The 54,595-nt window shown below is 67.0% G+C and carries 59 protein-coding genes and 3 pseudogenes (2 of these 62 running past the window's edge); 44 read left to right on the top strand and 18 right to left on the bottom strand.

All coding sequences use genetic code 11. The features are described 5' to 3' along the window. From ACIP5Y_RS02230 to ACIP5Y_RS02180, 11 genes are all read left to right on the top strand, one after another. On the top strand, positions 1 to 209 hold the final stretch of the coding sequence (locus tag ACIP5Y_RS02230) for a ketoacyl-ACP synthase III family protein (RefSeq protein WP_400346810.1). The gene continues 862 nt to the left of window position 1, outside the view; the window shows 209 of its 1,071 coding nt (coding positions 863-1,071); the start codon falls outside the window, past its left edge; it ends in the stop codon at positions 207 to 209. A gap of 10 nt (positions 210 to 219) precedes the next feature. Beyond that, entirely contained in the window at positions 220 to 1,827 is a 1,608-nt protein-coding gene (locus ACIP5Y_RS02225) for a (2,3-dihydroxybenzoyl)adenylate synthase (RefSeq protein ID WP_400346808.1), read from the top strand. Continuing rightward, positions 1,824 to 2,093 carry a phosphopantetheine-binding protein gene (locus ACIP5Y_RS02220; protein WP_400346806.1) on the top strand — a complete coding sequence of 90 codons (270 nt, stop codon included), beginning with the start codon at positions 1,824 to 1,826 and terminating at the stop codon, positions 2,091 to 2,093. Before ACIP5Y_RS02225 ends, ACIP5Y_RS02220 begins: the two co-directional genes overlap by 4 nt. Then, positions 2,090 to 3,514, top strand: a complete 1,425-nt coding sequence (locus ACIP5Y_RS02215) for an AMP nucleosidase (RefSeq protein ID WP_400346805.1) — start codon at positions 2,090 to 2,092, stop codon at positions 3,512 to 3,514. The genes ACIP5Y_RS02220 and ACIP5Y_RS02215 overlap by 4 nt, the downstream gene beginning before the upstream one ends. Further along, on the top strand, positions 3,511 to 4,440 hold the full coding sequence (locus ACIP5Y_RS02210; RefSeq protein WP_400346803.1) for an NADP-dependent oxidoreductase: 930 nt from the start codon (positions 3,511 to 3,513) through the stop codon (positions 4,438 to 4,440). Before ACIP5Y_RS02215 ends, ACIP5Y_RS02210 begins: the two co-directional genes overlap by 4 nt. 364 nt (positions 4,441 to 4,804) lie before the next feature. Beyond that, a complete protein-coding gene (locus ACIP5Y_RS02205) occupies positions 4,805 to 5,929 on the top strand; it encodes a hypothetical protein (protein WP_400346801.1) in 1,125 nt (374 codons plus the stop codon). Positions 5,930 to 5,942: 13 nt separating this feature from the next. After that, positions 5,943 to 6,752 carry a menaquinone biosynthesis protein gene (locus tag ACIP5Y_RS02200; RefSeq protein ID WP_400346799.1) on the top strand — a complete coding sequence of 270 codons (810 nt, stop codon included), beginning with the start codon at positions 5,943 to 5,945 and terminating at the stop codon, positions 6,750 to 6,752. 10 nt (positions 6,753 to 6,762) lie between these two features. Then, positions 6,763 to 8,184, top strand: coding sequence for a phenylacetate--CoA ligase family protein (locus tag ACIP5Y_RS02195; RefSeq protein ID WP_400346797.1), 1,422 nt, complete (start codon positions 6,763 to 6,765; stop codon positions 8,182 to 8,184). A 3-nt stretch (positions 8,185 to 8,187) separates the two neighbouring features. Further along, positions 8,188 to 8,409: a response regulator transcription factor gene (locus tag ACIP5Y_RS02190; protein WP_400346795.1), complete on the top strand. Its 222-nt coding sequence runs from the start codon at positions 8,188 to 8,190 to the stop codon at positions 8,407 to 8,409. A gap of 333 nt (positions 8,410 to 8,742) precedes the next feature. Continuing rightward, entirely contained in the window at positions 8,743 to 10,179 is a 1,437-nt protein-coding gene (locus tag ACIP5Y_RS02185; RefSeq protein ID WP_400346793.1) for an NCS2 family permease, read from the top strand. A 232-nt stretch (positions 10,180 to 10,411) separates the two neighbouring features. After that, entirely contained in the window at positions 10,412 to 11,227 is an 816-nt protein-coding gene (locus tag ACIP5Y_RS02180) for a hypothetical protein (RefSeq protein ID WP_400346791.1), read from the top strand. Positions 11,228 to 11,242: 15 nt separating this feature from the next. Here the strand turns inward: ACIP5Y_RS02180 and ACIP5Y_RS02175 are convergent, their stop codons facing one another. Both ACIP5Y_RS02175 and ACIP5Y_RS02170 read right to left on the bottom strand, forming a co-directional pair. Then, entirely contained in the window at positions 11,243 to 11,701 is a 459-nt protein-coding gene (locus ACIP5Y_RS02175) for a hypothetical protein (protein WP_400346789.1), read from the bottom strand. Positions 11,702 to 11,808: 107 nt separating this feature from the next. Next, positions 11,809 to 12,462 carry a peroxiredoxin-like family protein gene (locus tag ACIP5Y_RS02170; RefSeq protein WP_400346787.1) on the bottom strand — a complete coding sequence of 218 codons (654 nt, stop codon included), beginning with the start codon at positions 12,460 to 12,462 and terminating at the stop codon, positions 11,809 to 11,811. 106 nt (positions 12,463 to 12,568) lie between these two features. On the opposite strand from ACIP5Y_RS02170, the gene ACIP5Y_RS02165 reads away from it, so the two are divergent. Together ACIP5Y_RS02165 and ACIP5Y_RS02160 are read left to right on the top strand one after the other, a co-directional pair. After that, entirely contained in the window at positions 12,569 to 13,183 is a 615-nt protein-coding gene (locus ACIP5Y_RS02165; RefSeq protein WP_400346785.1) for a TetR/AcrR family transcriptional regulator, read from the top strand. A 126-nt stretch (positions 13,184 to 13,309) separates the two neighbouring features. Continuing rightward, the gene (locus tag ACIP5Y_RS02160; protein ID WP_397010544.1) at positions 13,310 to 13,453 is read left to right on the top strand and encodes a hypothetical protein; all 144 of its coding nucleotides are present in this window, start codon (positions 13,310 to 13,312) and stop codon (positions 13,451 to 13,453) included. 3 nt (positions 13,454 to 13,456) lie between these two features. Here the strand turns inward: ACIP5Y_RS02160 and ACIP5Y_RS02155 are convergent, their stop codons facing one another. Continuing rightward, the gene (locus tag ACIP5Y_RS02155; protein ID WP_400346783.1) at positions 13,457 to 14,461 is read right to left on the bottom strand and encodes a PHP domain-containing protein; all 1,005 of its coding nucleotides are present in this window, start codon (positions 14,459 to 14,461) and stop codon (positions 13,457 to 13,459) included. 29 nt (positions 14,462 to 14,490) lie between these two features. After that, on the bottom strand, positions 14,491 to 14,913 hold the full coding sequence (locus ACIP5Y_RS02150; RefSeq protein ID WP_400346781.1) for a TIGR03668 family PPOX class F420-dependent oxidoreductase: 423 nt from the start codon (positions 14,911 to 14,913) through the stop codon (positions 14,491 to 14,493). Positions 14,914 to 15,047: 134 nt separating this feature from the next. Between ACIP5Y_RS02150 and ACIP5Y_RS02145 the strand changes: the two genes are divergently transcribed. Further along, positions 15,048 to 15,893, top strand: coding sequence for an SPFH domain-containing protein (locus ACIP5Y_RS02145; protein WP_400346779.1), 846 nt, complete (start codon positions 15,048 to 15,050; stop codon positions 15,891 to 15,893). A 54-nt stretch (positions 15,894 to 15,947) separates the two neighbouring features. On the opposite strand, the gene ACIP5Y_RS02140 is transcribed toward ACIP5Y_RS02145, so the two are convergent. Together ACIP5Y_RS02140 and ACIP5Y_RS02135 are read right to left on the bottom strand one after the other, a co-directional pair. Further along, positions 15,948 to 16,232, bottom strand: a complete 285-nt coding sequence (locus ACIP5Y_RS02140; RefSeq protein WP_400346777.1) for a YciI family protein — start codon at positions 16,230 to 16,232, stop codon at positions 15,948 to 15,950. Positions 16,233 to 16,273: 41 nt separating this feature from the next. Next, entirely contained in the window at positions 16,274 to 16,816 is a 543-nt protein-coding gene (locus ACIP5Y_RS02135) for an amino-acid N-acetyltransferase (protein ID WP_400346775.1), read from the bottom strand. 120 nt (positions 16,817 to 16,936) lie between these two features. On the opposite strand from ACIP5Y_RS02135, the gene pgsA reads away from it, so the two are divergent. The 14 genes from pgsA to ACIP5Y_RS02065 all read left to right on the top strand — a co-directional run bounded on the left by pgsA (position 16,937) and on the right by ACIP5Y_RS02065 (position 30,078). Further along, positions 16,937 to 17,638, top strand: coding sequence for a CDP-diacylglycerol--glycerol-3-phosphate 3-phosphatidyltransferase (gene pgsA, locus ACIP5Y_RS02130; protein WP_400346773.1), 702 nt, complete (start codon positions 16,937 to 16,939; stop codon positions 17,636 to 17,638). Continuing rightward, positions 17,628 to 18,155 (top strand): CinA family protein, encoded by a 528-nt coding sequence (locus ACIP5Y_RS02125; RefSeq protein WP_400346771.1) that lies wholly within the window; start codon positions 17,628 to 17,630, stop codon positions 18,153 to 18,155. The genes pgsA and ACIP5Y_RS02125 overlap by 11 nt, the downstream gene beginning before the upstream one ends. 82 nt (positions 18,156 to 18,237) lie before the next feature. After that, a complete protein-coding gene (locus ACIP5Y_RS02120; protein ID WP_400346769.1) occupies positions 18,238 to 18,693 on the top strand; it encodes a helix-turn-helix domain-containing protein in 456 nt (151 codons plus the stop codon). A gap of 198 nt (positions 18,694 to 18,891) precedes the next feature. Further along, entirely contained in the window at positions 18,892 to 19,731 is an 840-nt protein-coding gene (gene pspA / locus ACIP5Y_RS02115; RefSeq protein WP_400346767.1) for a phage shock protein PspA, read from the top strand. A gap of 848 nt (positions 19,732 to 20,579) precedes the next feature. Beyond that, on the top strand, positions 20,580 to 21,461 hold the full coding sequence (locus tag ACIP5Y_RS02110) for a hypothetical protein (RefSeq protein ID WP_400346766.1): 882 nt from the start codon (positions 20,580 to 20,582) through the stop codon (positions 21,459 to 21,461). A gap of 170 nt (positions 21,462 to 21,631) precedes the next feature. Continuing rightward, on the top strand, positions 21,632 to 21,805 hold the full coding sequence (locus tag ACIP5Y_RS02105; protein WP_400346765.1) for a hypothetical protein: 174 nt from the start codon (positions 21,632 to 21,634) through the stop codon (positions 21,803 to 21,805). A gap of 114 nt (positions 21,806 to 21,919) precedes the next feature. Next, positions 21,920 to 22,864, top strand: coding sequence for a zinc-binding alcohol dehydrogenase family protein (locus ACIP5Y_RS02100; RefSeq protein ID WP_400346763.1), 945 nt, complete (start codon positions 21,920 to 21,922; stop codon positions 22,862 to 22,864). Between the two features lie 128 nt (positions 22,865 to 22,992). After that, entirely contained in the window at positions 22,993 to 24,165 is a 1,173-nt protein-coding gene (locus tag ACIP5Y_RS02095) for a sugar ABC transporter substrate-binding protein (RefSeq protein ID WP_400346761.1), read from the top strand. Positions 24,166 to 24,174: 9 nt separating this feature from the next. Continuing rightward, positions 24,175 to 24,948, top strand: a complete 774-nt coding sequence (locus tag ACIP5Y_RS02090; protein WP_400346759.1) for an ATP-binding cassette domain-containing protein — start codon at positions 24,175 to 24,177, stop codon at positions 24,946 to 24,948. A 31-nt stretch (positions 24,949 to 24,979) separates the two neighbouring features. Then, positions 24,980 to 26,452, top strand: a complete 1,473-nt coding sequence (locus ACIP5Y_RS02085) for a sugar ABC transporter permease (RefSeq protein ID WP_400346757.1) — start codon at positions 24,980 to 24,982, stop codon at positions 26,450 to 26,452. Positions 26,453 to 26,497: 45 nt separating this feature from the next. After that, positions 26,498 to 27,652 carry an ROK family protein gene (locus ACIP5Y_RS02080; protein WP_400346755.1) on the top strand — a complete coding sequence of 385 codons (1,155 nt, stop codon included), beginning with the start codon at positions 26,498 to 26,500 and terminating at the stop codon, positions 27,650 to 27,652. 37 nt (positions 27,653 to 27,689) lie between these two features. Beyond that, positions 27,690 to 28,400 carry a PIG-L deacetylase family protein gene (locus ACIP5Y_RS02075; RefSeq protein ID WP_400346753.1) on the top strand — a complete coding sequence of 237 codons (711 nt, stop codon included), beginning with the start codon at positions 27,690 to 27,692 and terminating at the stop codon, positions 28,398 to 28,400. Between the two features lie 121 nt (positions 28,401 to 28,521). Then, the gene (locus tag ACIP5Y_RS02070) at positions 28,522 to 29,685 is read left to right on the top strand and encodes a glycosyltransferase (RefSeq protein WP_400346751.1); all 1,164 of its coding nucleotides are present in this window, start codon (positions 28,522 to 28,524) and stop codon (positions 29,683 to 29,685) included. Positions 29,686 to 29,886: 201 nt separating this feature from the next. Next, entirely contained in the window at positions 29,887 to 30,078 is a 192-nt protein-coding gene (locus tag ACIP5Y_RS02065; RefSeq protein WP_400346749.1) for a DUF3046 domain-containing protein, read from the top strand. A 9-nt stretch (positions 30,079 to 30,087) separates the two neighbouring features. On the opposite strand, the gene ACIP5Y_RS02060 is transcribed toward ACIP5Y_RS02065, so the two are convergent. Next, positions 30,088 to 30,612: a CGNR zinc finger domain-containing protein gene (locus ACIP5Y_RS02060; protein ID WP_400349069.1), complete on the bottom strand. Its 525-nt coding sequence runs from the start codon at positions 30,610 to 30,612 to the stop codon at positions 30,088 to 30,090. Between the two features lie 291 nt (positions 30,613 to 30,903). Between ACIP5Y_RS02060 and ACIP5Y_RS02055 the strand changes: the two are divergent. Beyond that, positions 30,904 to 31,154, top strand: a pseudogene (locus ACIP5Y_RS02055) (pyridoxamine 5'-phosphate oxidase family protein); the annotation flags it as partial. Between the two features lie 13 nt (positions 31,155 to 31,167). Further along, positions 31,168 to 31,617: a nuclear transport factor 2 family protein gene (locus ACIP5Y_RS02050; protein ID WP_400346747.1), complete on the top strand. Its 450-nt coding sequence runs from the start codon at positions 31,168 to 31,170 to the stop codon at positions 31,615 to 31,617. A gap of 109 nt (positions 31,618 to 31,726) precedes the next feature. Here ACIP5Y_RS02050 and ACIP5Y_RS02045 read toward each other — a convergent pair whose 3' ends face one another. Further along, a complete protein-coding gene (locus tag ACIP5Y_RS02045; protein WP_400346745.1) occupies positions 31,727 to 33,130 on the bottom strand; it encodes a DHA2 family efflux MFS transporter permease subunit in 1,404 nt (467 codons plus the stop codon). Between the two features lie 94 nt (positions 33,131 to 33,224). Here ACIP5Y_RS02045 and ACIP5Y_RS02040 point away from each other — a divergent pair, with 94 nt between their 5' ends. The 4 genes and pseudogenes from ACIP5Y_RS02040 to ACIP5Y_RS02025 all read left to right on the top strand — a co-directional run bounded on the left by ACIP5Y_RS02040 (position 33,225) and on the right by ACIP5Y_RS02025 (position 37,218). Further along, positions 33,225 to 34,247, top strand: a complete 1,023-nt coding sequence (locus tag ACIP5Y_RS02040) for an Lrp/AsnC family transcriptional regulator (protein ID WP_400346743.1) — start codon at positions 33,225 to 33,227, stop codon at positions 34,245 to 34,247. A gap of 149 nt (positions 34,248 to 34,396) precedes the next feature. Then, a complete protein-coding gene (gene recA, locus ACIP5Y_RS02035) occupies positions 34,397 to 35,440 on the top strand; it encodes a recombinase RecA (RefSeq protein ID WP_400346741.1) in 1,044 nt (347 codons plus the stop codon). 890 nt (positions 35,441 to 36,330) lie between these two features. Beyond that, positions 36,331 to 36,951: pseudogene (gene recX, locus ACIP5Y_RS02030) on the top strand (recombination regulator RecX); the annotation flags it as partial. Continuing rightward, complete coding sequence (locus ACIP5Y_RS02025) at positions 36,925 to 37,218, top strand: hypothetical protein (protein ID WP_400349067.1); 294 nt, start codon at positions 36,925 to 36,927, stop codon at positions 37,216 to 37,218. The pseudogene recX and the gene ACIP5Y_RS02025, both read left to right, overlap by 27 nt. 10 nt (positions 37,219 to 37,228) lie before the next feature. On the opposite strand, the gene ACIP5Y_RS02020 is transcribed toward ACIP5Y_RS02025, so the two are convergent. The 5 genes from ACIP5Y_RS02020 to ACIP5Y_RS02000 form a co-directional block, all read right to left on the bottom strand. Next, positions 37,229 to 37,507, bottom strand: a complete 279-nt coding sequence (locus ACIP5Y_RS02020) for a hypothetical protein (RefSeq protein WP_400346739.1) — start codon at positions 37,505 to 37,507, stop codon at positions 37,229 to 37,231. A 170-nt stretch (positions 37,508 to 37,677) separates the two neighbouring features. Beyond that, positions 37,678 to 38,583, bottom strand: a complete 906-nt coding sequence (locus ACIP5Y_RS02015; protein ID WP_400346737.1) for an amino acid ABC transporter permease — start codon at positions 38,581 to 38,583, stop codon at positions 37,678 to 37,680. Continuing rightward, positions 38,580 to 39,260, bottom strand: coding sequence for an amino acid ABC transporter permease (locus ACIP5Y_RS02010; protein WP_400346736.1), 681 nt, complete (start codon positions 39,258 to 39,260; stop codon positions 38,580 to 38,582). The genes ACIP5Y_RS02015 and ACIP5Y_RS02010 overlap by 4 nt, the downstream gene beginning before the upstream one ends. 16 nt (positions 39,261 to 39,276) lie before the next feature. Beyond that, positions 39,277 to 40,110, bottom strand: coding sequence for a glutamate ABC transporter substrate-binding protein (locus ACIP5Y_RS02005; RefSeq protein ID WP_400346734.1), 834 nt, complete (start codon positions 40,108 to 40,110; stop codon positions 39,277 to 39,279). Between the two features lie 43 nt (positions 40,111 to 40,153). Continuing rightward, positions 40,154 to 40,882 (bottom strand): amino acid ABC transporter ATP-binding protein, encoded by a 729-nt coding sequence (locus tag ACIP5Y_RS02000; protein WP_400349065.1) that lies wholly within the window; start codon positions 40,880 to 40,882, stop codon positions 40,154 to 40,156. Positions 40,883 to 41,077: 195 nt separating this feature from the next. Between ACIP5Y_RS02000 and miaB the strand changes: the two genes are divergently transcribed. Together miaB and ACIP5Y_RS01990 are read left to right on the top strand one after the other, a co-directional pair. Then, entirely contained in the window at positions 41,078 to 42,631 is a 1,554-nt protein-coding gene (gene miaB, locus ACIP5Y_RS01995; protein WP_400349063.1) for a tRNA (N6-isopentenyl adenosine(37)-C2)-methylthiotransferase MiaB, read from the top strand. Between the two features lie 320 nt (positions 42,632 to 42,951). Continuing rightward, entirely contained in the window at positions 42,952 to 43,533 is a 582-nt protein-coding gene (locus tag ACIP5Y_RS01990) for a hypothetical protein (protein WP_400349062.1), read from the top strand. Between the two features lie 156 nt (positions 43,534 to 43,689). Here the strand turns inward: ACIP5Y_RS01990 and ACIP5Y_RS01985 are convergent, their stop codons facing one another. Further along, positions 43,690 to 44,040 (bottom strand): hypothetical protein, encoded by a 351-nt coding sequence (locus ACIP5Y_RS01985; RefSeq protein ID WP_400346732.1) that lies wholly within the window; start codon positions 44,038 to 44,040, stop codon positions 43,690 to 43,692. 288 nt (positions 44,041 to 44,328) lie between these two features. Here ACIP5Y_RS01985 and crcB (ACIP5Y_RS01980) point away from each other — a divergent pair, with 288 nt between their 5' ends. Continuing rightward, entirely contained in the window at positions 44,329 to 44,841 is a 513-nt protein-coding gene (gene crcB, locus ACIP5Y_RS01980) for a fluoride efflux transporter CrcB (protein WP_400346730.1), read from the top strand. Further along, positions 44,838 to 45,200: a fluoride efflux transporter CrcB gene (gene crcB, locus ACIP5Y_RS01975; protein WP_400346728.1), complete on the top strand. Its 363-nt coding sequence runs from the start codon at positions 44,838 to 44,840 to the stop codon at positions 45,198 to 45,200. The genes crcB (ACIP5Y_RS01980) and crcB (ACIP5Y_RS01975) overlap by 4 nt, the downstream gene beginning before the upstream one ends. Before the next feature lies 1 nt (position 45,201). Here the strand turns inward: crcB (ACIP5Y_RS01975) and ACIP5Y_RS01970 are convergent, their stop codons facing one another. Continuing rightward, positions 45,202 to 46,602, bottom strand: coding sequence for an MFS transporter (locus ACIP5Y_RS01970; protein WP_400346726.1), 1,401 nt, complete (start codon positions 46,600 to 46,602; stop codon positions 45,202 to 45,204). Between the two features lie 94 nt (positions 46,603 to 46,696). Between ACIP5Y_RS01970 and ACIP5Y_RS01965 the strand changes: the two genes are divergently transcribed. Next, a complete protein-coding gene (locus ACIP5Y_RS01965) occupies positions 46,697 to 47,701 on the top strand; it encodes a GlxA family transcriptional regulator (protein ID WP_400346724.1) in 1,005 nt (334 codons plus the stop codon). Between the two features lie 162 nt (positions 47,702 to 47,863). On the opposite strand, the gene ACIP5Y_RS01960 is transcribed toward ACIP5Y_RS01965, so the two are convergent. After that, positions 47,864 to 48,646 carry a phosphatase gene (locus tag ACIP5Y_RS01960; RefSeq protein WP_397010478.1) on the bottom strand — a complete coding sequence of 261 codons (783 nt, stop codon included), beginning with the start codon at positions 48,644 to 48,646 and terminating at the stop codon, positions 47,864 to 47,866. Positions 48,647 to 48,715: 69 nt separating this feature from the next. Further along, positions 48,716 to 50,164 (bottom strand): DUF349 domain-containing protein, encoded by a 1,449-nt coding sequence (locus ACIP5Y_RS01955; RefSeq protein WP_400346722.1) that lies wholly within the window; start codon positions 50,162 to 50,164, stop codon positions 48,716 to 48,718. 174 nt (positions 50,165 to 50,338) lie between these two features. Here ACIP5Y_RS01955 and ACIP5Y_RS01950 point away from each other — a divergent pair, with 174 nt between their 5' ends. Next, positions 50,339 to 51,166, top strand: coding sequence for a hypothetical protein (locus ACIP5Y_RS01950; protein ID WP_400346720.1), 828 nt, complete (start codon positions 50,339 to 50,341; stop codon positions 51,164 to 51,166). Beyond that, a complete protein-coding gene (gene miaA, locus ACIP5Y_RS01945) occupies positions 51,142 to 52,089 on the top strand; it encodes a tRNA (adenosine(37)-N6)-dimethylallyltransferase MiaA (protein WP_400346718.1) in 948 nt (315 codons plus the stop codon). The genes ACIP5Y_RS01950 and miaA overlap by 25 nt, the downstream gene beginning before the upstream one ends. On the opposite strand, the gene ACIP5Y_RS01940 is transcribed toward miaA, so the two are convergent. Next, positions 52,072 to 52,461, bottom strand: coding sequence for a hypothetical protein (locus ACIP5Y_RS01940; RefSeq protein WP_400346716.1), 390 nt, complete (start codon positions 52,459 to 52,461; stop codon positions 52,072 to 52,074). The genes miaA and ACIP5Y_RS01940 overlap by 18 nt on opposite strands. On the opposite strand from ACIP5Y_RS01940, the pseudogene ACIP5Y_RS01935 reads away from it, so the two are divergent. The 3 genes and pseudogenes from ACIP5Y_RS01935 to dapF form a co-directional block, all read left to right on the top strand. Next, positions 52,460 to 53,373 (top strand): annotated as a pseudogene (locus tag ACIP5Y_RS01935) (SDR family oxidoreductase). The gene ACIP5Y_RS01940 and the pseudogene ACIP5Y_RS01935 sit on opposite strands and share 2 nt — an antisense overlap. A gap of 79 nt (positions 53,374 to 53,452) precedes the next feature. Continuing rightward, entirely contained in the window at positions 53,453 to 54,274 is an 822-nt protein-coding gene (locus tag ACIP5Y_RS01930; RefSeq protein ID WP_400346714.1) for a TrmH family RNA methyltransferase, read from the top strand. Positions 54,275 to 54,342: 68 nt separating this feature from the next. After that, positions 54,343 to 54,595 carry the start of a diaminopimelate epimerase gene (dapF, locus tag ACIP5Y_RS01925; RefSeq protein ID WP_400349061.1) on the top strand. It continues 641 nt past the right edge of the window, so 253 of the gene's 894 nt are visible here — the first part of the coding sequence; its start codon is at positions 54,343 to 54,345; its stop codon lies beyond the right edge, outside the window.

Below are 54,595 nucleotides of genomic sequence, written 5' to 3'. Positions count from 1 at the left end.
CACTGGAACTCGAAGAGCACCAGGAGGTCTGGGACTACCTGCGCACCATCGGGCACACCGGCGCGGCCGATCCATTCCTCGCGCTCGAACATGTGTGGACCACCGGGCAGGTCGGGCCCGGCGACCACGTGCTGATCATTGCCGCCGCCCCCGGAATGGAAGTCGGCGCGGCAGTGGTGGAAATACTCGCCCCGGCACCGACGGCTTAGGAGAAGACCGATGTTGACAGGATGCACCCCTTGGCCCGACGAGACCGCCGAACACTATCGGCAGCAGGGCATTTGGCGCGGCGAGCCACTCGGCCTGCTGCTCACCCAGGCTGTCGAACGAGATCGCGACGCCATCGCCCTCGTACACGACGATCGCCGGATCACTTACGGTGAACTGGACGACTGGGTGAACCGGCTGGCCGCCGGTTTCGCGCACCACGGCATCGCCGCCGGCGAACGAGTGGTGGTGCAGCTGCCCAATACTCCCGAGTTCGTCGCGATCATCTTCGCGTTGATGCGGGTGGACGCGAAGCCCGTGTTCTCACTGATCGCGCACCGGGACACCGAAGTCGACCATCTGGTGCGATTGTCGGGAGCGACGCACTACATCTTCCCGGAAGCGCACCGCGGCTACGACCACCGCGCGCTTGCCGCCCGCATCGGCGCCGAGAACGACCTGCTCAGAACGTTGTTCGTAGTCGGCGAGCCCACGGGCGACATGGTGGCGGTGGATGCTCTCGCCGGTGTGGACGATTGGACCCCGCCGCCGGTGGACCCCTCGGATGTGGCCTTCTTCCTGCTTTCGGGCGGTACGACGGCGCTGCCGAAACTGATTCCCCGTACCCACGATGACTACGTCTACCAGGTACGACAGACCTCCGCGGTGTGCGAACTCGGGAAAACCGATGTCTATCTGACGGCCTTGCCGGTCGAATTCAATTTCACCTGGGGCTGTCCCGGTGTCATCGGCATCCTGGCCGCCGGCGGCACGGTCGTCATGGTCGACAATCCGAGCCCGACGCTGGGCATGCCACTCGTCGAACGCGAACGCGTCACCATCACATCGCTGGTGCCCTCGGCCCTCACCCTGTGGCTGGAAGCCGCCGAGTGGACTCCCGCGGATCTGAGCAGCCTGCGACTTTTGCAAGTCGGCAGCGCGAAATTGAGTCCCGCCATGGCAGCCCGGGTCACTCCGACGCTGGGCTGCGACCTGCAGCAGGTCTTCGGGATGGCGGAAGGACTGCTGTGCCTGGTGCGCGCCGACGCGCCGCAAGAAGTGAAGCTGTCCACCCAGGGCCTGGCGATCTCGCCGGCGGACGAGATTCGCATCATGGACGGTGACGAGCTGGTGCCGGAGGGGATGATCGGCGAACTCGTCACCCGTGGCCCCTATACCATTCGCGGCTATTACCAAGCGCCCGAACACAATGCGCGCGCATTCACGGCCGACGGCTTCTACCGTTCCGGTGATCTCGCCCGACTGACGCCGGGCGGCGAACTGGTGATCGAAGGCCGGATCAAGGACGTGATCATCCGCGGGGGAGACAAGATCAATGCCGCGGAGATCGAGGAGTATCTGCTCGCCGATGACGCCGTCACCGCCGCCGCGGTGGTGGGAATGCCGGATGAGCTGTTCGGCGAACGAAGTTGCGCCTTCATCGTGCCGGCGGAGGTCGTCCCCACGCTCGCGCACCTGCGATCGTCACTGCATGCGCGCGGCGTGGCCGACTACAAGCTGCCGGACGAGATCCGAATCGTCACCGAGCTGCCGCTGACCCCACTGGGCAAGATCGACAAGAAGGCCCTGGCCCGCACCGGGGAAGTGGTGCCGTCATGACGAACACTGCCGCTCGGGCCTTTTCGGCGGTGCCGGGCGAGCCCGAACTGCGGGCACTGCTCGCGGAAACCCTGAAACTGAGTGACCCCGCCGACCTCGACCCGGACGCGAATCTCGTGCTGCTGGGCCTGAGTTCGCTGCAGGTGATGCGAATGGTGGGTCTCTGGAACAAGTCCGGAGTGCGCGCGGACGTCGAGGCGCTGACGACGACTCCGACGCTGGGATCCTGGCTGGCCTTCTTCGCGGAACTGGAGCAGGACCGATGATCGCGATGACGGGACCGGAGCAGGTCGAGGAAGTGATCAGTGAGCTGGGCCGCCGCTACCGGACCTCGATCAGCGGTCTGGCCGATTCATTGGACCGGGCCGTCCGCGGGGAAGAACTGTCCGGGGATCCGCATCGGTTCACCTATCCCACACTGAAACTGCACGTCCCCGCGCTCGATCGCTTCGTGGGGCCGGAAAGCTTCGGGGTGATCGACGAGCCGGGTGTCTACGAGGGATCTTTCGTCGGCTCGGGCCTGTTCGACGGATACTTGCGGGAGCAGCTGAACATCCTCGCGTCGAGGTATCGCGTCGAAGCCGAGGTGACATCGGGCAGCATTCCGATTCCGGTGCAGTATCTTCCCGGCGAAAGGCTGTCGGACCTCGCGATCCTCGAGCGGTTTCCGCGCGTCGACATCATGAAGATCGATGATTCGATTGCGGATTCCGGAGTATCGGCATCGCATCGTAATCGTCCCCTCTTCCTCTTCGAGCCGCTCCGCGTGGAGCTCGCACTGCGCCGCCTGCAGCACTACACGGGCTCGGAGCCGGAGGACTTTCAAGACTTCGTCGTCTTCACCAACTACAGGTTCCACCTCGAGTGTTTCCTGGAATACGCCGCATCGCTCAGCGAGAACGGTGGCAATGACACCTCCGGTCTCGCACACTATGAGTCGATAACCGGTCCCGGCGGGTGGTCCGCCAGGCTGGACAAAGGCCCGGTCGCACTGGCGGAGCTCCTGCGTGAATTCCGGGACAGCAGTGGGCGTCAGCAGATGCCCGCATGGCATTTGAAGTCCGATCGCGCCGGAATCACCATCATCGATATCGGCGTCGGCCCCAGCAATGCCAAGACCATCACCGACTGCCTGGCCGTACTGCGCCCGCACTGCTGGCTCATGATCGGGCACTGCGCGGGCCTGGACCATCGGATGCGGATCGGCGATCTCATCCTGCCGAACTCGTACCTGCGCAGGGACCACGTCCTCGATCGATACGTGGCCACCGATACCCCGATCCCCGCCATCGCCGAGGTACAGGCCGCTCTCGAGTTCGGCATCGAATCTCCGGCACGCACCGGCACCGTCATGACCACCGCCGACCGGAACTGGGAATGGCAGCCGGCCGGCGACATCGACAAACTGTTCGCCGCCGTCGCGGTACTCGGCGTGGATATGGAATCGGCCACCATCGCCGCCAATGGCTACCGGTACCGGGTGCCTTACGGCTCCCTGTTGTCCATCTCGGATATGCCGCTGCACAACCAGCCCAAACTGCCGAGCTCCGCGCGAGAGTTCTACCTGAAATCGAAATTCGACCATCTGCGCGCCGCCATCGTCGCGTGCCAGAAGATGGCGGAGAACAAGAACCGGATGCACAGCAGAAAGCTGCGCAGGATCGTGAACGAGGTCCCTTTTCGATGAAAGCAATCGTCCAGAGCGAGTTCGGTGACCCCGCTGTGCTGCGAGTCGTGGAAGTCGGTGATCCGCACCTGATTCCGACCGAGGTGCTGGTCCGCGTCCGGTCCATAGGGTTGAACCCCGTCGAGTTCTATATCCGCAGCGGTGACTTCAAGATGCTCGGCGAGCCACCGTTCACGCTGGGCTGGGATATCGCGGGCATCGTCGAAGCGGTGTCTCCCGGGGTTTCCCGGTTCCGGGTCGGAGACGAAGTATTCGGCATGCCGTTCTTCCCCCGCGCCGCCAACGGCTACGCCGAACTGGTGGCAACCCCGGCGCGGCAACTGGCTCGGAAGCCGGCCAACCTGACCTTCCAGGAAGCCGCCGCCCTGCCCCTGGCCGGACTCACGGCCTGGCAGAGCCTCGTCGACGGAGCGGGGATCGAGGCTGGGCAGCGGGTATTGATTCACGGCGCCGGCGGCGGCGTCGGACATCTGGCCGTCCAGATCGCCAAGCACTTCGGCGCGTACGTGGTGGGCACCGCGAGCGCGGCCAAGCACGACTGGCTCCGCGATCTAGGGGCCGACGAGGTGATCGACTATCGCACAGAGGATTTCACGCGAGCGGTCGCCGACATCGACGTCGTGCTCGATTGCGTCGGCGCCGAGACCGCACGGGCCTCGCTCGAGGTTTTGCGGCCGGAAGGCACCCTGGCCACCGTTGTCGCCAGCTATGACACGGCCCTGGCGAATACTGTGACCGAAAGCGGCCGCCGTTTCGTCGGCATCGTGGTCGAGCCCGACCGCTACGCGCTGGAGCAACTGGCCGCACTCGCCGAGTCGGGCCGGCTGAAAGTTCATGTGGAGCAGGACTTTCCATTCGAGGATGTGGTCAAGGCCCACGAGATCCTCCAACGCGTCCCGAAGGGCAAAATCGTGCTCTCCGTCTGATCCCGCCACGTTCGGCCTCGCTGTGCGATCGACCATCCGCGCATGCGAGCATGATCCGCAATTGGATTGTGCTCGCGTGCGCGGTTTTTTGTTTTTCGGCGACGCATCGGTGTCATATATGCGCCAATTATATTCTTGGAAATCGGCCCCGAAGGCCGCTGGTTGAATCTACAATGTCGGTTATTGATCGGGTTGTAGGATGACAACAGGCGCCGGGTTGTATTCGGCCTTCGGTGTAGAGGTTCCTCCAACTTTCCGCGAATGATATTGACCGGTACGAGACGTGATCGATAACGTCAGGTGACGGAAATCTCCATCGCTAATGCGGAAGCCGGCCACAAACATGCAGAAGACTATCAACGGCGTGGCAAATCTCGTTTACCGTAAAATCGGGGTTGAGCAGGGTTACGTTGATATTGTAGATCTCGTTGAATACTGGAGAGAGGATGTCCAGCGGCTCAGTCACCTGATCAAGGGTGCTCGACTGGATGAGATTCGGAATCTCGCGTGCCAGTGTTTCGTCAATACCGTGCGTATCGCACAGGAATATCACATCTCGTTCGGTCCGCATTACAAGGCTGCGGTCAGCAGCCGAACGGACTCGGCGGGAAAGGACGAAAGACTACTCTCGATTTCCGCGGGCCTGGTTGCCCATACCGAAGAGCTGCTCGCGGCTCTGGGTTGGTATCTACATGGATCCGGAGAAGAGCCGAGCCATTCCATTGCCCGCTCGGCTGTGTCGATACAAAGCGTTCTGATAGAGCTGGGTGAAGTCCTCGAGTTCGATTTCAGTACGTCGTTGATCGAATTCATCTCCACCGAATCGGATAACACCCACAGGCGTGGTCCTGCACGCATCTCATCGTTGACCACCGATCAGTCCTTGCGGCTGTTCCATCAAATAAAGAATCAATCGGTATGTGTCTTCGCGAAAGCCTCCACCGCGTGGGGCATCACCTTCTCGGGCACTGTCGAAAATGATCTGGATGAATGGGTGGACCGCACGACCCGGGCGCTGGATTATCTGTCCAGGGTCACTCAGTTCGAATCCGTGGACGCACTGCTGTGCATGTTTCCCGGAAATATAGGGGAGACACTCCAGATACTCTCCGAGACGGCACGGCTGTTCTTGGGCGGGATATTGAATAACGACCCCGGCAACGAGGGGCGTCTCGATAAGGTCCAGGAACGGAACTGGAGATTCCGAATCTCCGGCATGACGTATTTCATCCAGGTGTTCGCGCCATGCTATGACGGCAATAACACCCGTTTCACCTTCGGGTCGGACAAGGTGTTCATTCAATTCATTTCAGAGGCGGCTTTCCATCGTGCCGTAGATCGAGATCGATGGCAGCATCCGAGAAATTTGATCCGCGAATCGGCCGCATTGAGCGGCCGGCCCTACGACGTTCACGACAGGGAAGCGGACACCTTCGTGCACAACCTGCGAGCCAAAATGCCACCGGTCCGGTGGTACGAACCAAGATAGAAATGAAGCACGTATGCGGCTGGGCAACTTCTCTTTCCTCAACTGTGTTCCCGTGCGCTGGGGGCTGGCGTACAACAATGCTCATGAAAAACTCGAACTGACCTCCGGCACGCCGACCTCCCTGGCCGCGGATCTCCTCGCCGGAAGAATCGATATCGGCCCGGTAAGCCTCGTCGAATATTTGCAGAATACGGATAGTCTGGAACTGCTGCCCGGTGGTTTTTCGATCAGCAGCCATGGTCCGATACTCTCGTGTCACCTCGTCTCCAAAACCGAATCGGCCGGTCTCGATGGTGCAATCGTTGCATTATCGAACGGGAGCCGAACGACTACCTTGATGGCTCAGCTGCTCTTGGAAGACCTCATGGGAGTCGAACCGATATACCGCTCGGCGCCCCAGCATCTGAGCCGGATGCTGGCAGCGGCCGACGCCGCGGTGATCATCGGTGACGAGGCATTGCAGCTGTACGACGCCCGCCCGGATGATCTGCAGATACTGGATATCGGCGAGGCCTGGCATCGATGGACCGGTCTGCCTACGGTTTTCGCGGTCTGGGTGGTTCGCCGAGAGGTCAGGTCCGATAACTCCGGACAGGTCTCGGCCGCAACGGAAATATTGCGAGATGCTTTCGAGCAAGCGGCGGCGCATCCGGAGTCGGTCCTCGACGAGGCCTGCGCCGAGTCGGCCCTGAACCCGATCGGCAAAATATCCGAACAGACTCTCCGCGAGTACTACAAGACGATTGACTATGCACTGGGCGAGCAGCAGCTGGCAGCGATCAGCGAATTCGCGCACCGCGCCCGTGAACGTTTCGAAAGGTGACCGAGTAACCATGTACACGATTTTCGACGAGGAACTCGATCGCGCGGCTCGAACGATACGGGATCGGCACCGCGCCTATACGGCAGGCGCAATAGCAGACGAAGAACTGACGGCGCTGCGCCTCGAAGCCTTCCGGAATGTCGTCGCATATGCCAAGACTCATTCCCCGTTCTACCAGCGGCATCTGGCGGACGTGGAGCCCGGTGCGATAACTTCGCTGGAACCGCAGGAACTTCGCCGTTTGCCGTTCACCACCAAGGAGCATCTGCGCAACGAGCATTATGCGATCTCCTCGCTGCCCCTGCACCGGGCGTGGGTCCTGTACAAGACATCGGGGACGACCGGCCGGAGCACGCTCTGCCCGCGGAACAATATCGATTCCCTGAACAACACCACGGCGCTGACTGTCTACTACGACACCATCTTCCGGCAATTCGGCGATGAGCAGGTCATCGGGATCTGCGGGCCCTCCGAACTGCACGCCTTCGGTGACACCTTCGGTGAGGTATGCCGCAATCTCGGAATTACCGGCGTGAAAATGTGGCCGCACTCGCCGATGGTCGGATACGACAAGGCGCTGGAGGTATTGCGTACGGTGCCGCTCACCGGGCTTTTCGCCACTCCGGGGATGGCTCTCACGCTCGCGAAGAAGGCCCAGGCGGCCGGCCTCGATCCCAAGCGCGATTTCCGGCTCCAGGTGATCATGTGCTCGGGTGAACTCGCATCGCCGAGTCTGCTGGAAAACATCGGGGAGATCTGGGGAGCGAAAGTCTACAACTGCCTTTACGCTTCCCAGGAAACGTCGGTCATGGCCGCGTCCGGGGCCGACGGCGAACTCTACACCGCCCCGCTTCTCAACCTTTACGAAGTCATCGATCCGGAAAGCGGGAATCCGGTCGCTCCCGGAGTGGACGGGGTGCTGCGGGGCGAACTCGTCGTGACTTCCCTTTATCAGGGCAGCAAACCTCTTGTCCGCTACCGCACCGGGGACCTTGTCCGCCTGCGGGAGGCGACCGCCGGTTCCGCCTTGCCGGGGCAAACTCTCGAAGTGCTGGGGCGAACCCGCGATATTCTCCGCATCGGAGCCGAGCACATCAGTGGCTACGACCTGGAAGAACTGCTGCTCATCTGCCCGCGCGGTTATTTGGACTACCAGATAGTCATCGACGCGGTCGCGGGAGATGATCACCTGACCCTCCGGCTGCATCTGCCCGACGACAGCACAGGCGTTTACGTTCCGGAGGAGCGAATAGCCGAGCTGGTCCGCAACGAATTGGCGGTACCCCTGACCATCGAATACGGCCCGATCGGGAATATCACCGAAACCGGGGCGGTGGTGAGCTGGAAGGCCGCCCGGGTCGTGGATCTCCGCCAAGCCGGACCGGATAACGAGGTAGCCACCGCTACCGCAATCGCAGCGCAGCGGCTCTAGCCTATGTCCGCACCACTCACTCGCCGTGAGCAGATAATCGTGGCCTTCGCGGCACAGGGCATGCTGAATCGCGAGATCGCGGAGAGATTGTTCCTCTCCATACGGACGGTCGAGAACCATCTGCAACGCAGCTACACGAAACTCGGCATCCACAGCCGGCACGAACTCCACGCCGCCCGTTGTGGCGGCGAGGTCCGTAGTTCGTCCGAAGCCGTTTGGAGGTAACTACAAATCGCACGTTGTGTGCCAGCTCACACTTCGGAGTTCTGTTCATGGCAACAGCAGGCGTCCAGCAGATGTACTCGTCTCGACAACTCAGTACCACGACCACCCCGGCCCGTCGTCTCCGCGATCCGTGACGTCACCCGGGCGATCGGTGGATCCGGGCACCACGACCGTGTGCCCGTCCGGCCGAACGACAAGTTTGAAAGCTGTTGATCAACAGGCGGTTCGATCGCGCTCCCGCGGAGTGAGAACCCCACAACTGCACTACCCAACCTCGAGTCCGTCAGCATTGCATGGACCGCAAGGTCGGGTTTGCCCTGAGGAGGGCACCCAGTGACCCAGGTACAAGACCGTACTTCGACCGTTCCCGAAGCCGGGAACGGTCCGGTCGAGCGTTTCTTCAAGATTCGTGAGCGCGGATCGTCGATCTCTCGTGAAATTCGTGGCGGTTTCACCACGTTCTTCGCGATGGCCTACACCGTTCTATTGATTCCGCTGATGTTGAGCCAGGCGACCGATATCAACGGGACTCATCTGAACCTCGCGGAAATGACCACCGCGACGGCCCTGGCGGCCGGCCTGACCACCGTTCTCATGGGCCTGATCGGTAACGTGCCGCTGGCGCTCGCCGCCGGCCTGGCGGTGGTGCCCGTGGTGGCCTACCAGGCCGCACCGCATATGACCTGGCCGGAGGCCATGGGCCTGGTGGTCCTGATGGGCATCATCATCTGCGTCATTTCGGCGACCGGCCTGCGGACGTTGATCATCAATGCCATTCCGCTGGTGATGAAGAACGCCATCGGTGTCGGTATCGGCATGTTCATCGCCATTGTCGGCCTGGTGTCGGCCGGCGTCGTCGGCCACGGCGGGGCGAGTGGCCCGCCGGTCACCCTCGGCGTCGAGGGTCATCTCTCGGGCTGGCCGGTCGTGGTCTTCGCGTTCAGCCTGTTGCTCATGCTGGTGCTGTTCATCCGCAAGGTGCCCGGCGCGATCCTGATCAGCATCATCGTGTCGACGATCTTCGCGATCATCATCAACAAGGTGTTCACGGTCCCCGCGAGCGCCTGGGGTATGGCGGTTCCCAAGGTCCCGTCGAGCTGGGTCTCGGCGCCGCATTTCGGTGCGGTGGGTCACTTCAACCTGTTCGGTGGATTCAGCCACGGCAGTGCCGTCACCGCGATCGTGGTGCTGTTCACGCTCGTGCTCACCGGGTTCTTCGACGCCGTCGGCACGGTTTTCGGAGTGTGTGACGAGGCCGGACTGGTCGACAAGGACGGCCAGATGCCCGGCATGGGCAAGGTGCTGACCATGGAAGGCGCCGCGCAGGTCATCGGTGGTCTGACCGGTGGTTCCGGTGCGACGGTGTACGTCGAGTCCGCTACGGGTGTCGGTGAGGGCTCCCGTACCGGTCTGTCCAGCGTGGTGACGGGCGGCTTGTTCGCCCTCGCCATCTTCCTTACCCCGATTGCCGGTGTGGTGCCGATCCAGGCCGCGGCGCCCGCTCTGGTTCTCGTCGGTGCGCTGATGATGACGCAGGCCCGCAAGATCGACTGGAGTGATCTCGAGATCGCCATCCCGGCATTCGTGACGATCGCGATGATGCCGTTCACCTACTCGATCACCAACGGTGTCGGCGCGGGCCTGATGGCCTACACGATCATCAAGGTCGCCCTCGGCAAGTTCAAGGAAATTCACTGGCTGGTCTGGGTCGTGAGCGCGGTGTTCGTCGCCTACTTCGCGGTCGATGGCATCGAATTGCTCTTCAAGTAGGACCGATCCACCGCGCGAGCCGACCGGGTAGCGCACCTCGGCCGCCGGGAGCGGCCGCTGGCGGTCGGCAATGAGGGGACCGTCATAGGCAGCGTCTCGGACGTCTGCGTCGCAGGTCAACCCGGTCGGCTCGCGCGCACAGCACCATCGGAAAGGATCGACGGCAGGGCCGGCATGCCGGAACTCGGCCCTGCCGGCGCCGCCGATCCGCGAAGATCGCAGGAGAGCCGGTATGCCCGCTTTCAGCACTGTCTACCTCCCCGACACCACCACGCTGCTGGTTCCGACGGGCGCCACCAGCATCGACGTGACCCTCAGGCGCATCACCCTCCACCTGGTCGACATGCCGGGCGGGTCCAGTTACTCGGTGCGGGAAGTCCGCGGGGGCGCCGCCCGGGTATCCCCGCGGGATTGGCGCTCCTACACCACCTTCGAGCCCGGTGACCCCACAGAGGGTGCCGTCGCGGTGGATGTGATCGCCGATATCGGCCCGGCCGAGGATTGGACAGGCAACAACTCCGTATTCGAACTCGACGACAACGTCGATGCCGGCACCCCGTGCGCGTTCACCGCGTTGAGCCTGGAACGAAACGGGCAGTACGACTCGGTCACCCGGGCCGTCTTCCCCGCCGGCTCGACCGCAGACATCACCGTCACCATCGCGGTACCCGAAAAGCCGACCTACCCCCTCGTCCCCTACGCGGACCGCCCCTTCGACGCGCTGATCGGGCGAGTGTGGCTGGCCAATCCTCGCTTCACCGACGCCGAGCACGAAAACGAGCGCGCCTATCTCGGAGACCCTGCCGGGTCGATCGACAAGTACGTGGCCAACTCCGCCGGCGAAATGAATCCCGCCGCCCCCCGCTATCCGTTCGACCATGAACGGATCAGCCGATACGTGCTCTTCAGCGCGGTGAACCCCGTCGAGGAACCCGATCGCTCCCTCGCACTCCAGGCCCTCCGGCAGCGGCTCGGCAGTGATGGCCCTCGCCGCAGTGCCTCGGATTTGCTCGCCCGAATTCCCCACCTGTGGGCGGGTGAGCTTTAGCGGCAACGGGATTCGTCAGGGCATGAAGATCGCGGATATGAGGATGTAGGTGCTGTCGGTATTTCCCGCGGCGTCGGTGGTCGAGTTCTCGAGGACGTTCAATTGGATCGAGTGACCGCTCGCCGGGCCGTCGGTAATGCCCCACAGATTGCCGCCACCGCCGGTCGCCGTGCTGACACTGCCGTCCGACCAGGTGAATCGAGCCGAGCCGGGTCCGCCGCCCCAAGGGATCTCGTAGCTGACTTTCGCGGCGTCGATATCGGGGAGCAGCGGACTTTCGCAGATCCAGAGGCTGCCCTCGGAATGTACGTTCTGGCCTGCGCTGCCGGTGCCGGGGACCAGCCGGCTGCTCACCTGACTGCCTTGATAGCAGCCACCATCACCCGGTGGCTGGGCACTGCCCGGTATTGCCAGCGTCATCGACGCGGCTATCCCGCACAGTGCGCCTGCCAGGGTGAATCGCTGAACGTACAACGGAATACCTCTCGTCGATGAAAGGAAAACGACGCATGATCCGGAACATCGAGAGATATTAGTTCGCCGATAAGTAGCTATGTGGGATGCGGCAGCGCGGCACCGGATTATCGGCCGGTGAGGGCGGCGACGATATCGGCGACTTCGGTACGTGCGGTGTAGTCGGGTTGGATGTCGACGAAACGGACGGTGCGATCCGCGTCGACGATGAGGACGGTCGGCCGCGGTAAGCGGGTCGAGCCTTCGGCGTTGACCTGTGACAAGTCCAGGCCGAGTGCGCGCTGGGCCGCGAGCACGTCATCGGCCTGTTGGAAGGTGATACCGAGGCGTTCGGCTACCCGGCTGCCGGGATCGGACAGCACCGTGAACTCGAGGGCGGCTTTCTCTGCGGTGGACAGGGATTCGTCGGGGGATTGCGGGCTGATGGCCACCAAGCGGGCGCCGAACGCATCCAATTGCGGGAGGAGTTCCTGCTGGTAGGTGCGCAGGGCGATATTGCAGTACGGGCACCAGCCGCCGCGATAGAAGACGATGACGGCCGGGCCGGATGCGACGAGTTCATCGAGGCTGACCGGTTTGCCGGTGGCGTCGTCGAGGGTGAAGGGCTCCAGCCGCTGTCCGGCGCGGATGGCGTCGGCCGGCACGCCATCGTGCAGGAATCCCTGAATGCTGCGGTCGAACGTGGCGAGCACATCGGCGGGAAGCTGTTCGGCGGCAGCCGCTTTCAGCTGATCGGACTGTTCGCGAATGCTGGGGGACATCGGACCTCCACGGTGGGTCTGGCCGGATCGAGTGGACTGTGTAGTCCAATAAAAGAGCACCACGATTGAACTGGACTGTCAAGTCCAATCTGTGAATACTGGGCGAATGGGAACCATGCCGACCACGGAGCGAGGACGACGCACTCGCCGCCGAATCGTCGCCGCCGCACTCGAGGTGGTGGGCGAGAACGGCGCTCCGGCAACGAGTCTGGACGAGGTCGGTGCGCGCGCACCCGCCTCGCGCAGCCAGCTCTACCACTACTTCGAGGACAAGAACGATCTGCTGCGCGCGGTCGCCGAGGCCACCAACGATGCCGTGCTCGACCCGCAACAAGAGCTTTTCGACGGTCTCGGCACCATGGCGGGGCTGACACGCTGGGCCGATGCCTTGGTCGCGCTCCAGGAGGAACGCGGCGGCAAGGGCGGTTGCCCCATCGCCAACCTGCTCGGGCAGGTCGGCGAGCGTGACGACGATATGCGCGCCGTGCTGGCGACCGGCTTCGATCGCTGGGAGGCGTCCATCCGAGGCGGTCTCGCGGCCATGGCCGAGTCGGGAGAGTTGCGCCCGGACACGGACGTCGACCTGCTCGCCGCCTCCACGCTGGCCAGTCTCCAAGGCGGACTGGTACTCACGCAGGCGCGCCGGAATCCCCGGGCGCTGCGCCAGGCCCTCGACGGCGCCCTGGCCCTCATCGGCAGTCACCGGGCCGCGCAAGCCTAGCCATACCGCGGACCCATCCCTGACTTATTCGTCGGCAATCGCGTTTCGCACGCCCGGGCGGTCGCCGACCGGCGTACGGTCGAGGCAACGAGACCGCCGAGGTCTCGCAACTTAAGGACGGCCCAGTTGTCCGATAAATCTCCGCGCAGCACGATGTCCAAGAAACAGGGGAAATCCCTGAAGGAGAAACGAGCGGAGAAGAAGGCCAAGTCGGCTGCCGCTCAAACCGGCGTCGAAGCCCTCGAGAGCAGGGACAAGAAGCGCAAGTAGCCCTCAGGGCGCTGCCCACGCCAGCAGCTTGTCCGCCGGCCAGGTGTTGATGATCCGGTCCGCGGGCACGTTGTTGTCCAGTGCGCGCTGTGCGCCGTAGCCCAGGAAATCGAGCTGGCCGGGAGCGTGGGCGTCGGTGTCGATGGCGAAGTCGCAGCCGATATCGAGTGCCAGCCGCAATAGCTCGGTCGGTGGATCGCGGCGTTCCGGCCGGGAGTTGATCTCGACCGCGGTGCCGTGCTCCCGGCACGCGGTGAAGACCTGCTCGGCGTCGAACTGCGATTGCGGGCGGGTGCCGCGATTGCCTTCGACGAGCCGGCCGGTGCAATGGCCGAGGATATCGGCCCGGCCGTTCGAGACCGCGCGGACCATCCGCCTGGTCATGGCGGCGGCGTCCATCCTCAGTTTGGAATGCACGCTGGCCACCACGATGTCGAGGCGTTCGAGCAGTTCCGGTTCCTGGTCCAGTGCGCCGTCGTCGAGGATGTCGACCTCGATGCCGGTGAGGATGCGCATCGGGGAGAACTGTTCGCGCAGTTCGTCGATGACGTCGAGTTGCCGGCGCAGCCGATCCGGGGACAGGCCGTTGGCGACCGTCAAACGGGGTGAGTGGTCGGTGAGGGCGCAGTATTCGTGGCCGAGCGCCTGTGCGGCGGCCATCATTTCCGCGATGGGCGCCGAGCCGTCCGACCAGTTCGAATGCACGTGCAGGTCACCGCGCAGCGCCGCCCGCAACTCGCCGCCACCCAGATCCTTTGCCGCGGAACGCAATTCGACCAGGGTATCGGGCTCGCGCCCGGCCCATGCCTGCGTGATCACGGCCGCCGTCTTCGGGCCGATCCCGGGCAGCGACTGCCACCCGTTCGACCGCCCGAGCTGTTCCAGTTGCGCCTCGTCGAGCCGTTCGAGAATGTCGGCGGCATTGCGGTAGGCCATCACCCGCCGGGAATCCTCGCGGGCGCGGTCCTTGTAGAACGCGATCTGACGCAGGGCGACGACAGGATCCATACCTTCAGTCTGCGCGCGCCCGCGCCGAGTCAGGAATAGGACCAGCCCCGCACCGAGTCGACTTCGATCCGGATCACCGGTCCTTCCGGTGCATTGCCCCGGTACTGCGGGTATTTGGCGGCGAGCAGGGCGATCGGCCGGGCGCATGCCGGTCCCGGGGCCAGCACGCGGGCGGCGCCGTCGATGCGGACCCACCACAGCCGGGTCCAGTCCTCGTCGTATTCGTCCGCGAGGATCGAAACCCGGCCCGTGGCTTCGATATTGCGCAGCCGGCGCAGGTCGGTGGTCGACTTGGGTTTGTGATCGACCGCGATCACGATCTCGCCGGATTCCACCGATAGCGCGAAGGTCACCGGCACGATATGCGGCGCCCCGTCCGCACTCACCGTGGCCAGCCGGGCCACTCGCGCGGAGCGGAAGCGTTCGAGCGCGGTCCCTTCATCCAATCGCACGAGGTGGAGCGTAGCTGGCCGGTGTCCGTGAGCGGTGTGGCTCTACGTTGTAGACATGCTCCGTAGAAGCGGCCTACGCTGGGGTTAAGCAATGATGGCCGGGCGCGGCCAGCTCTCGATCGTGAGGAGGAGCTGTGAACGTAATCGGTGTGGTGATCGCGGTGATCGTGGTGCTGCTGATCGTGCTGGCGCTCTCGATCCGGGTGGTCACGCAGTACGAGAAGGGTGTGCTGTTCCGGCTCGGGCGGGTGATGGCGATCCGGGAACCGGGGCTGAACTTCATCATTCCGGGCATCGACCGGCTGCGGCGCGTGTCCTTGCGCATCATCACCATGCCGATCCAGTCGCAGGGCATCATCACGCGCGACAATGTGAGCGTCGATATCTCCGCCGTCGCCTACTTCCGGGTGATGGATGCCGAGAAGTCGGTGGTCGCGATCGAAAACGTGTATTCGGCAATCGATCAGATCGCCCAGACCACGCTGCGCAAGGTCGTCGGTCAGCACACGCTCGATCAGGCGCTGTCCGAGACCGATGTCATCAACGCGGGTATCCGCGAGATTCTCGACGTCACCACCCTGGAATGGGGTGTCGAGGTCACCCTGGTCGAGCTCAAGGACATTCAGCTGCCCGACAGCATGAAGCGGGCGATGGCCCGCCAGGCCGAGGCGGAACGCGAGAAGCGCGCGAAAATCATTGCCGCCGAGGGCGAATCGCTCGCCGCCGCGGCGCTCGGCGACGCGTCGGACACGATGATGGCGCACCCGCTCGCCCTGCAATTGCGCAACTTGCAGACCCTGATCGAACTCGGGGTCGACAAGAACACCACGGTCGTCTTCCCGGCGCCGCTGATGAGCGCGATCGGCGAGATCAGCGCCTTCCTGTCCCGTGAGAACGCTTCCGCGGCATCGTATGCCGCCGCACTGCCGCAGACGCCGCCGAACGGCGCCCCGGCCACCCAGGAATCGGGCACCCGCTGACTTCGGCCGAAACCGGAACGCGCACAAACGTTCCGGTTCCGGGTGAGCAGTGGGTTACGAGCTGAAGGCGCCCATGGTCGGCACCCACTCGACGATCCGCCGGTCGGCCAGCAGATCCTCACGCTTGAACGGGTCGTCGGCGAACAGCGTCGCCACCGCGTCGGCGTCGTCGCCCTGCACCAGGATGAGCGCGCCGGAGCCATCCGGGTACGGCCCGCTGGTGAGCACCACGCCCGCCTCCACCTGGCTGTTGAGCCAGGCCCGATGCTCGGGGCGGAACTCGTCGCGGCCCGGGATCTTGTCCTCGGCATAGACGTAGTGGACGGCGAAAACAGCCATGGGCCATCGCTTTCTGATCGGGTGAACGGGGTTCGGAAGGGTTACAGCGTCAGCAGCATGCGGGTATTCCCGAGCGTGTTCGGCTTGACGTAGCTGAGATCGAGGAACTCGGCGACACCGGTGTCGTAGGACCGGCACATCTCGGCGTACACCTCGGCGGTCACCGGGGTGCCTTCGATCTCCACGAACCCGTGCCGGGTGAAGAAGTCCACCTCGAAGGTCAGCACGAAGACGCGCTGCAGGCTCAGTTCCCGCGCCACGTCGATGAGCTGCTGCACCAGCAGATGCCCCGCGCCCGTGCCCTTGATGTCCGGATGCACCGCGACCGTGCGTACCTCGCCGAGGTCCGCCCACAGCACGTGCAGGGCGCCGCAGCCGACGAGTTGCCCGTCCTGTTCCGCGACCCAGAATTCCTGGACGGCCTCGTACAGGGTGACGAGATTCTTCTCCAGCAGGATCCGGCCGGCGTAGATGTCGATCAGGTGCTTGATCTCGGGCACATCAGAGGTTCGGGCGCGGCGAACGAGCGGCTTTTGAGCCGTTTCGCCGCCGACCGAACCGCTGTGAGGTACCCGTGTTGTCATGGGGTGCACAGTAGTCGGCCCGTGTACCGATAGGCTTGGTGGTGTGTCGTACATCCAGTCCCCTCACCTCCCGGCATCGTCCGGTGACCGTGGCCGTTTCCGCGGCCGGTGGGGGCGCTGGTGACCGTGCAGCGCGATGAAGTGGAGGGTCGCTGGACCGATGCGGGTCCCGCGCCCGGACCGGGTTTCGTACCCGTCGCACGTCCCGAGCCGGTGGAAGCGGTGGCGGTGCCGTCGATGAGTGAACCGACTCCGGTGCCGTTGCTGAACATCGCCAATGTGCTGACCGTGCTGCGCATCGTGATTGTGCCGCTGTTCCTGCTGGCCCTGTTCGCGGGTGGCGGGCACCAGACGGGCTGGCGCTGGGGTGCGGCCGCACTGTTCGGCGTCGCCGCCATCACCGATCGCATCGACGGGCAATTGGCCCGCAAGTACGGGCTGGTCACCGACTTCGGCAAGCTGGCCGACCCGATCGCGGACAAGGCGCTGATCGGCGCGGCGCTCATCGGGCTGTCCGCGCTGCACGACCTGCCGTGGTGGATCACCATCGTGATCGTGGCGCGCGAGCTGGGGGTGACCCTGCTGCGGCTGGCCGTGGTGCGGCGCGGGGTGATTCCCGCGGGCCGCGGCGGCAAGCTCAAGACGCTGGTGCAGTCGGTGGCGATCGCGGTGCTGCTGCTGCCGCTGTCCGGTGGATTCGCTTCGGCCGGAATGGATTTGATGTATGTGGCGCTGGTGCTGACGGTGGTCACCGGCCTCGACTACGTGGTGCAGGCGGCTCGGCTGTGGTTCGGGTCGCCGGGCGGCGGTCGTGCCGCCTGAATCACCGGAACACGCCACGCTCGATTCGATCGATCCGCTGACCGCCGCCGTCCCGGCCGCCGCACTGGTGGCCGCGCTGAAGACGGCCGGGCAGACGGTGGCGACCGCCGAATCGCTCACCGCCGGACTGCTGGCCGCGACGATCGCGGGAATTCCCGGTGCGAGTGCCGTGTTGCGAGGTGGACTGATCGTCTACGCCACCGACTTGAAACAAGCCCTCGCGGGTGTGAGTGCGGACACTCTCGCCGCAGACGGACCCGTCGCCGCAACCACCGCCGAGCAGCTGGCCGTCGGCGCTCGGACCCGGTGCGGAGCGGACTGGGGGATCGGGCTGACCGGCGTCGCCGGACCCGAACCACAGGACGGACGCCCGGTCGGCACGGTATTCCTGGGGGTAGCGGGTTCGGACAACACCGAGGTGGTTCGGTTGAACTTGTCGGGGGACCGGTGGACGATCAGGGTGGGCGCGGTTCGCGCCGCGGTCACCGAGCTCACCCGGAGTCTCCGGGGCGGGTGAAGGGGACCGGGAACGCGCGGCCGACGCCGGACGTTGTCCAGTCAAACGCTGGGTCCGGCGAGACGAGTGTGAGGAGAACGAGATGACGCTGCTGCGAGAAGCCATCGGGGAAAGCCTGCGGCGCGCTCGGGTCGCCCAGAGCCGGACGCTGCGTGAGGTCTCGACCTCGGCACGAGTCAGCCTGGGGTACCTGTCGGAGGTGGAGCGCGGGCGCAAGGAGGCCTCCAGCGAATTGCTGGCCGCCATCTGCCAAGCCCTGGACGTGTCCCTGGCGCAGGTGCTCTTCGATGTGAGCATGGCCATGGCCGATACCGACAAGGCCGCCGCGCCGGTGGGGGCGGGTGCGCCGAATGTGCCTGCGGCCCCGGCGGATGCGGTCCGGGTCGCCGCCGCTCCGGCCCTGGCCAAGGCCGGTACGGGCGTCACCCCCAGGGGTGGGGACGGCGATCTGCCGCAGAGTGGGGACGCGGCTTTCGGCCCCCGCATCGTCATTCCGGCGCCCAAGTCGGATCGTCTGGTGCTGGTGGCTGCCAAGTGATCACTGTGCTGTGGAGCCGAAAGGGATAAATTCTCTGTAGGCTTCGTGCCGGGGACGTCGTGTAGCCCTGCTGAACTACCACGAGTCTCCGGCACGCCGCTGCACAGTGGAGGATAGGGACAACAGGGGTGCGTGACGGTCGCGCACTACTGCCGCGCTGGAGAAGCTCGGCACGTCATATGGAGGCGGGATCAATCGATGGCTAATCCGTTCGTGAAGGCCTGGAAGTACATGATGGCCCTCTTCGACTCGAAGATCGAAGAGCATGCGGATCCGAAGGTTCAGATCCAGCAGGCCATCGAGGAAGCCCAGCGTCAGCATCAGGCCCTGTCGCAGCAGGCGGCGTCGGTGATCGGTAACCAGCGTCAGCTGGAGATGAAGCTGAACCGGCAGCTCGACGAGGTCGAGAAGCTCAATGCCAATGCGCGCCAGGCGGTCATGCTCGCCGATCAGGCGACCTCGGCCGGCGACACCGAGAAGGCGATCCAGTACACCAATGCGGCTGAGGCTTTCGCCGCGCAGCTGGTGACCGCCGAGCAGGCGGTGGAGGACCTGAAGGTGCTGCACGACCAGTCGCTGCAGGCGGCCTCGCAGGCCAAGAAGGCGGTCGAGCAGAACGCTATGCTGCTGCAGCAGAAGGTCGCCGAGCGCACCAAGCTGCTCTCGCAGCTGGAGCAGGCGAAGATGCAGGAGCAGGTGTCCGCCTCGCTGCAGCAGATGGACTCCACCCTGTCCGCCCCCGGCACCACCCCGAGCCTGGATGCGGTGCGCGAGAAGATCGAACGCCGCTACGCCAACGCCCTCGGCGCCGCCGAGCTGGCCCAGAACTCGGTGCAGGGCCGCATGCTGGATGTCCAGCAGGCATCCATCCAGATGGCCGGCCACTCCCGCCTCGAGCAGATCCGCGCCTCCATGCGCGGCGACGCCCTGCCCGCCGGCGGCCAGACCCAGCAGATCCCGCAGGGCCAGCCCGCCCAGCAGCCTGCGCAGCCGGCCGCCCAGCCCAACTTCAACAAGGGCCAGGCCGCTCAGCAGTAGCGGCCCGGCGCGAAAGGCATTGGACGATGGGGAGTTCGCGGGCTGACAACAACGCGTCCGCGACCTCCCCTGCCCGTTTCCTCCGCCGTACCCGGACAAAAACCCCGGACCCCATCCCGGGCCTCCCGTCCCCCTTCCCCCCGTCTCCACCCCCGAGCGCCGCGGCCGTCCCCGAAGCTCAGCCGCACCCGGGCCCTTCCGCCGCCCCCCAATCCCCGCCGCCCCCGGTAACTTCCACCCCGCCCCCGGTAACTTCCACCCCGCCCCTCGCGCCCCCGCGCAGCGAGCCTGCGGCGGCCTGGACCCCACCGGAATGGCGCGGCAGCACGGCCACCTCGCCGGAACAGCGCGGCAGCAACGACTTCGGAACCGCTGCCGGTCGGCCGGCGCCCACACCGATCGGTGACCCGGACGCGATAACGGCCGCTATCCGCCGTGATCAGGCCGAGGCCGCGGCACAGGTGCGGCCCGGGTCCGATCGACCCACAACGCGTACTCGCCGCCGCAAGCGCACTCCGGACGCCGAATCTTCCACTGCGCGCGAGGCATTCACGCCGCCGCCGGGTGCCACCGATCGGTCGGTGCGGCCGGAGTCGACCTCACGCGCGGCGGGCCGCTTCACGAGCCCTGCCGCAAGCTCCTCGAACGGTTACCGCGCTGCCGCTGCCGGTTCGTCTGCGGCGCCGGTCGAATCCGGAGGGCCGACCGGTTTTGGCCGCGCGCCTGGTTATCCGGGCGGGGACGCGGCCTGGACAGCGCCGGGTGCTGGATATTCCGCTCCCGCGCCGGGTTCGGGCGCTGCCGGTTCCGATCGGAAGCGGCGAGGGTCGGGCCGCGGTGCGTCGCCGGTGGGCGGCGGCGAAGCGCAGGGGAAGAAGCAGAAGATCAAGCGGTCCAAGCGGGAGCGGGCTACCGAGGCGGTGCGGGAGGTGCTGGCGCCTACCGGGGTCGGGCCGGAGGAGTTGGCGCAGCGGCTGCCGGACACCCTGCGCGGGGTGGGGGAGCAGGCGTTGGTGGCCGTGCGGAAGTGGGCGGATCCGCGGGAGCGGGAGTTGCGGAAGCGGCGGCGCGCCCGGCGGCGAACTCTTCGACTGGGTACCGCTTCCGGGCTGACTACTGCGGGAACCGTTGGGCTGGTATTGATTTCGGCGCCGGCCTGGGCGGTGATCGTGGTCGGTGGCGGGGCGGTGGCGCTGGTTACCGGGGCCGCCGTGACCACCAAGCGGTATCTGGAGCTGCGGAAGGAACCGTTGCCGCAGGCGGCGTTCGTGCCGCGGAAGTTGCCGCCGATTCGGTCGATGGCGCGGGCGTCCATTGCGCGGCTGGTGCGCGCAGAGCGGGCGTTGCACGAGCTCGGGGAGCAGATCTCGCGAACCGGCAGGCTACCGGCGGAGGATCTCGCCGACACCTTGGAGACCGCGACCTCCGGTGCGGCGGCATTGCATGCGCTGGCCGCCGATGTCGTTGCGATGGAACGGGCTTCGGGGGCCATGGGCGCGAATTCGCCGCTGGTGGACCATGTTCAGCTGATTTCGGTGCGGCTGGACGGGGGCGTGGTGGAGTTCGAGGGCATGGTGGCCGCCGCGGCGCGGGTGCTGGCCGTGCCGGAAAGCGCCGCCATTGCCGACGATTTGGGCATGGCGATGGTGCATCTCCGGGATGCCGCGGATCGGCTGGACGGCTGGGCGCAGGCCCTGACCGATCTTGCCGACAATCGGTTCCGGCCATAAGCGCTGTTCCGGGCGGTACCGCCCCGGTTGCCTGCCGCGCGGCCCTCAGGGTGAACCCTGAACTCTCCCGGATTTCACTGCTGACCTGGTGATTTTCTCAGGTACGCGGGCCAGTATGGAGGGTGTCGGATCGAGCGCCTCGCCGGTTCGCAGAGCTTCGGAGGATAGAGATGCTTTGGAAGATCATCGGCGTCGTGGTGCTGGTCTGGATCGCGGTCGCCATCATCAGCGCGATCATCAAGAGCTTGTTCCCCATTCTGGTGATCAGCCTCGCGGTTTTCGGCCTGTACGCGCTGTACAAGGCCGTGTCGGGGTCGAACAAGTCGCCGGCCGGCAAGTTGTAGCAGGCCCGTGCGAAGGACCGGTCGTCGACGACGACCGGTCCTTTTCGCGTCCGGGGCGGTAATCGGTCGTGTCCGGATGGGAATCCGCTCGGTGATCGGTACGTTGAGGGCGCTATGGCTACTGCAATCGTTGCCACCACGTACGGTGGACCGGAAGTTCTTTCGCCCGTAGAGATCGATGTGCCCGCGCCCGGTCCGGGTGAGGTCACGGTCCGAATTCACGCCACGGCCGTGAATCCCATCGACTACAAGCGCTACAGCGGCGCCTTCGGCACCAACCCGGCCGCCCTGCCGCTGCGTCTCGGCCTGGAGGCGGCCGGTGAGGTCATCGCCGCGGCCCCGGACGCCGAGGGCCCGGCGGGCCCGCTCCGGGTGGGCGACGAAGTGATCATCCGCGCCGAGGGCGCCTATGCCACCGAGCTGACCCTGCCCGCCGCGAAGGTCCTGCCCAAGCCCGCGGACGTGAGCTGGGAGGTGGCCTCGGGCATCCTCACCGTGGGCGGCACCGCGGTGCACATGCTGGCCGCGACCGGTGTCGCCCCCGGTGACACGGTCCTCGTGCACGGCGCGGCCGGCAGCGTCGGCTCGATCGCCGCGCAGTTGGCGGTGGCCCGCGGCGCCCGGGTGATCGGTACCGCCGGCCCGGACCGGCACGAGCGGTTGCGCGCCTATGGAGTCGAACCGGTCGAGTACGGTCCCGGTCTGGCCGATCGCGTTCGCGCCTTGGCGCCCAACGGAATCGACGTGGCGCTCGATACGGTCGGCACCGATGAGGCGGTCGATGTGTCCCTGGAGCTGGTGCCCGATCGCGATCGGATCGCCACGATCGTGGCGTTCGGCCGGACGGCGGAGACCGGGATCAAGGGTCTGGGTGGTGGTCCCGGTGCGGATCCGGGCACCGAGATCCGTGCCGATGCCTGGCGTGAGCTGCTGGATCTGGTGGCCGCGGGCAAGCTGGACGTGGTGATCAGCAAGACGTTCCCGCTGGATGAGGTGCGTCTCGCGCACGAGTTCGTCCGGGACGGGCATGCGGGCGGCAAGGTCATCCTGCTGCCGTAGCAAAGGATTTGGCGAAACGTCCGTTCTGACCGTCTCTTCTCGCATATGTTGTTGCCCACAACATATGGCTGCGCGGCCCTCCCACCATCTCCATGGGAGCGGTCGCGGTCTCGGGAAGGTCAAGCGTGATGAGGACGAACAACCCAGTCCGGTCCAAGAATTCCGGCCGCCGGAAGGGGGCCGGACTGGCTCTGGTCGCGGTCGGACTGGCGAGCACACTGGTATTGAGCGCGTGCGGTTCGAATTCGACCAGCAGCGGAAGCAGCAGCAGTAGTGGCAGTTCGGCCCCTTCGGGCGGGGGCGCGAACGGCACCGTCGGCGTCATCCTCCCCGAGACCGCCACCTCCGCCCGCTGGGAAGCCTTCGACAAGCCCATGCTGCAACAGGCCTTGAGCGCACAGGGTTTCGACTCCGACGTGCAGAACGCGCAGGGCGACGTCCAGAAGTTCTCCACCCTCGCCGACGGCATGATCGCCAAGGGCGTGAAGGTACTGGTCATCGCCTCGATCAACAGCGAGGTCGGCAGCGCGGTGGCCGCCAAGGCCAAGAAGGCCGGCATCCCCACCATCGACTACGACCGCCTCAACCTGGGCGGCTCCTCCGACTACTACGTGTCCTTCGACAATGTGAAGGTCGGTGAGCTGCAAGGCAAGTCGATCGCCACCGCCCTGCAGGGCAAGCAGGGCGCGCAGGTCATCGAGATCGAGGGCGCACCCACCGACAACAACGCCACCCTGTTCCACCAGGGCCAGGAGAACGTGCTCAAGCCGCTCTACGACGCGGGCACCCTGAAACTGGTGCGCAGCCAGCCCATCGACAACTGGGACAACCAGCAGGGCGGCAACACCTTCGAGCAGATCCTCACCGGCAACGGCGGCAAGGTCGACGGCGTGGTCGCCGCCAATGACGGCCTGGCGGGTGCGATCATCACCGTGCTGAAGAAGAACGGCCTCAATGGCAAGGTGCCCGTCACCGGCCAGGACGCCACCGTCGACGGCCTGCAGGCGATCCTGCGCGGCGACCAGTACATGACGGTGTTCAAGCCGATCAAGGACGAGGCCGAGAACACCGCGAAACTCGCCGCGGCCCTGGCCAAGGGCGATACCGCTGCCGCGAATGCGCTGGCGCAGGGCGTGAGTCAGGATCCCAAGGGCAACCGCACCGTGAAATCGGTGCTGCTGCCGCCGCAGACCATCACCCGCAACGAGGTCAAGACCGTCATCGACACCGGCTACGTGAAGGCGAGCGATGTCTGCACCGGTGATGTGAAGGCCGCCTGCACCCAGCTCGGCATCGGCTGAGGTCACGCCATGAGTGAGCCGCTGCTGCAGATCACCGGCCTGAACAAGAGTTTCGGCCCGGTGCACGTACTGCACGATGTGGATTTCACCGTGCCCGCCGGCGAGGTCACCGCCCTCGTCGGCGACAACGGTGCGGGCAAGACCACCTTGGTGAAATGTGTGGCCGGCATTCACGCCGCCGACTCCGGTGAGGTGCGGTTCCGGGGCGAATTGGTGCACCTGCACGGGCCCAAGGATGCGGGGGCGCTCGGCATCGAGGTCGTCTATCAGGATCTCGCGCTGGCCGACAATCTCGACATCGTGGCGAACATGTTCCTCGGCCGGGAACGCGGGAAACCGTGGCTGCTGGACGAGGCGAGCATGGAGGAAGCGGCGCGGCGCACTCTGGCGTCATTGGGGGTGCGCACCGTGAAATCGGTGCGCACACCGGTGGCTTCGCTGTCCGGCGGGCAGCGGCAGACGGTCGCCATCGCGAAAGCCGTGCTGTGGAACAGCAATCTGGTGTTGCTGGACGAACCGACCGCCGCGCTCGGCGTGGCGCAGACCCGGCAGGTGCTGGATCTGGTGCGCCGCCTGGCCGAACAGGGCCTGGGCGTGGTGCTGATCAGCCACAATCTGGCCGACGTCTTCGAGGTCGCGGACCGGATCGCGGTGCTGTACCTGGGTCGGATGGCCGCGCAGGTGCGCACGGCCGATGTCACCACCGCGCAGGTGGTCGAGCTCATCACCGCCGGGCGCTCCGGCGATCTGGGCTTGGCCCGGCCCGAGGCGGCGGTGCTGTGAATCGCGGTGCTGGGAATGAGGAGGTGGCGCTGTGAGTGAGGAAACAGTGCACGAGGAAACCACTGGGACAAAAGGCATTCCGGAGTCGGGGACGGCGCGTGCCGCCGAGAGCGGCACGGTGATCACCGATTTCGGTATCGACACCACGAATCAGTCGACGACCGAGGCGCTCCGCGACTATCTGGTCCGGCTCCGTTCGGGCGATATCGGTTCGCTGCCCGCGATTCTCGGCTTGATCGCGCTGGTCGTGCTGTTCTCGCTGCTGTCGGATGTGTTCTTCTCGCTGAACAACATCGCGAATCTGCTGGCGCAGGGCGCGGGCCAGACCATCATCGCCATCGGCATCGTGTACGTGCTGCTGATCGGCGAGATCGACCTGTCGGCGGGCACGGCCTCGGGTGTCGCGGGCGCGGTGCTGGCCCTGCATTACGTCGAGAACGGAAACCTGCTGCAGGGCATGGGATCCACGGTCTTCTGGATCTTCAATGCGCTGATGGTGCTGGGCGCGGTGCTGGCCGGGTTACTGCGTATCTGGCCCGGCGTGGCGCTGTCACTGCTGGGCGTGGTGCTGACACTGGTCGGCTTCCATGCGAATCCGTGGATAGAGATGCTGCTGGCGGTATGCGTGGGTGCGGCCATCGGCTGCATCACCGGATTCCTCATCGCGAAGATCGGCATGCCGTCGTTCGTGGTGACGCTGGCCCTGTTCCTGGCCTGGCAGGGCGTGATCCTGCAACTCATCGGCCAGGGTGGCGTGCTGGGCATCAGCTCCTCGCACGTGCTCGATCAAGTGGCGAACGGAAACCTGTCCACGATCGGCAGCTGGGTGCTGTGCGTGGTCGCCGCGGGCGGCTATGCGGCGGTCACGGTGGGCGGGCACATACTGCGGCGCAGACGCGGCCTGGTCACCTCGCCGACACCCTTGATCGCGGCAAAGGTGCTGGCGCTCACCGTGTTCGCCGTAGTGGTGACGGCCTTGCTGACCGTGAACCGGTCGCCGAGCAAGCTGATCGTGATCTCCGGCGTGCCGTATGTGGTGCCGATCGTGCTGGTGCTGCTGGTGGTGGGCACCTATGTGCTGACGCGTACCACCTACGGCCGGCACATCTACGCGGTCGGCGGCAATGCGGAGGCGGCGCGGCGGGCCGGCATAAATGTGACGCAGTTGCGGGCAAGCGTTTTCGTCATCTGCTCGTCGTGTGCGGCGGTCGGCGCGATCGTGTACTCGTCGAAGGTCGGTTCGGTGGATCCGCAAGCGGGCGGGCTGAATACGCTGCTGTTCGCGGTCGGCGCGGCCGTCATCGGCGGGACCTCGCTGTTCGGCGGGCGCGGGCGGGTCGCGGACGCGGTGATCGGCGGCGCGGTGCTCGCGGTGGTGTCCAATGGGCTCGGACTGTTGCGGCAGCCGGCCGCCGTCGTCTCCATCGTGACCGGCCTGGTGCTGCTGCTGGCGGCCACCGTGGACGCGATCTCGAGACGACGCGCGGCGGTGGCGCAACGCTGAGCGCCGCAATGGTATTCCTGAGTTCATGACCGCCCGCCTGAGCTCATGACCGTCGCACGACCGGACGAGGTGCGCCGCTTCAACCGGTCCAGCCTGTTGCGGCTGCTGCACGTCGGCGGACCGGCCACCCGGGCGGCGCTGGCCGCCGAACTCGGATTGAACCGCTCCACCATCAAGATGCTGGTGGACGCGCTCGCCGAATCCGGACTGGTGGAGGAGCGGGTGCCGCGCCTGGCCCGGGGCGCGGGGCGGCCCTCGCTCCTGGTGCTGCCGCAGCCGGAGGCGGCCGTGGTGCTCGCCGTCGACGTGCAGGCCGAGCACGTCGGCATGGCCATGATCGGTTTCGGTGGGCAGATACTGGGCCGCAACAGCTGGAATCTGCATGGGCGGCAACGGGAACCGGAAGAGGTCGTCACGCACGTGGCCGAATCGGCGGCGCTGCTGGCGGCGGATCTGAGCCTGCGCCCCAGTGCCGCGGGCATTTCGGTGCCGGGCGTGGTGCGCCGCACCGACGGGCATGTGCACACCGCCCCCAATCTGGGCTGGACGGAGGTGGCTTTCGGCGAGCGGATGCAAGCCGTTCTGGGTCTGCCGGTGGTGATCGGCAATGACGCGGAACTCGGTGCGCTCGCCGAATATGTCCGCGGCGTCTGCCGGGGCGCCGCGGACACCCTGTTCGTCTCCGCGGATATCGGGGTCGGCGGCGGGCTCATCGTGCAGGGCGCGTCCCTGCGCGGATCGGCCGGATACCTCGGCGAGATCGGCCATATGACGGTGCGGCCCGGCGGCCGCGCCTGCTACTGCGGCAATGAAGGCTGCTGGGAAACCGAGGTGGGGGAGGCCGCACTGTGCCGGGCGCTCGGACTGCCCGAGCACAGCCCGCGCGGCACCATCGTCGCGGAACTGCGTGCGCTGCAACGGGATCCGGAACCACCCGGGCTGACGGAGTATCTGGACTGGCTGGTGCTCGGCCTGGTGAACGCGGTCAATATCCTCGGTCCCGAGCGCGTCGTGCTCGGCGACCTGTTCACCGCCCTGCCCGACGATATGGTGGCGCGCGTGGAGGACCGGATCCGCGGCCGCAGCATGGTCAGCCGCGCGCTGGGCGGGGTACGGGTCGAGAAGTCGACGCTGGGAACGGATCTCAAACTGCTCGGCGCGGCCGAGGCCGCCTTCGAGGACGTACTCGCCGGAGCATGAATCGTGCGAACACGGACCGACCGTGTTGAATGACGGCATGGAGCAGCTTCCCGAGGATTGGCAGCGCGGCATCGTGATCGTCGCGCATCCGGACGACATCGAATACGGTGCCGCCGCCGCGGTGGCACGCTGGACCAGGCAGGGCAAGGACATTCGCTACGTACTGGTCAGCAGCGGCGAGGCGGGCATCGCCGGACTGCCGCCCGCCGAATCCGGTCCACTGCGCGAGGACGAGGAACGGGCCTCGGCCAAGATCGTCGGCGTCAGCGAGGTGGAGTTCCTCGGCTATCCGGACGGCCGCATCGAGGAATCCCTCGCCCTGCGCCGCGATCTCGCGGCGGCCATCCGCCGGCACCGCCCGGACATCGTGGTGCTCTTCAACTCCGCCGACGTCTGGGCCCGCGGTTATGCCAACAGCGCCGACCACCGCGCCGTCGGCCGCGCCGGCCTCGACGCCGTCTCCGACGCGGGCAACGAGTGGATCCACCCCGAACTCGCCGACCTCCCGACATGGTCACCCCGCTGGGCCGCCATCTACGGCGTCCCCGACGGCAGCCACGGCGTGGACGTCACCGAAACCTTCGAGGTCGCCGTCGAATCCCTGACCGCACACCGCCGTTACCTGGAAGCCCTCGGCCCCGAACCGGCCCCCGTCCAGGCCCGAGCCGTCCTCGAAATGAGCGCCGGCCCGAAAGAAGCCTTCCCCGCCGCCCACGCCATAGCTTTCGAGCTCTACCACTACGACTGAGGGCCGAGTGGCACATGAGGGCCGGGACACGCCGTTGTCCGCGACCGCCATGTGCCACTCGGCGGCTCTATCGGGGTGGATGGGTGTGGTTGGCGTCGGTGGGGTGTGGCAGTCTGTCCGCGTGCGAGTAGCTGTTGTGGCCGGGCCGGATCCGGGGCATGCGTTTCCGGCGATTGCGTTGTGCCTGCGGTTCCTCGAGGCCGGGGATGAACCGGTGTTGTTCACCAGTCCACGCTGGTTCGATGCGGCGCTCGCGGCCGGGATCGGCGTGCGCCGGTTGAAGGGGCTCGCGCCGCGCGCGGAGGATGATGACGGCGATGCGGGTGCGCGCATCCATCAACGGGCGGCGTTCATTTCGACCGAGATCCTGCCCGAGATGAGCGCCATGCTGCCCGACCTGGTGGTATCGGATGTGCTCACCGTCGGCGGCGGTATGGCGGCCGAACGACTGCGCCTGCCCTGGGTGGAACTCTCGCCGCATCCGCTGTACCTGCCGTCGAAGGGCCTGCCGCCCATCGGGAGTGGGCTCGCCATCGGCGAAGGACTGAGTGGCCGGGCGCGGGATTCGGTGCTGCGCGGGCTGACCTCGCGCGCCATCCGGCGTGGCGAGCAGCAGCGTGAACAGGCCCGCGAGAGTGTCGGCCTGCCGCCGGAGGATCCGGGCCCGACCGCACGCCTGGTCGCCACCCTGCCCGCGCTCGAGGTCCCGCGCCCCGACTGGCCCGATAATGCGCACCTGGTCGGCCCGCTGCTATGGGAGCCGACCGAGCACTTACTGGACCTGCCGAAGGGTGACGAGCCGCTGATCATGGTCGCGCCCTCCACCGCCGAAACCGGTGTGAGCGGCATGGTTTCCACCGTGCTCGAGGCCCTCGACGGCGCGGGTGTGCGAGTGGCCGTGTCCACCCTCGACACTCCGCCTGCCGAGCTACCTTCCTGGGCCACAGCCGGTTTGGGCCGCCAGGACGAAATCCTGCGCCATGCCGCGGTCACCATCGGCGGCGGCGGGCACGGCCTGCTCGCCAAATCCCTGCTGGCCGGCGTTCCCCTCGTCACCGTCCCCGGCGGTGGCGACCAATGGGAACTGGCGAATCGCGCTGCCCGCCAAGGCAGTTCGATCCTCGTCCGCCCCTTCACCACGGAAGCCGTCCGTGACGCCGTGGACCGCATCCTCGCCGAACCCGCCTACGCCGCCGCCGCCCGCTCCGCCGCCTCCGGCATCGCGGTGGTCTCCGACCCCGTCGGCGTCTGCCACGACGTCCTCGAATCCGCGCAAACCGCCTGAGACTGTTTGCCCGGCAGGTGAGAGATCGTCACGTCCGCCGGACTGTTAGCCGTGTCGGCCCGGACTGTTGCCGTGTCGGCCCGGACTGCTGAGGGTCGGTCGGATCATTGCGCGGCGGTGCGAGTGCGCGCCGGGGTGATCGAACGGGCCCGCTGGTGTGCGGGTCGGGAGCGTGCCGGGGTGGTTGGTAGGCTCGCGGCCGTGCGGTTGACGGAGTTCCAGGAACTGTTGCATACCGAATTCGGTACTGCGCGCGGCGACGCGCTGCTGACCGACCACGTGCTGCCCGCCATGGGGCGCACGGGCGCGCAGGCCATCGAGTCGGGGGTGGATCCGCGGGATGTGTGGCGTGCGTTGTGCGTGGAATTCGATGTGCCGCGGACTCGTTGGTGAACCGCCGGGTCAGTCCTCGCCATTGAGCTTTCTGGCGTAGTAGCGCGTGGCCTTGGCGCGATTGCCGCAGATGGCCATGGAATGCCAGCGCCTGGTCCCGTTCTTCGAGGTGTCGAGGAACCACAGCACGCAGTGCGGATGCGCGCACTGTTTGATCCGGTCGGGTGCGGCCGAGAGTAATTCCAGCAGGTTGTCGGCGGCGAGCCAGGCGGGTAACCACTCCGGCTGCGGCACTTCGGGTTCGGTCGCCGGCCCGGCGGCGGATAGCGACCGCCGGATGCGGCCGTGGTCGAGTACGGCGTTCAGATCGGCGCCGGATGCACCGCGCACGGTGTGCAGGATGGCTTCGCGGGCCGTGAGCAGGGCCTGCCGCATGGGCTCGCCGGCGGGGAGCGCGAGGTCGTTGTCCGCCAGCCATTGCCGCACTCCGGCCACGTCGGTGAGTAGATCCTCCAGCCCGTCGGCCGTCATCCAGCGCGTATTGAGCAGGTCCAGGGCGAGGGGTTCACCGAGGTGAGGGCGGGGATCGGGCACATCCGATCGTAACCGCCGGGGCATGGTCATCGGCCGCACACCTCCGTCGAACCGGTCGAAGTAGTCACAAGGGTTGACAGGCGAATCCTGCTGTCCCTAGATTCTAACTAGTAAAACTACTTATGCAGGTTAGACAGTCCGGAGGGCATCATGACCATCGCCTACCACCCGGGGGAACGGGCCGTTCAGGAACGCATGGGCCAGGCTCATATCGCCCAGCACGTGGGACGGATGATCCGGCCCGGCATTCCGGATCCGCTCGCCGAATTCCTGGCGCAGCAGCCGATGATCGTGGTGGCCGCCGCCGACGCCGAAGGCAATGCGGACGCCTCCCATCGCGGCGGCAATCCGGGCTTCCTGCAAGTACTTTCAACCACCCACCTGCGCTGGCCGGATTACCGCGGCAACTCGATGTTCATGACCCTGGGCAAACCACCGGCGCGCAATGCGCCATCGACTTCACCGTGCACGAGGTGGTGGAGATCTCCGGCGCCACACCCCTGCGCTGGAGCGAACCCGAACTCTCACCCGTCAACCCCTGAAAGGACCATCGACATGCGACCGCCGCTGCCACCCTTCGATCTGGACTCCGCGCGAATCAAGGTCCGGGCCGCCGAAAGCGCCTGGAACTCACGCGATCCCGAAACCGTCGCCCAGGCGTATACGGAGGATTCGGTGTGGCGCAATCGCGACGAGTTCGTCACGGGCCGCGCCGAGATCGTCGACTTCCTGAAACGCAAGTGGGCCAGGGAGAACGGCTACGCCCTGCGCAAGGAACTCTGGGGCTTCCGGGAGAATCGCATGGCCGTGCGCTTCCAATACGAATGGCACGACGAATCCGGCCAGTGGCACCGCAGCTATGGCAACGAACTGTGGGAGTTCACCCCGGAGGGGCTGATGTCCCGTCGCGAGGCGAGCATCAACGACATCCCCATCGCCGAATCCGAACGCCGCATCTTCGGCCCCCGCCCCGAAGGCGACGACACGCCGCTGCCGATCGAATAAACCTGCAAGGCAGGAGAATCGGGCGAATACCGGAGCGAGGTCCCGTCCCCGTATCGGGGGCGGGACCTCGCCACATCGTGTGCGCGCCCATTGCGCGCGGTATCTCGCATCAGCCGACCAGGACCGGCTCCTCGATCACATCAGGTACGCGCTGCTGGACCCGGAACAGGACGAAGGCGACGGCACCGGCTGCCACGCCCACCACACCGGCCACGCCCACTGCGGTATCGAGTCCGGTCACGAAGTGCGGCAGCGACATCGGCTGCCCGCCACCGGCCCCATTGCGGAACACCGTGCCGAGCAAGGCGACACCGAGGGCGAGTCCGAGCTGACGGGCGGTGTTCACCGCGCCCGCAGCGGTGCCGCTCTGCCGCGGCGGCACGGCCGCCATGCCCACTCCGACCACCGCCGGGGCCACGATACCCACGCCGACACCGATCACCACGAAGCCGGGAACCAGTGCGGCCCAGTCGGATCCACTGCCGATGATGGTCAGCAGGCCGCTACCGGCGCCGAGCACGATCAGGCCCGCGCCGATCGACCATTGCGGCGCCAGATCGTGCAGCAGGCGGCCGAACATGCCCGAAACCAGGAACGCGGTGAGCGCCATGGGCAGCATGGACAACCCGGCCCGCAGCGGGGACAGGTGCAGTTGCTGCTGCAGCCACAGCGAGATCAGCGGGTTCGCGGCGAAGGCGGCGAAGTTCAACCCGGCCGCCGCGATCAGGGTGGCCGCGAAACCCGGGCTGCGCAGCAGCGACAGCGGCAGCATCGGTGCGGCACTACGGGATTCGATCACCACGAATGCGATGCCGGCGATAACACCGGCGAGGATCGTCGCGGCCGCCTGGGTATCGCCCCAGCCGTGTTCACCGGCGCGGATGATGCCGTAGGTGACCGCGGTCGCCGCCACCGCGAAGGAGATCATGCCGGGCAGATCCACCTTCCGGTCAGTGCGGCGTTGCGAGGGCCCGAACACCAAGGCGGACAGGGTGATGGTGACCGCGGCGATGGGCAGATTGACGAAGAAGATCCACCGCCACGACAGCAGATCGGTGAGCACACCGCCCAGTACCACCCCGATCCCGGCGGCCGCACCGGCCACCGCGCCCCAGGCGCCGAACGCGATTCCGCGATCCTTCCCGGTGTAGGTGGCGTGCAGCAGTGACAGGGTGGTCGCGAACATGGCCGCGCCGCCGATGCCCTGCGCGGTCCGCGCCGCCACCAGGAACTCGGACGAGTGCGCCAGACCGCAGGCCAGCGAGGCGGCCGCGAACAGGACGAGACCGGTGAGATAGGTGGGCTTGGCGCCGACCCGATCGGCCAGCGAACCCAGCACCAGCAGCAGCGCCGCCAGCGCGAGCGCGTAACCGTCGACCACCCACTGCAGTCCGGACAGGCCGGTATGCAGATCGGCGGCGATGTCGGGGAGTGCGACGTTCACGATGGTGACGTCGATGAGCAGCATGAAGGTGCCCAGGCATGCCGCGAACAGTGGGAGCCACTTCCGCATGATTACCTCCAGAGAACGAACGATTTCGTCATAAAGGTTCGCGTGCACGCGGTTATCCCCATAGCTGTGGCGGTGTTTGCGCTAGATTCCTCCTATGGATCCGGAATGGGAAGACGATTCCTCCGTAATGGATGTGCTCGACAAGCAGATCGTGCACGGCCTGGTGTGCGATGCGCGCATCCCGTTCGCGCGGCTCGGGGCCATTCTCGGCGTCTCGGAGCAGACGGTGGCGCGGCGCTATCGATCCCTGCGGAAACTGGGGATCCTGCATGTGTCGGGGCAGGTCAATGTGGTGCCGCTGGGGCATGCGCGCTGGATACTGCGCCTCGAATCCGCACCCAGCCGGGCGGTGGCGCTGGCCGAATCCCTTGCGCGCGTACCGGATCTGAACTGGGTGTCGCTGCTGTCCACCGGGTCCGAGGTGATGTGCGTGTGCCGGCCGCGCAGCCTGGAACGGCGGGACGAACTGCTGCTGCGGCAGTTGCCGCGGGTCAGTCAGTTGAAGGGGATGGTCGCGCACGAGGTGCTGCGGGCGTTTCCGTTCGAGGAGGAGTGGCCGCGCTACGGCCATCTGCTCAGCGCGGAGCAGTTGCGGGAGCTGGGGCCGCGGCCGGTGCTGTGGGAACCGACCGGTCCGAAGTCGTCGGTCGTACTGTCCCGCGAGGACGAGATCATGATGACCGTCCTCGGCCGCGACGGCCGCGCGCCCTACGCGCAGCTCGCCGCCGCCACCGGCTGGAGCGCCACCCGGGTGGCGCGGCGGATGAGCGAACTCCTCGAGGCCGGGGTGCTCTACTTCGACCTCGACTTCGCTTTGGAGAGAATGGGTTACACCGCCCGCGCCTCGCTGTGGCTGCAGGTGCGGCCGGGTCATCTGGACGGCGTAGGGAAGGCGATGGCCACCCATCCGGAGGTCGCCTATGTGGCCGCCACCGCCGGGCCCAGCAATCTGATGGCCTCGATCGCCTGCCGTGACGCCTCGCATCTGTATCGCTATGTGACCGAACGGCTGGGGCCGCTGGAGGGGATCAACAATGTCGAGGTGACGCCGGTGCTGCGGCTGTTCAAGCAGTCGCAGGCGCTGGTGGAGGTGGATCGGGTCACCGTGCTGCCCTGACCGCCGAATCTTCGCCAGCGTGTCGCGGGGCGCGTTGTTTGCCTCGAACACTTGTTCGCCTAAGCTCGGCGTCGGAACTTGTCGGTGCCTCCCTCTAACGTGAGCGCCAACCACAGCACGAGACAATCCGTCCAGAAGGGGACCAGACGATGGCACCACAGGCTTTTGACCGCGACAAGGCGCTCGAACTGGCGTTGGCGCAGGTCGAGAAGAGCTTCGGCAAGGGCGCCGTCATGCGCCTGGGCGAAGAGGCACGCCAGCCCATTTCGGTCATCCCGACCGGTTCCATCGCGCTGGATGTGGCGCTCGGCCTGGGCGGTCTGCCCCGCGGCCGCATCGTCGAGGTCTACGGCCCGGAATCCTCGGGTAAGACCACCGTCGCCCTGCACGCGGTCGCCAATGCGCAGGCCCTCGGCGGTGTCGCGGCCTTCATCGACGCCGAGCACGCGCTGGACCCCGACTACGCCCAGAAGCTCGGTGTCGACACCGACGCACTGCTGGTCTCGCAGCCCGACACCGGTGAGCAGGCGCTCGAAATCGCCGATATGCTGGTGCGTTCCGGCGCCATCGACATCATCGTCATCGACTCCGTCGCCGCCCTGGTGCCGCGCGCCGAGATCGAGGGCGAGATGGGTGACAGCCACGTCGGTCTGCAGGCCCGCCTCATGAGCCAGGCGCTGCGCAAGATGACCAGCGCGCTCAACAACTCCGGCACCACCGCCATCTTCATCAACCAGCTGCGCGAGAAGATCGGCGTCATGTTCGGCTCGCCCGAGACCACCACCGGTGGTAAGGCGCTCAAGTTCTACGCCTCGATCCGCTTGGACGTACGCCGCATCGAGACCCTGAAGGACGGCTCCGACGCGGTCGGTAACCGTACCCGCGTCAAGGTCGTGAAGAACAAGGTCGCTCCGCCGTTCAAGCAGGCCGAGTTCGACATTCTCTACGGTGTGGGCATCTCCAAGGAGGGCTCGATCATCGATATGGGTGTCGACCAGGGCTTCATTCGCAAGTCCGGCTCCTGGTACACGTACGAGGGCGACCAGCTCGGCCAGGGCAAGGAGAACGCCCGCAAGTTCCTCCTGGAGAACACCGACGTCCGCGACGAGATCGAGAAGAAGATCAAGGAGAAGCTCGGTATCGGCGCCGACGTCACCACCGACGCCGAAGCCGGAGCACCCGCCGACTTCTGACGATGACCGATCGGGAAACCGCTGAGCCCCGGCCCGATTCGCCGGGGCCCACCACCCCCCGCCTGGACGCGGTAGAACGCCTCCGCCGCCAACTCGAAGCAGTGGAGTCCCGCGCCGCCAAACGCGGCGCCCGTTCCTCCCGCAAATCCGCCACCCCCGATCTCGGCCCTGACCTCTTCGGCCGAGATTCGGCGGACCCGTACAGCCGCAACTCTTCGAACGACCTGTACGGCCGAAACTCGGTGGACCCGTATTCCACCAACTCGGGCTGGACCTATTCCGAACCGGCCGAGCCGTATCCACCCCCTGCTGCACACTCTGCCCACACGGCCTACGATGCAACAGGTTTCGCCGAGGCCGGTCACAACCTGACCGACCCCGAACCACCCGACGACACCCCCGAAGACCCCTGGGCCCCACCCCCCGAGCCCCCCGGGTCTCACCGACGTTCGCCCACCGGGCGACGCCGGTCGCCGGGGCAGTGGCGAGAGGAAGCGTCCACTGCCCCCGGCGACGGCGGGGCCACCCCCACCCCGGAATCCGGGTCGCGCCCGAGCTCATCCACCGCCGCCGCGAATTCTCCACGCGCGCCCCGTAACCCGGCGTATCCCGACCTTCTTGCGGCTTCTCGCATTGATCACGGCGACGCCGAACACAGCACGACCCCCCGAACGGGATCCGGCCGCGCAGGCAGGCGCGCGCAGGCGGAGACGCGGACCGATCGTAGTGCCGCCGACGCATCGTCAGGCCCCGATAGTGCCGCATACAAACAAGCCGAGGAGTTCCTGGCACGCCTTGCGAAAGGTGCTGCACCGCAGTCCGATCCGGATATGGTCGGCGGGCATCGCGGGCGGGGCCCGGCTGATGGGGACACGATCACCTCGGCCGAGCTGCGCGGCAGGCCGGCGGGCGCGTCGGAGCCGGGGGAGGCCTTCGGGCGATCGGACGGCCGGGATGAACGTGGCGGGCGGGCCGGTCGCGGGCGTGGACGGGGACGTCGATCGGACTCGGGTGACGGGGCGGCAGCGCCTTCGGCTCCGGCTGGAGGGGGCACCGAGTCGCAGGCGAAGGATGTGTGTCTGCGGCTGCTGACCGATCGGGCGCGGAGTCGTTCGGAACTGGCGGATCGGCTGGCGGACAAGGGGTTTGCGGCCGAGGTGGCGACTCGGGTGCTGGATCGCCTGGCCGAGGTCGGGTTGATCGATGATGCGGCTTTCGCGCAGCAGTGGGTGCATTCGCGGCATACCTATTCCGGTAAAGGGAAGAAGGTGCTGGCGCAGGAGTTGCGCCGGAAGGGGATTGCGCCGGAGGATGCGGAGCCGGCGCTCGAGGCGATCACCGCCGATGATGAGAACGCCCGCGCCGCCGAACTGGTTCGCCGCAAGTTGCAGACATTGTCTCCGGAGCTCAGCCGGGACAAGGCTGTCAGTCGGCTGGTTTCCATGCTGGCCCGGCGTGGGTATGCGCCCGCCACCGCGTATTCGGTGGTGACCGCGGAACTCTCGGCTTCGGGTCTCGACCTGCCGCGTGAGACTTCTCGGACTGCGCAGCCCAAGAAGCCCTCCGTAGCGGAGAAGAACGATGAGGACGGCGACGGCGAACAAGAGGATCAAGGCTCGGACGAGGACAGCGCCGCCGAGTTCGTGCGCAAGAAGATCCGTACCTTGCCGCCGAATCTGGATCGGGAGAAGGCGATACGCCGACTGGTCGGAATGCTGGCCCGCCGCGGGTACAACCAATCCGTCGCCTACAAGGTGGTCAAAGCCGAACTCGGCTGAGACCCGGCAGCTAGTGCGTGATGCCGCGAGGGTGAGTGGTGCCGTGGCGGCGTTGGGGGCCGCGAGTGGCGCCGCGTTCGGGGCGGCGGGTGGCGGCGGCCCGCAGGGCGGGGGTTGCTGCCGCGGGGTCGGGGGCGCGTGAGTTTTCCATGCGCTTGCGGCCTTTCACGGTCAGCAGTGCGCCGACGGCGGCGGCAATGGCCGCGCAGACCGCCGCGAGCGGCGTGATGATGGTGACCAGCGTGAGGCCCAGCGCGTATTGTTTTCGGCCCCGGTCGTACTCGCCCATGAACAGCAGTATGCGAGTCTGTCGGCGGATTGTCCGCAGGTCGGGAGACTTGTTGGCAATCGGATTCCTGGTCGGGCGTACAGGTTTCGATTCCGAATGCGATACGGCCCGGGTGAACCGTGTTCACCCGGGCCGTATTCAGTAGTGCGGCGCCTACTGCGGTGCGGTGCCTACTTCGGCGCGGTATCGGCGCCCCGGCCGGACATGACCATGTCCATACCGGGCGGCGGCGTGCCGCCGGTGGCCGCGAGCACCGTGCGCGAGCCGCGTTTACGGGTGCGCAGGAACTTCTCCAGCCGGGTGGCCGCCACCGTCAGCGCATAGTTGAGGATGATCATGACGGCCGCGATCACCAGCAGTGACGGAATGGTGTTCTGTTCCGACGCACCAAGTTGCTGTCCGGACCGCACGATCTCGCGGTAGGTGATCTGATAGCCCAGCGCCGTATCCTTCAGCGCCACCACCATTTGCGAGACCAGCGCCGGCAGCATGGCGGTGATCGCCTGCGGCAGCAGGATGGTGACCATCACCTGGGTCTTGCGCAGCCCCAGCGCGACGGCCGCCTCGGTCTGTCCCTTGGGTAGCGCCTTGATCCCGGACCGCACGATCTCCGCGATGACCGAGCCGTTGTAGATCGTCAGCGCCGTCACCACCGCCGCCAAGGCCAGTTGATCCGACTGGAACAGATTGTTCTGCGCGTACAGCGAGAACAGGAAGATCATCAGGATCAGTACGGGAATGGCCCGCGAGACCTCCACCACGACACCCGCGATGATCCGCACGATCCGGTGATCCGAGAGCCGCAGAATGCCGAAGATCATGCCCAGCACCATCGCGAGCACGATGGACAGCAGCGCCGCCTCGATGGTGCCGCGCAGACCCGGCAGCAGGTACGTGCTCCAGATGTCGCCTTCCACGAACGGCTTCCACTTCGCCGCCGTGAACTGCCCCTTGTCGGAGAGCCCGCGATAGAGGAACCACACCGCCGCGATCAGCACCGCGGCCACCACCACCGAGTAGAGGCGGTACCGCAGCCGCGCCCGGGGACCGGGCGCGTCGTAGAGGACCGTGCTCATCGGCGCACCTCGAATCGCTTGGCCAGCCAGCCGAAGAACAGACCGGTCGGCAGAGTCAGGATCACGAAGCCGAGCGCGAAGATGGCGCCGACCTGCAAGGCCGCCGCCTCGTTCTCGTTCATCTCCGCCATGAGCAGCGCGGCCTCACCCACACCGATCGCCGAGGCGATGGTCGAGTTCTTCGTCAGCGCGATGAACACACTGCCCAGCGGCGCGATAACGGCCCGGAAAGCCTGCGGCAACACCACCAGTCGCATGTTCTGCGCGAAGGTCAGGCCGAGCGAGCGCCCGGCCTCCGCCTGCCCCAGCGGCACGGTATTGATGCCCGACCGCAGCGACTCACAGACGAAAGCCGCCGTGTACACGCTCAATCCGAGCACCGCGAAACGGAAATTGTTCTGCGCCAGGTCATTCGGCCCCTTGGCGGCCAGCCGCAATCCCAATGTGGTGTACAGGCCCAGCGAACAGAACACGATGATCAGCGTCAACGGCGTATTCCGGATGATATTCACGTACGCCGAACCCGCCCACCGCGCAATGGGAATGGGCGAGACGCGCGCCGCCGCCACCAGGGTGCCGATAATCAACGCGAACAAGGCCGAGGACAGCGTCAGTTTGATGGTCACCCAGAACGCATCGAGCAACTGGGAATGATATCGGGAAATCAGGTCGAACATTATCGGCCGCCGCGGTTCAGTACCGGTCGACCTGGGGCGGGGCCGGGATCTGGAGGCCGGTGGCGCCGAATTCCTTCTCCAGCGCGGCCTTCCACGACCCGTCGTCGATCATGGCCTGGATGGCGTCGTTGATCTTGCCGCGGGAATCGGTATCGCCCTTCTTCAGGCCGATCCCGTACTTCTCGGTGGTGAAGGGCTGTCCGACCAGCTTCAGCGCGCCCGGCGATTGCGCCGCGTAGCCGCGCAGAATGATGTCATCGGTGGTGACGGCGTCCACGGAACCGGACTTCAACGCCTCCACGCACAGCGAGTAGGTGTCGTATTCCTGGAGCTGAACTTCCTTGGCGTAGTGGTCCTTCACGTACTGCGCCGGCGTGGATCCCTTGACCGAGCACAGTTTCTTGTTGCCGTTGAGCGAGTCCGGTCCGGTGATATCGGTGTTGTCGGAGCGCACCAGCAGCGATTGTCCCGCAATGTAATACGGCCCCGCGAAGTCGACCTTCTGCTTGCGCGAATCGGTGATGGAGTAGGTGGCGGCGATGAAGTCCACCTGCCCGTTCTGGATCAGCGTTTCACGCTGCGCGGACGGTGCTTCCTTCCAGGTGATGTTCTCCGGCTTCACACCCAGCTTGCCGGCCACATAGGTGGCGACGTCCACATCGAAACCGCTGTGGCTGCCGTCCTTGTTGAGCAGTCCCAGGCCCGGCTGGTCGAACTTGATGCCGATGGTGAGCTTGCCATTGGCGGCATTCTGGGTGGCGGTCTTGTTGCTGCCGCCGCCACAGGCCGTGACGGCCAGCGCGAGCGCGGCCACTCCGGCGGCGATCCGGAGCGCGTGATTGATCCTCATCGGGAGTCCTTGTCTAGGAAAGGTCCAGGGAAAGTCTGGTCGATCAGTGGCTGAGGATCTTGCCCAGGAAATCCTTGGCGCGATCCGACTTGGGGGCGGTGAAGAAGGCGTCCGGTTCGGTGTCCTCGACGATCTGGCCGTCGGCCATGAACAGCACGCGATCGCCGGCGCGGCGCGCGAAACCCATTTCATGGGTGACCACGACCATGGTCATGCCGTCCTTGGCCAGCTGCACCATGACGTCCAGAACCTCGGACACCATTTCCGGGTCCAGGGCGGAGGTCGGCTCGTCGAACAGCATGACCTTCGGGTCCATGGCCAGCGCGCGGGCGATCGCCACGCGCTGCTGCTGCCCGCCGGACAGCTGCGCCGGATACTTGTCGGCCTGATTGGCGATGCCCACTCGCTCCAGCAGCTCCAGGCCGCGAGTCCGGGCCTGGGCCTTGTCGATTCGGCGCACCTTCACCGGCGCCAGGGTCACGTTCTCCAGGATGGTCTTGTGCGCGAACAGGTTGAAGGACTGGAACACCATGCCCACATCCGCGCGCAGATTGGCCAGCGCCTTGCCTTCGGCGGGGAGTTGCACCCCGTCGATGGCAATGGCGCCGGAGTCGATGGTTTCCAGCCGATTGATGGTTCGGCACAGGGTCGACTTGCCGGAGCCCGAGGGTCCCACCACGATCACGACCTGCCCCTTGGGCACCTCGAGATTGATGTCACGCAATACGTGCAGCGAGCCGAAGTGCTTGTCCACATTCCGCATCGAGATCATCGGCGCGGACGTGCTGATGGATTCGGCAGCGTCGGTCATAACCGGTGAACTTAGCTGGGATGTGGCCGAAATGCTCGCCTTTGTCGTGTCATGCCTGTGAATGGACCGTGAGCACCCTGCGAGACCTGGGTCACCGGGGACCGAGCGCGTTTATGGTCGTCCTAGGTCAGCCATTACCCTGGTTGGGTGAATTCGTTGGCGCAGGTTTCAGCACGTGGCGAAGCAGTCCGGGACGATGCGCGGACCTATGAGGTCCGCACCTACGGCTGCCAGATGAACGTGCACGACTCCGAACGCCTCTCCGGCCTGCTCGAAGACGCCGGCTACATCAAGGCCGACGCCGGTGCGACCGCTGACCTGGTCGTCTTCAATACCTGCGCGGTGCGCGAGAACGCCGACAACAAGCTGTACGGGACCCTGGGCCACCTCGCGCCCATCAAGGCCGACCGGCCCGGCATGCAGATCGCCGTCGGCGGCTGCCTCGCCCAGAAGGACCGCGACACCGTGGTCAAGAAGGCGCCCTGGGTGGACGTGGTGTTCGGCACCCACAACATCGGCTCGCTGCCGGTGCTGCTGGAACGGGCCCGCCACAATGAGGAAGCCCAGGTCGAGATCATCGAATCGCTGGAGGCCTTCCCCTCCACGCTGCCCGCCAAGCGCGAATCCGCGTACGCCGGCTGGGTGTCGATCTCGGTGGGCTGCAACAACACCTGCACCTTCTGCATCGTGCCCGCGCTGCGCGGCAAGGAGGTCGACCGCCGGCCCGGTGACGTGCTCGCCGAGGTGCAGGCGCTGGTCGATCAGGGCGTCATGGAGGTGACGCTGCTCGGGCAGAACGTGAACGCCTACGGCGTCTCCTTCGCCGACCCGACCGAGGAGCGCGACCGTGGCGCCTTCGCGAAACTGCTGAGCGCCTGCGGCAATATCGAGGGTCTCGAGCGCGTCCGCTTCACCTCACCGCATCCGGCCGAATTCACCGATGACGTCATCGAAGCCATGGCCGCCACCCCGAATGTCTGCCCGCAGCTGCACATGCCGCTGCAGTCCGGCTCGGACCGCGTGCTCAAGGCCATGCGCCGCTCGTACCGCAGCGCCAAGTTCCTCGGCATCATCGAGAAGGTCCGCGCGGCCATGCCGCACGCCGCCATCACCACCGACATCATCGTCGGCTTCCCCGGCGAGACCGAAGAGGACTTCCAGCAGACCCTGGACGTGGTCCGCCAGGCCCGCTTCACCAGCGCCTACACCTTCCAGTACTCGATCCGCCCCGGCACTCCGGCGGCCACCATGCCCGACCAGCTCCCCAAGGCCGTAGTCCAGGAACGCTACGAGCGCCTGATCGCCCTCCAGGAACAGATCTCCCTCGAAGGCAACCAGGCCCTCATCGGCACCGAGGTGGAGTTGCTGGTCGCCGAGGGCGCCGGCAAGAAGAACGCCGCCACCGCCCGCATGTCCGGCCGCGCCCGCGACGGCCGCCTCGTCCACTTCCGCCCCCCGGCAAACCCGGCCCCCGGCACCGAAATCCGCCCCGGCGACATCGTCACCACCGACATCACCGGCGCCGCACCCCACCACCTCATCGCCGACGGCGCCCTCCACACCCACCGCCGCACCCCAGCCGGCGACGCCCACGAACGCGGCATCACCCCCAAAACCGCCCCCATCGGCGTCGGCCTCGGCCTCCCCCGAATCGGCGCCCCGGCCCCGGAACCGGTAGCAACCGGCTGCGGTTCCAGCTGCGGCGAGTGACCTGTCGGCTCGGGGTTTCAGGGGCTTGCCCCTGAGAGTTCCGGGAGTTGTCTCGACCCCAGCGCCAACTACGCAGCGTCATAGGGCAGGATCGCTGGGGGATGCGCAGCGGGATTTCGGCCCGCGGGAACTTCCGCCGCGCACGGCACGACCAGTTATCCGTCGCTCGCGTGTGGCGGATGCCGCAGGAGCGAGGATCGCACCGCATGACCGAGCAGCCCGATGAGGCCCGTGACCGGCCGGATGCCCCAGCGACACCGGAAAACGAAGCAGCACAAACCGACTCGACGCCCGAACAGGCCGAAGCGAACGAGGAGACCATGAAGGCAGCCGAGCCCACCCCGGATTTCGAGCAGTTCCGCGCCGAGCTCGAGGCCGTCGAACGCAAGATCGCCGGGGAGATCGATCCGGGCATCCGGGCCATGGTGGTCGCCGTCGCGGTGTTCGTGCTGCTGATCTCGCTGGTGCTGCCGCACGCCGGTCATGCCCGCGGCTTCGATGTGCTGCTGTCGGATGCTGCGGCGGCCGCCGAGCACATCGGCCTGCCGTCGCGCGTCTTCGTCTGGTTCACCACCGTTTTCGGCATCGGCTTCTCGCTGCTGGCCCTCATCACCCGCCGCTGGGCGTTCTCCTGGATCGCCGCCGCCGGTTCCGCGATCGGCAGCGTCTTCGGCGTGCTGTCCATCTGGCACCGCAACACCCCCGAGCCCGGCAACTATCACGGTGCGGGCCCGGGCATCGGCCTGATCATCGCGACCCTGGCCAGCATCGTGCTCACCTTCCACTGGGTGCGCGTGGTGTGGAACCGCACCTCCGTGCACCTGGCCGCCGAGGAGCAGCGCCGCATCGTCGAGGCCAAGGCCGAGGAAGTCCGCCGCCGTCGCCTGTTCGGCGAGGACTGAGCCACCGAGAGCTGGGCCATCGAGGACCGAGCCACAGTCTTCATGACAAAGAGCCCGGGGCAATCGAATCCGATTGCCCCGGGCCTTTCTTCATGATCGGGCCGCAGCCCCGATGCTCCGGCGGCCCGCCGCGCAACGGGCCGCCGTCGCGATGGTTCAGGCGGCCGCCGCGTGCCGCAGCTGCCGCATGACAGTGCCGGGATCCGCCACGTCGACGACGAGACGGGTGAAATCCGCGCCCTGCAGTTCGATGAGCACGCCCTGCCCGCCGAACCGGGTGTCCCAGAACTCCTTACGGCCCTTGCCGCGGAAGATGCCCGCCGCGATCACACCGGGGAAGAATGTGCCCGGCGCCCGCACCCACGGTGGACGCAGGTCCACCGGTGCGGACGTCACGCAGGCGACATTGCGCAGATCGAAAGTCACATGCTCGCGCAGTGCCAGCACCCGATGGGTTCCGGTCACATGCACGGTCACAGTCGTTCCGGTGACCTCCAACTCGACCATCCCGCACCTCGTTTCGTCCCGACTTCGTCAACGAGTTCCACAGTGCCCGCCGTACCTGGTGAGAGCCTGAGGGTTCTCTGGTATTTCATTAGGGCTTCGTTCGGCTCCCGGACCAGCGGTGATCTCGCGCACATCGGCCCCGGAGCTGATGGACGAGTGACTAACCTCTACGGTGTTATGCGGCGGTGGGGCTCGCCGCTCCGGCGTGCAGCCGGATAACCGCGGCGTTCGCCGCCAACAGTCCCTACGCCATGCACCCGAATTCGGGATTGGAGTAGGGAGAAGTCTGTGAGCAGCGAGACCAGCACGCCCGGCGGGGTAGAGCCGATCGACCCGGATATCGATCTGCACGTTCCCGGGCAGCAACGGGAACTGTTGCGGTCACAGGGCGCGATCCTGTCCGCCATCTCGATCGGCGGCGCCATCGGCGCGCTGGGTCGCTACGGGCTGGCGCAGGCGTGGCCGACTCCGCCGCACACCTTTCCGTGGGCCACCTTCGTCATCAATGTGGCCGGCTGTTTCCTGATCGGCGTGCTCGTGGTGCTGGTGACCGAGGTCCGCGTGGCGCATCCGGTGGTGCGGCCGTTCCTGGGCGTCGGCATTCTGGGCGGATTCACCACCTTCTCGACCTACGCCAATGACATTCGCGGGCTGCTGCGGCCCGACACCGTGGGCACGGCCTTCGGCTATCTGGCGCTCACCCTCGTCTGCGCGTTGCTGGCGACGCTGGTCGCGTTGCGGCTCACGCGTGCGGTGTACGAGGTTGCGCGGCAGCGCAGTCGGCAGGAGGTCGCGGCATGACCGTGGTACTCGTCATCCTCGGGGCCATGGTGGGGGCGCCGCTGCGCTACCTCACCGACCGGGCGATCCAGACCCGGCACGACAGCGTATTCCCGTGGGGCACCTTCACCGTGAACCTGATCGGCTGCATGATTCTGGGCGGGATCACCGGGGCGGCGGTCTCGTCACCGTGGGTGGCGTTGCTGGGCACCGGGTTCTGCGGTGCGCTCACCACGTACAGCACCTTCAGTTTCGAGACGGTCCGGCTGGCCGAGGAGAACGCCTACTTCTATGCGGCGCTCAATGTCGTCACCAGTGTGATCGCGGGGCTCGGCGCGGCGCTGCTGGGTTACAGCGCCGCGCAAGCCATCTTCGGGTGACTCAGCCGCGCTCGGGGCGGTAGGCGAGTCCGGCCGCGGTGGCGGCGACTCCCGCGATCAGCATGTAGATCCAGCCCGCCCGGAATTCGGTCAGGGTGCGCTGGGCCTGATCACCGAGGATCGCGGTCAGAATGGCCACCCCCAGTGCGGAACTGGTCTGCCGCGCCATCATCAGCGTGCCCGAGCCCAGTGAGATCTGATCGGCGGGCAGCAGGGTCGATGCCCCGAACAGCGGCGGCTGCAGCAGTGCGGTGCTGATCCCGCCGCAGAGGGCGCCCGGAATCATCACCACCGCATACGAATCCGAGAACCCGCTGGCCGCCACCCACCACGCGCAACCGGCCGCGATGGTCGCCCCGCCCAGCGCCGCCGAGGTCCGCGCCCCGACCAGCGCGATGAAACGTCCCGAGAACGGCGACAGCAGTAGGCAGCTGATCGGCATGATGGCCACGCCGAGGCTCGCCCGCAGGGTGGAGTAATGCCATTCCTCGGTCATGAACAGCGTGGCTTCCAGGACCATGGCCGCGAAGGCCAGGTAGTAGCAGAAGACGCCGAGGGTCGCGATGCGGAACGGTTTGTGCCCCAGCACCGCCGGGCTCACCACCGGATCCGGATGATGCCGCACGTGCCACACGAACCACGCCGACAGCAGTACGGCCGCGACCAGGCAGCCCAGCGTGCCCGGCGCCGCGTACCCCCAGTCCGGGGCCTGCACGAACACGGTGGTGAACGCCGCGGTCGCGCCGAGGATCAGCGCCGCGCCCAGCAGATCCAGCCGCCGGTTCGCCCGCACCTGGATATCCGGCAGCAGCCGCAGCCCGAAGACGAAGGCCACCACCGCGAACGGCACGTTCAGCAGGAAGATCCACCGCCACCCGGCTTGCAGCAGCAGTCCGCCGATGACCGGTCCGCTGGCGCCGCCGGCCGCCGCGATGGCGGTCCAGATGCCCATGACCTTGGTGTGCTCCGACTTCGGGAACACCGGCAGCACCAGTCCGAGCCCGGTCGGGATGAGCAGCGCGCCCGCGGCCGCCTGCACGATGCGGGCGATGATGAGCGCCGCCAGGTTCGGCGCCAGCCCGCAGGCGATGGAGGCCAGCCCGAACAGGGCTATGCCGATGAGGAATCCGCGCTTGCGGCCGGTGTCGTCGGCGAAGCGTCCGGCCGGGACCAGCAGGGCGGCCATCACGATGGTGTAGGCGTTGAGCGTCCACGACACCGCGCCGGTGGAGGCGTTCCCGAAGGAATGCTGCAGGGCCGGGAAGGCGACGATGACCGCGAAAAGATCGAGAATGGCGAGGTATTGGGCCACGCCGGCGATGGCGAGGACCCGCCGGCGCCGGGCGTCGAGCGGGGTTTCGGTGTCCGGCCCAGGGACTGCTCGGGTGGTCGTTGTCGTCATGAATTCGACTATGCGAGCGAAGGATTCCCGCCAACAGTGGCAGAAATGCCATGATGCGCTAGATTTCTGACACGCGGCGCGCTAGATTCCGGACATGGAGTCTGCCAGCGCTGGAACGATCGCCGTCGCCGTCGCACCGGGCATGCCGGTCTTCGAAGTGGCCATTCCGTACCAGGTCTTCCACGAGCCGCCGGTCGGCGTGGACCCGGCCACGTGGTACGACTTCCAGCTGTGCGGCCCGCGCGAGCATCGCTCCGCGGAGATGCGCGACCCCTTCGTGGTCCTCACCGATCACGACTACGACGATCTGGTCCGCGCCGACACCGTCATCATCCCGTCCACCCCGAACGTGCGCGAGGACCCGCCCGCCGACCTGGTCGACGCCGTCCGCGCCGCCTACGACCGCGGCGCCCGCATCGCCTCACTGTGCTCGGGCGCGTTCATTCTCGGCGCGGCGGGCCTGCTCGAAGGCCGCCGCATGACCACGCACTGGCGGCACCTGGACGCGCTCGCCGAACGCCATCCGCACCTGGACGTCGACCCGACGGTCCTGTACATCGACGACGGCCGCATCCTCACCAGCGCGGGCACCATGGCCGGAATGGACCTGTGCATCCACCTGATTCGCAATGACCTCGGCTCGGCCGCGGCCAATGCCGCCGCCCGCCACCTGGTCGTCCCGCCGCATCGCGCCGGCGGCCAAGCCCAATTCCTGCAATCCCCGGTACCCGCGGTCGCCACCGATTCCGGCCTCTCCGCCACCCTGCAATGGGCGATCCGCCGCCTCGACAAGCCGCTCACCGTCACCGACCTGGCCCGCCACGCCAACACCAGCGGACGCACCCTGGCCCGCCGCTTCCACGCCGAAATCGGCGGCACCCCACTGCAATGGCTGCTCACTCAGCGCATAATCCGAGCCCGCGAACTCCTCGAAACCACCGACCTCCCGGTCGACGTGGTCGCCGACCGCTGCGGCCTCGGCAGCCCCGCCAACCTGCGCGCCCACTTCGGCCGCGAAGTAGGCATCTCCCCGAGCGAATACCGTCGCACCCACCGCGCCACCCGCCATGAGGTCATCACCACCCCCGCGGCGCCGTAAAGCCCACTCGCGCAACCCAATCCGGCCGTGCTTGCCCGGCGACCCAGCTGTGTCAGGCGAACTCGGCACGCTCATCGAGCCCACTCGGCGCGCCCGTCCGGCCCGACTCGGCTTCGCGCGTCCGGGTGACCCGCCGTAGCGGGCGGCCGGCGTCGCGAATCGTCAACGCGACAGGATGTATTCGCCGAGCAGGTCGTATTCCTCGGCGGCGATACCGTCGTCGAGGGGGACCGCCACCGCGACCGTGCCTTCTTCCTCGCCGACGAAGAGGGCCGGGTCATTGCAGTCCGCGAAGCCGATGGCGTCGATGCCCGCGTAGGCCGCGCCGCCGCACCAGCCGTGGTCGGCGACCACCAGATCGGGCATGGGCTCGCCGGATTGGGCCAGTTCGGTGAGGACCGTGCGGATGGGCTGGGCGGAATGGGTGTGCGCGCGACGGCCGATGTCGACCACCATGGCTACGCCGCGGTCGTAGCGGATCTCCAGATGGCGCCAGCCCCAATTGGTGTCGGTGTCGAAGCCCAGGCCCGCGCCCGCTTCCACCACGGTGCCGCCTGCCACTTTGAGCGCGGCGGCCAACTGTTGATACAGGCGCGCGAGGCGCGCCGGATGACCGGTGGCGAAGAGGACTCGCTGTTGTTCGCGCAACGCCTTGTCGAATCGGGCCGCATACCGATCCAGTGCCGCCGCAGTGCGTTCCGGGTCGATGGTGTCCTTGCCGCGCCGGTAATTCAGCCGGGGGTCGACGCCGACCTTGCGGACCATCAGATCCAGGATCGCGTCCTCAGTCCACTGCGGGCCCGGGTTCAGGCCGAAAAGAAAGTCCGGTTCGCGTTCGGCCAGCCGGCGATAATGCTCGAGGTTGTTCTCGCGCGAGGTGGCGACGCGTCCGGCCATTCCGGTCGCCAGCAGATGCGCGATGAGTTGTTCCCGGTTCGGCGCCATGCCATCGAGATTAGCGACAAACGAAAAGGTCCGGCGGTCAACGAAACTCGTCGACCGCCGGACCTTCGCTCAGCGCTGGCTGACCGCGCCCTCCGCGGCGTCCGCCCATTCCCGCCACTGCTTGGCCTGTTCCAGGGCCTTTTCCGCATCGCGGGTCTTACCGGCGGCCTGCGCCTTGGCGGCCTGTTCCTCGAACTGCGCGACCCGCTCCCGGAACTGGGCGGCGCGCGCCATGGCCTCCGGATCGCTGCGGCGCCACTGGGCGTCCACGGCCTCGCGGACCTTCTTCTCGATGGTGCGCAGCCGCGATTCCAGATCATGCATGCGCTCGCGCGGCACCTTGCCGATGGCGTCCCACTTCTCCTGCAGGTCGCGCAGGGCGGCGCGGGCGGCATCGAGGCCGGCTTCGGGATCGATATTGCCGAAGTGCGCGAGCAGTTCCTCCTTGGCGGTGGCATTGTGCTCGAATTCGGCGTCGCGCTCGTTGGCGGCGGAGTTCCGGGCCGCGAAGAAAATGTCCTGCGCGGTCTTGAAGCGGCGCCACAGCTGTTCGTCGGCCTCGCGCGGGGCGCGGCCGGCGGCCTTCCATTCGGCGAGCAGATCCCGGAAGACGGCGGCGGTGCCGGACCAGTCGGTGGAATCCGACAGTTCCTCGGCGCGCACGCAGAGTTCTTCCTTGCGGGTCTTGGCCGATGCGCGTTCGCGATCCAGTTCGGCGAAGTGGGCGCCGCGGCGGCGGTTGAACGCCTCCCGCGCCTTGGAGAAGCGCCGCCACAGCGCGTCGTCGACCTTGCGGTCCACGCCGCGAATGGTCTTCCACTCGTCGAGGATCTCGCGCAGCCGGTCGCCGGCGACCTTCCACTGGGTGGAGTCGGCGGCGATCTGCTCGGCCTCGGCGGCGAGCGCTTCTTTGCGCTCGGTTTGCTCGTGCCGGGTGCGTTCCTTCTCCTCCTTGGCGTGCGCGGCCGCCTCGTCGGAGTGCTCGATAATGGCTTTCAGGCGGCCGGTCAACCCGTCGATATCACCGATGACGGACGCTTCGGGCAACGTTTCGGCAAGCGCCTGGGCTGCTGTCTTGGTCTTGCGGGCGTCGGTGCCGGCGGCCAGGCGGGCCTCCAGCAGCGCCACCTCGGTCGCCAGGTCGTCGAAGCGCCGGCCGAAATGCGCCAGCCCTTCGGCCGCATCACCGGCCTGCCACGAGCCGATGACGCGTTCGCCGTCGGCGGTCTTGACCCATGCGGTGCCGTCCTCGTCGACGCGTCCCCACTGGCTGGGGTCGCTCACGGTCGGCACGACCACCGGATGCGGATGGGGGGTCGCCGGGCCGGGCGTGGGCTTGACGGCGTGTGGTTTGGGGGACTCCGGTTTGCGTCCACCGGCTCCGGGACGGGGTCCGGCGGCAGTCGCCGGGGACGGTCGCCCGCCCTGACCTGGAAGGGGTGCGGCAGCGGCGCCGGGCAGCGGCGTCGGGGTCGACTCCGGGTGGGTAGCCTTCTCGGTTCCGTTGTTCTCGGTCATTGCTCCTCGTCCCTGCCGCGCGTCACGGCTGCCTGGTTACGCCCTAGCTCATCCGTCTAGCTCATCCCATTCAACCAGGCTGAGATGCGAAATGCTGTCTTTGAGCCCACCTCGGTGGCGCGGCGATGCGGGCGGATGGGGCTGGTGAGGTGCGTTAGCGCTACGGTTGACGGCGTGTTCTGTGTTGCGTCGCTGGTCCCCTCGCCGCCCGTGCTGGTGCCCGAACTCGGGGGCGCGGCCGGCACCGCGGCGGATACCGAGGTAGCGGCATTGCGCACGGCCGTCCTGCGGGCCGGGCGCGAACTGGCCGGGCAGGCCACGCGCTGGATCGTGGTCGGCGCGGACGAGGTGACGCGCGTTATCGGATCGGACGCGGTGGGCACATTCCGGGGATACGGCGCGGACCTGCGTGTCGGTTTGACCGGCGGCAGCCATTTCGACGACGAGAACGCTGACCCGGCCCTGCCGCTGCCTGCGCTGATCGCCGGTTGGTTGCGCGAGCAAGTCGCGCCCGCCGAAACGCGCGCCGGCGACGCATTGCGCGCGGCCGGCCCATCGCACTCGGCCACCGAGTCTCGCCAGGACGCCGCCACCCCTGTGGTGGCCGAGGCGCGGCTGGTTGCGGCGGATCTGTCGTCCGAGGAGTGCGTGGCTTTCGGCCGGGCGCTGCGGGCGGAGCTGGAGGCCGCGCCGGAATCGTACGGTGTGCTCGCCGTCGGCGATGGCGCCGCGACGTTGTCCACCAAGTCACCGCGCTATTTCGACGAACGCGCCGAAAAGGTGCAGGCAGAGATCGATCGAGCGCTCGCCGCGGGGGATCGGGATGCGCTGGCCGCATTGGATCAGCGGTTGTGCGCCGAACTCGCGGTTGCCGGGCGGCCGGTGTTCCAGGTGCTCGCGGGCCTGTTCGCCGAAAACCCCGAGGTCGAAACCCTGTATGCCGCGGCCCCGTTCGGGGTGGCCTACCAGGTGAGCGTGTGGCGGCCGGGCGGGTCCGCGTGATCCGCCCCGTCGCGGTGGTGGGCCCGACCGCCACCGGAAAGTCCGATCTGGCACTGGATCTGGCGGAACGCCTGCACGGCGAGATCGTGAACATCGATGCCATGCAGCTGTACCGCGGCATGGATATCGGCACCGCCAAGCTGCCGCTCGCCGAGCGCCGCGGTATCCCGCATCATCAGCTGGATGTCCTGGATGTCACCGAGACCGCCACGGTCGCCGCGTATCAGACGGCGGCGCGCGCGGATGTCGAGGCGATCCTGGCGCGCGGGCGCACGCCGGTCATCGTGGGCGGTTCGATGATGTATGTGCAAGCGCTGCTGGACGATTGGGATTTCCCGGCGACCGATCCGGAGATCCGCGCCAAATGGGAAGCGGTGCTGGAGGAGCAGGGCGTCGTCATCGTCCACGAGGCGCTGAAGCAGGCGGATCCGGTGGCCGCGGCCACCATCCTGCCGACCGACGGCCGCCGCATGGTCCGCGCCCTCGAGGTGGTCGAACTGACCGGCCGGCCCTTCGCGGCCTCGGCTCCGCAGATCGGTGAACCCCGCTGGGGCACGATCATTCTCGGCGTGGACCGCGAGACCGCCGAACTCGATGCCCGCATCGAACTACGCACCGCGAAGATGTTCGAATCCGGCCTGCTCGAGGAGGTGCACACGCTCCTCGGCCAGGGTCTGCGCGACGGTCAGACTGCCCGGCGCGCCATCGGATACGCGCAGGTTCTGGATTTCATCGATGGCGAATACGATCTCGCGGAAGCACAGGAGCGCACCTTCATCGGCACCCGGCGTTATGTGCGCCGCCAGCGTTCCTGGTTCCGCCGGGACAGTCGCGTGCACTGGGTGAACGGCGCCGATCCGGAGCTGGCCGGGCAGGCATGGGCGATCGTGGACGCGGCCGCGCATTCAGTCGTCGGCGAGTAGTCCCTTCAGCACGATCCGCAGTAGCTCGGTGAGATTCTCCTCGAAGTCGAGCCGCAGCGCGGCCAGGTCGGGGTACTGCTCGTAGGCGGCGAGCACGGCGGCCGACGGGTGGGTGTGGCTCCACAGTGCGCCTGCCGACATCTGTTCCGCCGCAACGAATTTCAGTGCCTTTTCGGGGGTGAGCTCCGGAATGAGCTTATCGATCGCCGCGACGAGTTCGAGTGCGTTGGCGTAGGCGGTGCGTTTGAACCGGGCGGCCACCTCGGGGGAGATATTGCGTTCCAGCACGGCTGCCTGGGCGCTGAACAGGTCGCACAGCACGGGATTCGCGGCGAGCGTGCGCACCACGTCGGTGCCTGGAGGTTTCGACATGTACGACGTTCCTGATCAGACCGGCAAAACCTTCGTCATCACCGGCGCCAACAGTGGCACCGGCAAGGAAGCCGCCGCGCGCCTCGCGGCGGCCGGCGCGCAGGTGATCATGGCCGTGCGCACCCCGGAGAAGGCGAGCGGGCCAAGGCCGAGATCCTCGCGAAGCATCCGCAGGCGAAGCTCGAGATCCGCCGCATCGATCTGGCCGACCTCGCCTCGGTCCGCGGCTTCGCGGACGAGCTGATCGCCTCCGGGCAGCCCGTCGATGTGCTGGTGAACAATGCCGGCGTCATGGCCCCGCCCACCCGGCACACCACCGCCGACGGCTTCGAACTCCAATTCGGCAGCAACTACCTCGGCCCGTTCGCGCTGACCATGCTGCTCCTGCCGACCTTGTTGCGCGCCGAGCAGCCGCGGGTCGCCACCATGAGCAGCGGTACCGCCTGGCAGGGCCGCATCCGCTTCGAGGATCTGCAGTGGGAGCGCCGCTACAGCTCGTTCGCGTCCTATGCGCAATCCAAGCTCGCCGATCTGATGCTGGCCCGCGGCCTGGCCCGGCAGGCGCGGGAACGGGGCTGGAACCTGTCCAGCACCGCCGCGCATCCCGGCTACACCCATACCAATCTGCAGACCGCCGGTGCGAGCCTGGGCCGCGAGACCCCGCAGCGGTCGTTCCTGAACAGTTTGTCGATCCTGCCCAGTCAGCAGGTGGACACCGGTACCGAGCCGCTGCTGTTCGCCGCCGCCGATCCGGCCGCGCAATCGGGCGAATACTACGGTCCCAGTGGGCGATTCGGACTGGTCGGACCGACCGGTCGGGCTCGGATGCCGCGCTGGGCCGACAATCCGGAGAAGGCCCGGCGGCTCTGGGCGGAATCCGAGCGACTCACCGGCACCCGGTTGCCCGAGTGACCCGGCCCTGACACTCCACGGGCAAGGGACACGCCAGATCACGGCCCGGGATGTCGGGCCTGCGCGCTACCTTGCTGTGATGACGCGCCGGGCGAATACTCGCAGTGCCGCCGTCGAGGTATGGCACGAATACCTGAGCAACAAGGCCAAACGCTTGCGGGACGGCCGATTCCTGGTGCACGGCAGGCGCGCTATCACCCGGGCGCTCGAATGTCGTTGGCCGCTGGAGACTCTCGTCTATCGGCTCGGCACGCCGGAACCCTCGGACTGGGCCCGGCAGGTGCTCGATACCAGCGGGGTGCCCAGCGTCGGCCTGGTGCCGGAGGTCATGGCCGGGCTGGCCGAACCGTCGGGCCCGGTGCCCGAACTGGTCGCGGTGGCCGTCTCGCAGCGCCCGGAGCTGGAGGATTTCGCGCCGGGCACGCCGTGGGATCCGCCCATGGTGGTGGTCTACGACCGGCCCACCTCGGCCGTGCGGCTGGGCGCGCTCATCCGATCGGCGGTCGCGTACGGTGCGGGCGGCGTGATCGTGACCGGTACGGCCGCAGACCATTACGACCCGCAGAGCGTGCGGGCCTCGGACGGCGCGTTGTTCGCGATTCCGGTACTGCGCGCGTCCGGTCCCGCGCAGGTGGCCGCGTTCCGGGACCGGCAGCGGGACCGCGGGATCGCGACCCGTATCGTCGGCAGTGATGATCACGGCGGGATCGCCGTCGACGAACTCCGGTTCGGCGACGCCACCGTCCTGGTTCTCGGTGACGAGAGCGAGCGGCTCGCCGTCCCCTGGCAGCAGGTGTGCGATGAGCTGGTGTGCGTGCCGACCGACGGCACGCTGGGCGCGCCGTCGGCGGCCGCGGTGGCGCTGTACGAAATCTCGCGACAGCGCCGGTTGTTGCGGTGAGAAGGTCATTGCGGTGAGCAGGTTCAGGAGTGGTGGGAAGGGTTATGAGCGAGAACGGCGCGGCTGACATCGAATTCAGCAAGGGGCACGGCACCCAGAACGATTTCGTGGTGCTGCCCGACCCGGATGCGTGGCTGACACTGAGCGAGTCCCGTGTCGCGGCCCTGTGCGACCGGCAGCGCGGCATCGGTGCCGACGGCGTGCTGCGGGTCGCCCGCGCGGGCGCGCTGATCGAGAACGGCGCCCTGGCCGAACTGCCCGCGGACGTGAGCGCCGCGGACTGGTTCATGGACTACCGCAATGCCGACGGCTCGATCGCCG

The organism is Nocardia sp. NPDC088792 (assembly GCF_044750615.1).
GTDB lineage: Bacteria > Actinomycetota > Actinomycetes > Mycobacteriales > Mycobacteriaceae > Nocardia.
Note: the sequence above shows the minus strand (reverse complement) of the source record. Positions and strands in the feature narration are given on the sequence as shown.

What these genes read in the sequence shown, in the direction of transcription:
- ACIP5Y_RS02225 (WP_400346808.1), top strand. Translation starts at nt 220, where the DNA reads ATGTTGACAGGATGCACCCCTTGGCCCGACGAGACCGCCGAACACTAT.
- ACIP5Y_RS02220 (WP_400346806.1), top strand. Translation starts at nt 1,824, where the DNA reads ATGACGAACACTGCCGCTCGGGCCTTTTCGGCGGTGCCGGGCGAGCCC.
- ACIP5Y_RS02215 (WP_400346805.1), top strand. Translation starts at nt 2,090, where the DNA reads ATGATCGCGATGACGGGACCGGAGCAGGTCGAGGAAGTGATCAGTGAG.
- ACIP5Y_RS02210 (WP_400346803.1), top strand. Translation starts at nt 3,511, where the DNA reads ATGAAAGCAATCGTCCAGAGCGAGTTCGGTGACCCCGCTGTGCTGCGA.
- ACIP5Y_RS02200 (WP_400346799.1), top strand. Translation starts at nt 5,943, where the DNA reads ATGCGGCTGGGCAACTTCTCTTTCCTCAACTGTGTTCCCGTGCGCTGG.
- ACIP5Y_RS02195 (WP_400346797.1), top strand. Translation starts at nt 6,763, where the DNA reads ATGTACACGATTTTCGACGAGGAACTCGATCGCGCGGCTCGAACGATA.
- ACIP5Y_RS02190 (WP_400346795.1), top strand. Translation starts at nt 8,188, where the DNA reads ATGTCCGCACCACTCACTCGCCGTGAGCAGATAATCGTGGCCTTCGCG.
- ACIP5Y_RS02180 (WP_400346791.1), top strand. Translation starts at nt 10,412, where the DNA reads ATGCCCGCTTTCAGCACTGTCTACCTCCCCGACACCACCACGCTGCTG.
- ACIP5Y_RS02170 (WP_400346787.1), bottom strand. Translation starts at nt 12,462, where the DNA reads ATGTCCCCCAGCATTCGCGAACAGTCCGATCAGCTGAAAGCGGCTGCC.
- ACIP5Y_RS02165 (WP_400346785.1), top strand. Translation starts at nt 12,569, where the DNA reads ATGGGAACCATGCCGACCACGGAGCGAGGACGACGCACTCGCCGCCGA.
- ACIP5Y_RS02155 (WP_400346783.1), bottom strand. Translation starts at nt 14,461, where the DNA reads ATGGATCCTGTCGTCGCCCTGCGTCAGATCGCGTTCTACAAGGACCGC.
- ACIP5Y_RS02140 (WP_400346777.1), bottom strand. Translation starts at nt 16,232, where the DNA reads ATGGCTGTTTTCGCCGTCCACTACGTCTATGCCGAGGACAAGATCCCG.
- ACIP5Y_RS02135 (WP_400346775.1), bottom strand. Translation starts at nt 16,816, where the DNA reads ATGACAACACGGGTACCTCACAGCGGTTCGGTCGGCGGCGAAACGGCT.
- ACIP5Y_RS02120 (WP_400346769.1), top strand. Translation starts at nt 18,238, where the DNA reads ATGACGCTGCTGCGAGAAGCCATCGGGGAAAGCCTGCGGCGCGCTCGG.
- pspA (WP_400346767.1), top strand. Translation starts at nt 18,892, where the DNA reads ATGGCTAATCCGTTCGTGAAGGCCTGGAAGTACATGATGGCCCTCTTC.
- ACIP5Y_RS02105 (WP_400346765.1), top strand. Translation starts at nt 21,632, where the DNA reads ATGCTTTGGAAGATCATCGGCGTCGTGGTGCTGGTCTGGATCGCGGTC.
- ACIP5Y_RS02100 (WP_400346763.1), top strand. Translation starts at nt 21,920, where the DNA reads ATGGCTACTGCAATCGTTGCCACCACGTACGGTGGACCGGAAGTTCTT.
- ACIP5Y_RS02095 (WP_400346761.1), top strand. Translation starts at nt 22,993, where the DNA reads ATGAGGACGAACAACCCAGTCCGGTCCAAGAATTCCGGCCGCCGGAAG.
- ACIP5Y_RS02090 (WP_400346759.1), top strand. Translation starts at nt 24,175, where the DNA reads ATGAGTGAGCCGCTGCTGCAGATCACCGGCCTGAACAAGAGTTTCGGC.
- ACIP5Y_RS02080 (WP_400346755.1), top strand. Translation starts at nt 26,498, where the DNA reads ATGACCGTCGCACGACCGGACGAGGTGCGCCGCTTCAACCGGTCCAGC.
- ACIP5Y_RS02075 (WP_400346753.1), top strand. Translation starts at nt 27,690, where the DNA reads ATGGAGCAGCTTCCCGAGGATTGGCAGCGCGGCATCGTGATCGTCGCG.
- ACIP5Y_RS02050 (WP_400346747.1), top strand. Translation starts at nt 31,168, where the DNA reads ATGCGACCGCCGCTGCCACCCTTCGATCTGGACTCCGCGCGAATCAAG.
- ACIP5Y_RS02045 (WP_400346745.1), bottom strand. Translation starts at nt 33,130, where the DNA reads ATGCGGAAGTGGCTCCCACTGTTCGCGGCATGCCTGGGCACCTTCATG.
- ACIP5Y_RS02040 (WP_400346743.1), top strand. Translation starts at nt 33,225, where the DNA reads ATGGATCCGGAATGGGAAGACGATTCCTCCGTAATGGATGTGCTCGAC.
- recA (WP_400346741.1), top strand. Translation starts at nt 34,397, where the DNA reads ATGGCACCACAGGCTTTTGACCGCGACAAGGCGCTCGAACTGGCGTTG.
- ACIP5Y_RS02020 (WP_400346739.1), bottom strand. Translation starts at nt 37,507, where the DNA reads ATGGGCGAGTACGACCGGGGCCGAAAACAATACGCGCTGGGCCTCACG.
- ACIP5Y_RS02015 (WP_400346737.1), bottom strand. Translation starts at nt 38,583, where the DNA reads ATGAGCACGGTCCTCTACGACGCGCCCGGTCCCCGGGCGCGGCTGCGG.
- ACIP5Y_RS02010 (WP_400346736.1), bottom strand. Translation starts at nt 39,260, where the DNA reads ATGTTCGACCTGATTTCCCGATATCATTCCCAGTTGCTCGATGCGTTC.
- ACIP5Y_RS02005 (WP_400346734.1), bottom strand. Translation starts at nt 40,110, where the DNA reads ATGAGGATCAATCACGCGCTCCGGATCGCCGCCGGAGTGGCCGCGCTC.
- ACIP5Y_RS02000 (WP_400349065.1), bottom strand. Translation starts at nt 40,882, where the DNA reads ATGATCTCGATGCGGAATGTGGACAAGCACTTCGGCTCGCTGCACGTA.
- ACIP5Y_RS01990 (WP_400349062.1), top strand. Translation starts at nt 42,952, where the DNA reads ATGAAGGCAGCCGAGCCCACCCCGGATTTCGAGCAGTTCCGCGCCGAG.
- ACIP5Y_RS01985 (WP_400346732.1), bottom strand. Translation starts at nt 44,040, where the DNA reads ATGGTCGAGTTGGAGGTCACCGGAACGACTGTGACCGTGCATGTGACC.
- crcB (WP_400346728.1), top strand. Translation starts at nt 44,838, where the DNA reads ATGACCGTGGTACTCGTCATCCTCGGGGCCATGGTGGGGGCGCCGCTG.
- ACIP5Y_RS01970 (WP_400346726.1), bottom strand. Translation starts at nt 46,602, where the DNA reads ATGACGACAACGACCACCCGAGCAGTCCCTGGGCCGGACACCGAAACC.
- ACIP5Y_RS01965 (WP_400346724.1), top strand. Translation starts at nt 46,697, where the DNA reads ATGGAGTCTGCCAGCGCTGGAACGATCGCCGTCGCCGTCGCACCGGGC.
- ACIP5Y_RS01960 (WP_397010478.1), bottom strand. Translation starts at nt 48,646, where the DNA reads ATGGCGCCGAACCGGGAACAACTCATCGCGCATCTGCTGGCGACCGGA.
- ACIP5Y_RS01955 (WP_400346722.1), bottom strand. Translation starts at nt 50,164, where the DNA reads ATGACCGAGAACAACGGAACCGAGAAGGCTACCCACCCGGAGTCGACC.
- ACIP5Y_RS01940 (WP_400346716.1), bottom strand. Translation starts at nt 52,461, where the DNA reads ATGTCGAAACCTCCAGGCACCGACGTGGTGCGCACGCTCGCCGCGAAT.
- ACIP5Y_RS01930 (WP_400346714.1), top strand. Translation starts at nt 53,453, where the DNA reads ATGACGCGCCGGGCGAATACTCGCAGTGCCGCCGTCGAGGTATGGCAC.